This window comes from Streptomyces sp. NPDC029044 (assembly GCF_040637495.1).
GTDB lineage: Bacteria > Actinomycetota > Actinomycetes > Streptomycetales > Streptomycetaceae > Streptomyces.
Genome location: NZ_JBEZWN010000017.1, coordinates 1 through 57,047 on the forward strand (window position 1 = coordinate 1; position 57,047 = coordinate 57,047).

Annotated in this window: 49 protein-coding genes (1 of these 49 running past the window's edge); 20 read left to right on the plus strand and 29 right to left on the minus strand. The window is 73.3% G+C overall.

Translation table 11 applies throughout. The annotated features are described in order from the left end of the window. Positions 1–75 precede the first annotated feature (75 nt). Positions 76–1,521: an NDP-hexose 2,3-dehydratase family protein gene (locus tag AB0E85_RS16445; protein ID WP_361927078.1), complete on the minus strand. Its 1,446-nt coding sequence runs from the start codon at positions 1,519–1,521 to the stop codon at positions 76–78. 154 nt (positions 1,522–1,675) lie between these two features. Between AB0E85_RS16445 and AB0E85_RS16450 the strand changes: the two genes are divergently transcribed. The 3 genes from AB0E85_RS16450 to AB0E85_RS16460 all read left to right on the plus strand — a co-directional run bounded on the left by AB0E85_RS16450 (position 1,676) and on the right by AB0E85_RS16460 (position 4,475). After that, a complete protein-coding gene (locus AB0E85_RS16450; protein WP_361927081.1) occupies positions 1,676–2,299 on the plus strand; it encodes a dTDP-4-dehydrorhamnose 3,5-epimerase family protein in 624 nt (207 codons plus the stop codon). 257 nt (positions 2,300–2,556) lie between these two features. After that, the gene (locus AB0E85_RS16455) at positions 2,557–3,369 is read left to right on the plus strand and encodes an AfsR/SARP family transcriptional regulator (protein ID WP_361927083.1); all 813 of its coding nucleotides are present in this window, start codon (positions 2,557–2,559) and stop codon (positions 3,367–3,369) included. Positions 3,370–3,386: 17 nt separating this feature from the next. Further along, positions 3,387–4,475, plus strand: a complete 1,089-nt coding sequence (locus AB0E85_RS16460) for a nucleotide disphospho-sugar-binding domain-containing protein (RefSeq protein ID WP_361927086.1) — start codon at positions 3,387–3,389, stop codon at positions 4,473–4,475. A 114-nt stretch (positions 4,476–4,589) separates the two neighbouring features. On the opposite strand, the gene AB0E85_RS16465 is transcribed toward AB0E85_RS16460, so the two are convergent. The 14 genes from AB0E85_RS16465 to AB0E85_RS16530 all read right to left on the minus strand — a co-directional run bounded on the left by AB0E85_RS16465 (position 4,590) and on the right by AB0E85_RS16530 (position 20,592). After that, a complete protein-coding gene (locus tag AB0E85_RS16465; protein ID WP_361927088.1) occupies positions 4,590–5,471 on the minus strand; it encodes an ester cyclase in 882 nt (293 codons plus the stop codon). Between the two features lie 42 nt (positions 5,472–5,513). Beyond that, positions 5,514–6,719, minus strand: coding sequence for an FAD-dependent monooxygenase (locus AB0E85_RS16470; protein WP_361927091.1), 1,206 nt, complete (start codon positions 6,717–6,719; stop codon positions 5,514–5,516). Between the two features lie 45 nt (positions 6,720–6,764). Then, entirely contained in the window at positions 6,765–7,769 is a 1,005-nt protein-coding gene (locus tag AB0E85_RS16475) for an aldo/keto reductase (protein WP_361927093.1), read from the minus strand. Between the two features lie 93 nt (positions 7,770–7,862). Continuing rightward, positions 7,863–8,957 (minus strand): 3-oxoacyl-[acyl-carrier-protein] synthase III C-terminal domain-containing protein, encoded by a 1,095-nt coding sequence (locus AB0E85_RS16480; RefSeq protein ID WP_361927095.1) that lies wholly within the window; start codon positions 8,955–8,957, stop codon positions 7,863–7,865. Beyond that, the gene (locus tag AB0E85_RS16485; RefSeq protein WP_361927097.1) at positions 8,954–11,320 is read right to left on the minus strand and encodes a beta-ketoacyl-[acyl-carrier-protein] synthase family protein; all 2,367 of its coding nucleotides are present in this window, start codon (positions 11,318–11,320) and stop codon (positions 8,954–8,956) included. The genes AB0E85_RS16480 and AB0E85_RS16485 overlap by 4 nt, the downstream gene beginning before the upstream one ends. 38 nt (positions 11,321–11,358) lie before the next feature. After that, entirely contained in the window at positions 11,359–12,693 is a 1,335-nt protein-coding gene (locus AB0E85_RS16490; RefSeq protein ID WP_361927100.1) for a beta-ketoacyl-[acyl-carrier-protein] synthase family protein, read from the minus strand. Continuing rightward, a complete protein-coding gene (locus tag AB0E85_RS16495; RefSeq protein WP_361927103.1) occupies positions 12,690–13,970 on the minus strand; it encodes a beta-ketoacyl-[acyl-carrier-protein] synthase family protein in 1,281 nt (426 codons plus the stop codon). The genes AB0E85_RS16490 and AB0E85_RS16495 overlap by 4 nt, the downstream gene beginning before the upstream one ends. Before the next feature lie 33 nt (positions 13,971–14,003). Beyond that, positions 14,004–14,561 (minus strand): holo-ACP synthase, encoded by a 558-nt coding sequence (gene acpS, locus AB0E85_RS16500; protein WP_361927106.1) that lies wholly within the window; start codon positions 14,559–14,561, stop codon positions 14,004–14,006. Continuing rightward, a complete protein-coding gene (locus AB0E85_RS16505) occupies positions 14,533–14,946 on the minus strand; it encodes a phosphopantetheine-binding protein (RefSeq protein WP_361927109.1) in 414 nt (137 codons plus the stop codon). Before AB0E85_RS16505 ends, acpS begins: the two co-directional genes overlap by 29 nt. Before the next feature lie 86 nt (positions 14,947–15,032). Continuing rightward, entirely contained in the window at positions 15,033–16,031 is a 999-nt protein-coding gene (gene fabD / locus AB0E85_RS16510; RefSeq protein WP_361927112.1) for an ACP S-malonyltransferase, read from the minus strand. Next, complete coding sequence (locus tag AB0E85_RS16515; RefSeq protein ID WP_361927116.1) at positions 16,028–16,252, minus strand: acyl-CoA carboxylase epsilon subunit; 225 nt, start codon at positions 16,250–16,252, stop codon at positions 16,028–16,030. Before AB0E85_RS16515 ends, fabD begins: the two co-directional genes overlap by 4 nt. Further along, positions 16,249–17,886, minus strand: coding sequence for an acyl-CoA carboxylase subunit beta (locus tag AB0E85_RS16520; protein ID WP_361927119.1), 1,638 nt, complete (start codon positions 17,884–17,886; stop codon positions 16,249–16,251). Before AB0E85_RS16520 ends, AB0E85_RS16515 begins: the two co-directional genes overlap by 4 nt. 121 nt (positions 17,887–18,007) lie before the next feature. Beyond that, positions 18,008–19,876: a BTAD domain-containing putative transcriptional regulator gene (locus tag AB0E85_RS16525; RefSeq protein ID WP_361927122.1), complete on the minus strand. Its 1,869-nt coding sequence runs from the start codon at positions 19,874–19,876 to the stop codon at positions 18,008–18,010. A gap of 182 nt (positions 19,877–20,058) precedes the next feature. After that, a complete protein-coding gene (locus AB0E85_RS16530) occupies positions 20,059–20,592 on the minus strand; it encodes a DUF6879 family protein (protein WP_361927125.1) in 534 nt (177 codons plus the stop codon). A 293-nt stretch (positions 20,593–20,885) separates the two neighbouring features. Here AB0E85_RS16530 and AB0E85_RS16535 point away from each other — a divergent pair, with 293 nt between their 5' ends. From AB0E85_RS16535 to cydC, 4 genes are all read left to right on the plus strand, one after another. After that, positions 20,886–22,241, plus strand: a complete 1,356-nt coding sequence (locus AB0E85_RS16535; RefSeq protein WP_361927127.1) for a cytochrome ubiquinol oxidase subunit I — start codon at positions 20,886–20,888, stop codon at positions 22,239–22,241. A gap of 53 nt (positions 22,242–22,294) precedes the next feature. Then, positions 22,295–23,314 (plus strand): cytochrome d ubiquinol oxidase subunit II, encoded by a 1,020-nt coding sequence (locus AB0E85_RS16540; protein ID WP_361927130.1) that lies wholly within the window; start codon positions 22,295–22,297, stop codon positions 23,312–23,314. A 106-nt stretch (positions 23,315–23,420) separates the two neighbouring features. Beyond that, positions 23,421–25,112, plus strand: a complete 1,692-nt coding sequence (cydD, locus tag AB0E85_RS16545) for a thiol reductant ABC exporter subunit CydD (RefSeq protein ID WP_361927133.1) — start codon at positions 23,421–23,423, stop codon at positions 25,110–25,112. A 77-nt stretch (positions 25,113–25,189) separates the two neighbouring features. Further along, on the plus strand, positions 25,190–26,950 hold the full coding sequence (gene cydC / locus AB0E85_RS16550) for a thiol reductant ABC exporter subunit CydC (RefSeq protein ID WP_361927135.1): 1,761 nt from the start codon (positions 25,190–25,192) through the stop codon (positions 26,948–26,950). 78 nt (positions 26,951–27,028) lie between these two features. On the opposite strand, the gene AB0E85_RS16555 is transcribed toward cydC, so the two are convergent. The 4 genes from AB0E85_RS16555 to AB0E85_RS16570 all read right to left on the minus strand — a co-directional run bounded on the left by AB0E85_RS16555 (position 27,029) and on the right by AB0E85_RS16570 (position 29,759). Then, the gene (locus tag AB0E85_RS16555) at positions 27,029–27,412 is read right to left on the minus strand and encodes a hypothetical protein (RefSeq protein ID WP_361927138.1); all 384 of its coding nucleotides are present in this window, start codon (positions 27,410–27,412) and stop codon (positions 27,029–27,031) included. Further along, positions 27,409–28,062, minus strand: a complete 654-nt coding sequence (locus tag AB0E85_RS16560; RefSeq protein ID WP_361927141.1) for a class F sortase — start codon at positions 28,060–28,062, stop codon at positions 27,409–27,411. The genes AB0E85_RS16555 and AB0E85_RS16560 overlap by 4 nt, the downstream gene beginning before the upstream one ends. Next, positions 28,055–28,894 carry a DUF4397 domain-containing protein gene (locus AB0E85_RS16565; RefSeq protein WP_361927144.1) on the minus strand — a complete coding sequence of 280 codons (840 nt, stop codon included), beginning with the start codon at positions 28,892–28,894 and terminating at the stop codon, positions 28,055–28,057. The genes AB0E85_RS16560 and AB0E85_RS16565 overlap by 8 nt, the downstream gene beginning before the upstream one ends. A gap of 259 nt (positions 28,895–29,153) precedes the next feature. Next, complete coding sequence (locus AB0E85_RS16570; RefSeq protein WP_361927147.1) at positions 29,154–29,759, minus strand: sigma-70 family RNA polymerase sigma factor; 606 nt, start codon at positions 29,757–29,759, stop codon at positions 29,154–29,156. 162 nt (positions 29,760–29,921) lie between these two features. Between AB0E85_RS16570 and AB0E85_RS16575 the strand changes: the two genes are divergently transcribed. From AB0E85_RS16575 to AB0E85_RS16590, 4 genes are all read left to right on the plus strand, one after another. Further along, a complete protein-coding gene (locus AB0E85_RS16575; RefSeq protein ID WP_361927150.1) occupies positions 29,922–31,010 on the plus strand; it encodes a MerR family transcriptional regulator in 1,089 nt (362 codons plus the stop codon). A gap of 209 nt (positions 31,011–31,219) precedes the next feature. Next, the gene (locus AB0E85_RS16580) at positions 31,220–32,434 is read left to right on the plus strand and encodes a lycopene cyclase family protein (protein ID WP_361927153.1); all 1,215 of its coding nucleotides are present in this window, start codon (positions 31,220–31,222) and stop codon (positions 32,432–32,434) included. After that, positions 32,431–33,147: a class I SAM-dependent methyltransferase gene (locus AB0E85_RS16585; RefSeq protein ID WP_361927156.1), complete on the plus strand. Its 717-nt coding sequence runs from the start codon at positions 32,431–32,433 to the stop codon at positions 33,145–33,147. Before AB0E85_RS16580 ends, AB0E85_RS16585 begins: the two co-directional genes overlap by 4 nt. After that, entirely contained in the window at positions 33,144–34,706 is a 1,563-nt protein-coding gene (locus AB0E85_RS16590; RefSeq protein ID WP_361927159.1) for an FAD-dependent oxidoreductase, read from the plus strand. The genes AB0E85_RS16585 and AB0E85_RS16590 overlap by 4 nt, the downstream gene beginning before the upstream one ends. 527 nt (positions 34,707–35,233) lie before the next feature. Here AB0E85_RS16590 and AB0E85_RS16595 read toward each other — a convergent pair. From AB0E85_RS16595 to AB0E85_RS16625, 7 genes are all read right to left on the minus strand, one after another. Then, positions 35,234–36,250: a DUF5914 domain-containing protein gene (locus AB0E85_RS16595; protein ID WP_361927162.1), complete on the minus strand. Its 1,017-nt coding sequence runs from the start codon at positions 36,248–36,250 to the stop codon at positions 35,234–35,236. Continuing rightward, a complete protein-coding gene (locus AB0E85_RS16600) occupies positions 36,243–37,226 on the minus strand; it encodes a phytoene/squalene synthase family protein (protein ID WP_361927165.1) in 984 nt (327 codons plus the stop codon). The genes AB0E85_RS16595 and AB0E85_RS16600 overlap by 8 nt, the downstream gene beginning before the upstream one ends. Continuing rightward, a complete protein-coding gene (locus tag AB0E85_RS16605) occupies positions 37,213–38,775 on the minus strand; it encodes a phytoene desaturase (protein WP_361927168.1) in 1,563 nt (520 codons plus the stop codon). The genes AB0E85_RS16600 and AB0E85_RS16605 overlap by 14 nt, the downstream gene beginning before the upstream one ends. Further along, positions 38,772–39,914 carry a polyprenyl synthetase family protein gene (locus AB0E85_RS16610; protein ID WP_361927171.1) on the minus strand — a complete coding sequence of 381 codons (1,143 nt, stop codon included), beginning with the start codon at positions 39,912–39,914 and terminating at the stop codon, positions 38,772–38,774. The genes AB0E85_RS16605 and AB0E85_RS16610 overlap by 4 nt, the downstream gene beginning before the upstream one ends. Positions 39,915–40,018: 104 nt before the next feature. After that, positions 40,019–41,392, minus strand: coding sequence for a deoxyribodipyrimidine photo-lyase (locus tag AB0E85_RS16615; RefSeq protein WP_361927174.1), 1,374 nt, complete (start codon positions 41,390–41,392; stop codon positions 40,019–40,021). 4 nt (positions 41,393–41,396) lie between these two features. Next, positions 41,397–42,980, minus strand: a complete 1,584-nt coding sequence (locus AB0E85_RS16620; protein ID WP_361927177.1) for an SDR family oxidoreductase — start codon at positions 42,978–42,980, stop codon at positions 41,397–41,399. A gap of 116 nt (positions 42,981–43,096) precedes the next feature. After that, a complete protein-coding gene (locus AB0E85_RS16625) occupies positions 43,097–45,208 on the minus strand; it encodes an MMPL family transporter (RefSeq protein WP_361927180.1) in 2,112 nt (703 codons plus the stop codon). Between the two features lie 90 nt (positions 45,209–45,298). Here AB0E85_RS16625 and AB0E85_RS16630 point away from each other — a divergent pair, with 90 nt between their 5' ends. Next, on the plus strand, positions 45,299–45,808 hold the full coding sequence (locus AB0E85_RS16630) for a MarR family winged helix-turn-helix transcriptional regulator (protein ID WP_361927183.1): 510 nt from the start codon (positions 45,299–45,301) through the stop codon (positions 45,806–45,808). A gap of 85 nt (positions 45,809–45,893) precedes the next feature. Here the strand turns inward: AB0E85_RS16630 and AB0E85_RS16635 are convergent, their stop codons facing one another. The 3 genes from AB0E85_RS16635 to AB0E85_RS16645 all read right to left on the minus strand — a co-directional run bounded on the left by AB0E85_RS16635 (position 45,894) and on the right by AB0E85_RS16645 (position 49,028). Beyond that, complete coding sequence (locus AB0E85_RS16635; RefSeq protein ID WP_361927186.1) at positions 45,894–47,474, minus strand: S8 family peptidase; 1,581 nt, start codon at positions 47,472–47,474, stop codon at positions 45,894–45,896. Between the two features lie 353 nt (positions 47,475–47,827). Then, positions 47,828–48,049 (minus strand): DUF2283 domain-containing protein, encoded by a 222-nt coding sequence (locus AB0E85_RS16640; RefSeq protein WP_361927189.1) that lies wholly within the window; start codon positions 48,047–48,049, stop codon positions 47,828–47,830. A gap of 22 nt (positions 48,050–48,071) precedes the next feature. Continuing rightward, the gene (locus AB0E85_RS16645; RefSeq protein ID WP_361927192.1) at positions 48,072–49,028 is read right to left on the minus strand and encodes a DUF4258 domain-containing protein; all 957 of its coding nucleotides are present in this window, start codon (positions 49,026–49,028) and stop codon (positions 48,072–48,074) included. A 233-nt stretch (positions 49,029–49,261) separates the two neighbouring features. On the opposite strand from AB0E85_RS16645, the gene AB0E85_RS16650 reads away from it, so the two are divergent. The 8 genes from AB0E85_RS16650 to AB0E85_RS16685 form a co-directional block, all read left to right on the plus strand. Then, on the plus strand, positions 49,262–49,921 hold the full coding sequence (locus AB0E85_RS16650) for a response regulator transcription factor (protein WP_361927194.1): 660 nt from the start codon (positions 49,262–49,264) through the stop codon (positions 49,919–49,921). Further along, a complete protein-coding gene (locus AB0E85_RS16655) occupies positions 49,918–51,090 on the plus strand; it encodes a histidine kinase (protein ID WP_361927197.1) in 1,173 nt (390 codons plus the stop codon). The genes AB0E85_RS16650 and AB0E85_RS16655 overlap by 4 nt, the downstream gene beginning before the upstream one ends. 392 nt (positions 51,091–51,482) lie before the next feature. Further along, positions 51,483–52,235 (plus strand): GntR family transcriptional regulator, encoded by a 753-nt coding sequence (locus AB0E85_RS16660; protein ID WP_062928885.1) that lies wholly within the window; start codon positions 51,483–51,485, stop codon positions 52,233–52,235. Positions 52,236–52,576: 341 nt separating this feature from the next. Continuing rightward, positions 52,577–52,771, plus strand: coding sequence for an SPOR domain-containing protein (locus tag AB0E85_RS16665; RefSeq protein ID WP_033311135.1), 195 nt, complete (start codon positions 52,577–52,579; stop codon positions 52,769–52,771). A 60-nt stretch (positions 52,772–52,831) separates the two neighbouring features. After that, entirely contained in the window at positions 52,832–53,287 is a 456-nt protein-coding gene (locus tag AB0E85_RS16670) for a (deoxy)nucleoside triphosphate pyrophosphohydrolase (RefSeq protein ID WP_361927200.1), read from the plus strand. Between the two features lie 125 nt (positions 53,288–53,412). After that, positions 53,413–53,856: an ATP-binding protein gene (locus AB0E85_RS16675; RefSeq protein ID WP_361927202.1), complete on the plus strand. Its 444-nt coding sequence runs from the start codon at positions 53,413–53,415 to the stop codon at positions 53,854–53,856. Positions 53,857–54,108: 252 nt separating this feature from the next. Continuing rightward, a complete protein-coding gene (locus AB0E85_RS16680) occupies positions 54,109–56,742 on the plus strand; it encodes a SpoIIE family protein phosphatase (protein WP_361927205.1) in 2,634 nt (877 codons plus the stop codon). A gap of 66 nt (positions 56,743–56,808) precedes the next feature. Further along, positions 56,809–57,047 carry the beginning of a glycosyl hydrolase family 18 protein gene (locus AB0E85_RS16685; RefSeq protein ID WP_361927208.1) on the plus strand. 853 nt of this gene lie beyond the right edge of the window, so the window shows 239 of its 1,092 coding nt (coding positions 1–239); the start codon lies at positions 56,809–56,811; its stop codon lies beyond the right edge, outside the window.

Sequence of the window (57,047 nt, forward strand, 5' to 3'; positions counted from 1 at the left end):
GGGCCACGTCGTGCAGCGCCTCGGGCAGTTCGGCGCTCTCGTCCCCGGTCACCGCGCCGACGTCCGTGTGCGTGCTCAGCGCGGGATGTCGCCCCGCACCGCCCTCGTCGCCCGCAGCGCCGTCACCAGCGTGCGTGCCTCGATGTTCACGTAGTTGCTGTGCTGGAGGAGCTCGGCGAACTGCGCCTCGCTCACCCAGATGAACTCCTCGGGCACGTCGAGCGGGAACTCCTCGCCGGCCTCCACCAGCAGATAGCGGTTGGTCGCACGGTGGAAGCGGCCGCCCTCCTCGGACTGCACCGAGTCGAAGAGGACCCGGTCGCGCGGCGCGTCGAGTACGAGGTCCAGATAGCGCGGCCGGGCCTCGGGGGGCAGGGACATCGCGTGGCCGGGCTGGCACTGCACGGTCGGCGCCAGCTCGCACACGTTGAGGACCCCGGCCTCCGTACCGGCCTGTGCCAACAGGTGCGGCATACCGTTGACGTGGCGGACGAGGAACGCGGAGAGCCCCTGCTCGCTGGGGGCGAGCAGGGGCTGGGACCAGTGGGTGACCTCCCGGTTCGTGGCACGTATGTCCGCGGCGAGCAGACTGAAGTGGTGTCCGTCCACATGGGCGATCTCGTCCTCCCCGCGACGCCACTGCCCGACGTCGGCCAGTGGTATGGAGCGCTGCACCAGTTCGCGTCGCGCCCTCACCTCGGTGATACGGCCGAGCACTTCTCCTGTCGAGTGCAGCGGGCGTCCGTGGTCGGAGGGCAGGGAGATCTGCGCAAGGACGGTACGGGCATCCATGTTCAGCACGTTGTCCTCGTGCAGCAGACCGTAGAGCTGCCCGAGGGTCAGCCAGACGAAGTCCTCGTGCCCGGGGACGTCACCGACCGCCTCGACCACCACGTTCCGGTTGCGCTTGCGAAGGAACCAGGCCGCCTGCTCCGATTGCAGGGAGTCGAACAGGACCCGGCCGTCCTCGTAGGGGGGGATGAAGTGCTCCAGGTAGCGCACGCTGGACCCCCTGTGCACCCCCGTGTAGTTGCTCCGGGTGGCCTGCACGGTCGGGGACAGCTGCACGGTGTCGAGGTTGCCCGGTTCCATCTTGGCCTGCATCAGGCAGTGCAGCACCCCGTCGAACTCCTTGACCACGATGCCCAGGATGCCGATCTCGGGCTGGTTGATGATCGGCTGCGTCCAGCTGCGCTCCTGTCCGTTCCAGGACGTACGCACGTGCAGTCCCTCGACCGAGAAGAACCGTCCGCTCCCGTGCACGAGATTGCCCGTGTCGTCCTCGAAGTGCCAGCCGGCCAGCTCGGAGAACGGGACACGCCGCACCTCGTAGCGCTTGGAGCGGCGCTGCGCGGTGAACCAGCTGTGGAACTCGGCATTGGGTGTGACGGCGCTGTCGGTGGTCAGGGCGGACCGGGCGAGGCGCGCACCGGTGTCGGCGGCCGTCTCGGAATGCTTCGCCAGGCGGTCGACCTCGATCCAGTATTCGGCGAGGCTCGCTGAACTCGCGGTCGTGGTCATCGAGTTGCTCCTTCGGGCTCGTACGCGGACATCACGTCACGAACCCTCCTGCACCCCGATCGCCTCCAACTGGAGACGGCCTTGAGGCTCTTCCAAGGCCGTGCGCCCGCACTGCTCAAGGAGGTCTTGAGTGCCGGGGGCTACCGTCGTCGGCATGGAGTCCAGTGGTCTGGAAGTATGTGAACTCGCCCTGCCGGGCGCGTTCCTCCTCGCGCCGCGGGCGGTCGAGGACGAGAACGTGGTTCGCTACGAGGCATTCCGCCAGGACTACCTGGAGGAGGCCATCGGGCGTCCTTTCGCGATCCGCTACAGCAGTATGTCGGCCGCGCGCCGTCTGGTGCTGCGCGGCATCCACGGCACGGCCGGCGACAACGGCCGGGCCAGGCTGTTCGGTTGTGTACGCGGCGCCGCGCTCCATGTCGTCGTGGATCTGCGGGTCGGGTCGCCGGACTACGGCCGGCATGCGGTGGTCTGGCTCGACCACCGCAACGAGTCCGGGGTGTTCGTCTCCGAAGGGCTCGGCCATGCCTGGCTCGCCCTTGAGGACGACACGCTGGTCGTCTGCCACAGTTCGCTGCCGTACACGGCGGGTGCGGGCTACACGGTCAGCGCGCTCGACCCCGAACTCGACCTGCCCTGGGGGCTCACCGAGGCGCCGGTGATGACCGACGACGACCTCGCCGCGCCCACCGCGGCGGAGGCGCTGGCGAAGGGTCTCCTGCCCTCCTACGAGGAATGCCTCGCGCAGTACGGTCAGGCACCGCCCACCCCCGACTGAACCACCACATATCCGGCGCCCCTCCCCTCGCCGGACCCAAAGGCCCCGCGTGCCCCCCTGCACGCGGGGCCTCGGGCATGCCCGGGCGGCCATCGGTTTTTGCGTCCCCGTTGTTCGAAGGCCCTCCTGTGGACCATGAATCCCTCACGTCCCCGACTGGGAACGGGCCACCGGACAGCGGGGAATCACGCACTGTCATCAAAACAGCCACCGTGGCAGATTCGAGGTCACACGACACAGACAAGGGGGCCGGCCGCATGCGAATCTACGTTCTGGGTTCGTTGGACGCCGAGCTGAACGGTGTTCCGATTCTGCCCACGGCGGCGAAGCCGCGGCAGATCCTGGCGTTGCTCGCCATCTATGCCAACCAGGTCCTGCCGGTTTCCGCGCTGATGGAGGAGATCTGGGGCGACAACGCGCCCCGCAGCGCGCTCACCACGCTGCAAACCTACATCCTCCAGCTCAGGCGCTGCATGGAGAAGGCGCTCGACGGAGAGCCCGGCGGCTCCAAGGAACTGCTCCTCACCCGGCACGGCGGCTATCTGCTACAGACCGACCCGGGCAACATCGACGCGCACGAGCACGACCGTCTCTCCTCGCTCGGTCAGCGCGCCTTCGACCAGGGCGACGACCAGCGCGCCGCCGACCTGTTCCGTGCTGCTCTCGCCCTGTGGCGGGGGCCCGCCCTGGTCGACGTGCGCACGGGACCGCTCCTCGAGATCGAGGCGATGCGCCTGGAGGAGAGCAGGATCGGAGTCCTCGAACGGCGGATCGACGTCGAGCTGCGGCTCGGCCGCCACGCCGAGGTGCTCACCGAGCTCACCGCGCTCACCGCGAGGCACCCGCTGCACGAAGGGCTGCACGCCCAGTCCATGGTGGCGTTCTACCGCGCGGGGCGGCCCTCCGCGGCCCTCGACGTCTTCCGGAATCTGCGCACCCATCTGGTGGAGGAGCTGGGCATCGAGCCCTCACAGCGGTTGCAGCAGCTCCAGCGGGCCGTGCTCGGCAGCGATCCGGTGCTGGACGCGGACGCGGGGACCACGCGGGTGCTCGACCGCTTCACGCGCTGATTGCCCTGGGAGGATTCGTGCGCGTGCTCTTCTCCGCGGGCCTCGGCATGCCGGCCGTGCTGCGTCTGGTGCTGCTCGCCAGGGAACTGCAGACGGCCGGCCACGAGGTCCGCTTCACCTGCGCGGCGCGGGCCCGGCACCGCGTGACCAAGGCCGGCCTCGTCCCCGTGCTTGCCGATCCGTATCGGTTCAGCCGGGCCTGGCGCCCCGATCTGGTGGTCTACGACCCGCTGTGCACCGACTCGACAGCGATGGCGGCCGGGGCAGGAGTGCCCACGGCCGCCTATCTTCCTTATGTCCACGAGCCGTTGCCGCCGCAGCCGACCGTCTGGATCGACCCCTGTCCTGCGCTGATCAGGGCACGGCCCGAACCCGATGCCTGGCCGGTGAGCTGCCAGGCCTACGAACTGCCCGGACAGCCGACACCGTGGCTCACCGAGCTGCCCCTGCTTCCGCGCGTCTGCATCACCGGGATGCCGACCGGGACCCGGCCCGAGGACCGGCGTCGTGCACGGCTGTTCCACCGGGTCGCCGAAGCCGTCGAGAGCCTCGGTATGCAACTCCTCGTCCTGAACGGCGATGACCATCCCTGGAGTCTGGTGCTGCGGGGCAGCGTCCTCGTCGTGCACGGAGGGGACGAGGGGGTCGTGTACGCGGCTGCCCGGTTCGGGGTCTCCCAGCTCGTGCTGCCGGCCGGTCAGGAGGAGCAGCGGGCCGGGCAGCTGATCGAGCAGGCCGGGATCGGCCGTTGTCTGACGGGCGACGAGCCGACGGACAGCGTCAGCATGCTGCGGCTGCGTTTCCACATCGCCGAGCTGGTCAACGGCGGCCGGGTGCTGCCCGCAGCCGCCCAGCTGGGCACCAGCATCGCCCGTATGCCGACGCCCGCCGACCTCGTGCCGGGCATCGAGGCGCTTCTCAGCCGGCAGGAAAGCAGGCAAGGCGGCCGGCAGGAAAGCAGGCAAGGCGGCCGGCAGGAAGGCAGGCAAGGCGGCCGGCAGGAGGATGTGCGGGGTGGCCGAACGGAGGCCGGGCAGGAAGTCCGGCGGGACAGCCGGCCGGAGAGCCGGCGAGAAGGCCTGGAGCAGATCCGCCAGGAAGGTTGACGGGCCCGCGCCGGCGGGGGATGTGCGGCGCGAGCCCGTCGCTCGGGGGGAATCCCAGTCTGCCGGCCTGCCCTGGAGGACGGCTCGACCACCGGTCGGCAGACCGTACGCCGGTCAGCGGGATTCTTCGGGTCGGTCCGGGGTGAGCCGTGCGGGCAGTGACCAGGAAAGACCGGCCGACTCGCAGGACGTGGCAGGTCCCGACCAGGGATCCTCACCGTGGATGTCGAGGATCTGCTCACGCAGCCACAGGTCGAAGGGGTGCGTCGACTCCGCCCAGCGCTTCCTGGTCCGCTCCGGGTCGGGAGTCTCGAAGTGCACGATCACATGGTCACCGTCGGGCCGCGGGTCGATACGGAGCACCTCGTTGGTGATCCTGAGCCTGCGCCGTGACGCCTCGTACTCACGTCGGCGCGGCCCTTGCAGGTCGGCCGTGAGCCGGTGCCAGGCCACGTACTTGGCGGTCCTCAGCGGCACCGTGCGGGTCACGGAACGCGCACCCTGCACGCTGCGCCGGCCACCCTTGCGGGGCGCCATCATCCGCATGCCGAGCGCGGCGAACATGTTGGACGACACCCCGTGCTCCCAGCGCTCGGCGATCCTGCCCTCCTCGTCGAAACGCCAGATGACGATGCCGAGGGAGAGGAACGAACGTCCGGTGGGCGCCATGCCGAGCAGTTCGCCGAGGTGGGTGCCGCGCCAGGTGTTGTGGATGACGACCATGTTGTCGTGCGCGCTGATGTCCTCGATGGTGACGTTGAAGTCGGGGAAGGCCTCACGCAGTCCGGCGATGGTGTACTTCACGCCCTCGGCGCCGTCGGGTGCGCCGGGCAGCCCCGCGTGGTCGATGATGTCCGGCCGGTAGTGCTCGTCCACGAGCGAGAAGTCGCCCTGGTTGATGAACTCGGTGAAGACGCGCAGGATGGTCGCCTTGTTCCGCTCCTCGGTGCTCTCCCAGACCGTCCGTACCGGGTGGGCGATCGCCGCTGTGGTCATGACGCTGTCCTCTCTGCTCTGTTCGGACGGGTACGCAGGTGCTCACGCAGTGGTGGTCGCGGCGGACTTCCACCGCTTGCCGTAGGCGACGTGATCGCGTTCGGTCGACTCGAAGGTGCGGTTCCAGACGAGACTCAGGACCCTGTCGCGCAGCCAGACGGCGGCCCGGTTCTCGATCGCGCCCATCACACCGATCCGGTGGGCGAGCAGCTGCATCGGCCGTGTGCGCTCCTGCCGTTCGGCCTCGTAGGCACGCAGCGCCGCGCTGACGTCGACGCCCGGTGCGGCGAGATGGCCGGCCAGGACCAGGGCGTCCTCGATGGCCACGCACGCGCCCTGCCCGATGTTGAAGCTCATGGCGTGCGCCGCGTCGCCGAGCAGCGTGACCCGGCCGCGTCCCCACACCGAGTCGGGTTTGCGGTCCAGGACGTCGCCGCGCAGGATGCTCTCCGGCCTCGTGGCGTCGAGGATCTGCCGCACCGGATCGGTCCAGCCGGCGTGCCGTGCGCGCAGCATGTCGAGGGTCTGCTCGGGTGTGCCCTCGTCGCGGCCTCCCGCGGGGCCGTTGGCGACACTCATCCAGTGCACGACGCCGGGGGCGATGTCGTAGTACGTGAAGCGGGTTCCCTGACCGAACAGGGCCTGGAAGGTGCCGGGCGGGAACTCCTCGGGTGACAGCTCGGCGTGACCGCGCCAGGCGATGTACCCGGTGTAGTCGGGCGGCTGGTGGCCGAAGAGACCGGTGCGCACGGCGGACCGGACACCGTCCGCGCCGACCAGCAGATCGCCCTCCGCGGACGTGCCGTCCGCGAAGTGCAGACTCACCCCGTCCTCGTGCTCGGTGAACCCGGTGACCTCGGCGTCGGTGACGATCGGCGCGTGCACCGCGTCCCGCAGAATGCCGTGCAGTTCGGAGCGGCCGATGGCGACCGTGGGCTGACCGTAGCGTTCGACGAACTGGCCCACGGGATACTGCCCGATCGGCCGTCCGGTCGAGGTCGCGAAGTGGCACACCTCCTGGGCGGGGGCGATCGCGGCAATCCGGTCGGCGACCCCGAGCTCCGCGAGTGCGAGCATGCCGTTGGTCCAGATGTGCAGTCCGGCCCCGCCGTCACGCAGGGCGGGTGCGCGTTCGAAGACGACCGACTCGATGCCCTGTTGTTGCAGGGCCAGGGCGGTGGCGATACCGCCGATTCCGCCGCCGGCGATGAGAACGCGGCGTACCGGGCGAGGTGTTGCAGCAGACATGTTCTTCTCCAGGAAGGTCGGGGCGGACGGCGCTCGGGCGGTGGTTCAGCGGCTCAGGGAGGCCATCTCCTTGTCGGGGTAGCGGTTGCCGGCCGTGACGCCGTACGGGGCGATCCTGTCGATCGCCGCAAGGACGTCGGCGGAGAGCTCGACGTCGGACGCGGAGATGTTCTCCTCCAGATACCGGCGCCGCTTGGTGCCCGGGATCGCGACCACGTCGTCGCCGCGCGAGAGCACCCAGGCGAGCGCGAGGCGGCCGACGGTCGTGCCTGCCGCTGCGGCGAGATCGTTCAGCTGGTCCACGACGGGCAGGTTCTGCCGGATGTTCTCGTCCTTGAAACGCGGAGCGATACGGCGGAAGTCCAGGCCCTCGGGGATATCGGAGGTGTCGCGGATCGTGCCGGTCAGGAAGCCGCGGCCGAGCGGGCTGTAGGCGACGAAGCCGATGCCGAGCTCGCGCACGGTGTCGAGGACGCCGTTGACCTCGACATCGCGCGTGAACAGCGAGTACTCGGTCTGTACGGCGGTCAGCGGATGCACCGCGTGGGCACGCCGGATGGTCGCGGGCGCCGCCTCGGAGATGCCCAGGTGCCGCACGAGTCCTGCCCCGACGAGTTCGCCGAGCGCGCCGAAGCTCTCCTCGATCGGGACGTCGGGGTCGACCCGGTGCAGGTAGTAGAGGTCGAGGTGGTCGGTGCCGAGCCGGCGCAGGGTTCCCTCGATCGACTTGCGGATGTAATCGGGGCGGCCGTTGATCCGCCAGGTCAACTGGCCGTCGTCACCGATCTCGTTGCCCACCTTCGAGGCGAGCACCACCTTGTCGCGGCGCCCGGCGACGGCACGGCCGATCAGCTCCTCGTTGGTGTGCGGACCGTACATGTCGGCGGTGTCGAGCAGGGTGACGCCGAGTTCGAGCGCCCGGTCGATGGTGGCGAGCGCCTCGTTCGCGTCGGCGTCGCCGTACCCGAACGTCATACCCATGCAACCGAGGCCCTGGGCCGAGACGTCCAGCGCTGACGACGTCCCCAGCCTGCGGGTGTTGAGTGCCACTTGATGCCTCCTGAAATTACGACTGATGAGTGAGATGACTGAGGTGCTGGTGATGAGTGAGCCGGGGAGGGGAGGGGCGGGGCGGTGGTTCGTTCAACCCGCGTACGCCGCATGCCAGGTCAGCGAAAGACCGGTGTAGATGTACCTGCTGGCCTCGATGCCGAGGACCACGATCCGGTCTCCGGGCCGGATGCGCCCCGAGGTCCAGCCCGCGTCGAGGGACAGCGGCACCGCGGCCGAACCGGTGGCTCCCACATCGGCGAGGTTCTCCACGATCCGGCCTTCGAGCGCCTTGATGTCCGCGGCCGGCATACCCGCGGACGCGAACTCCTCGGCGAAGTAGTCGGCGTTGCCCTCGGGAAGCACGATCGCGTCGAACTCGTCGAGCGCGCGTCCGTCCTTGCGTGCCATCTCCTGGATCGCGCGGACGAACACCTGCGGCCCGAACGTGGAGGTACCGGGCACGTCCACCTTCATCTGGATCAGCTGGCGCCGTTTCAGCTGCTCCGCCTGCGGCACATCGGTACCGCCGCCGATGATCTCCATACCGGGCTTGCGCAGGCCGCCCACACAGGCGTTGACGTAGGCGAAGGCGTCGGCTGTTTCGTCCGACGGCTCGGCGCGCAGCACCACGGCCCCCGCACCGTCGCCGAACGTGTACAGCGTCAGCCGGTCCCGCATCCGGACCCGCTCGGGGTCCTTGCCGAGGAACAGCGGCGCCAGAATCGGGGATCCGACCTCGCTGCCCACCACGAGGGCGGTGCGCGCCGTGCCGTCGGCCAGCTGCCGCCGGGCCAGGTCGAGCGCCTGCACCCAGCCCGCACAGGCCCCGCGGAGCTCGATCGCGGCGACGCTCTCCAGGCCAAGGTAGTGCTGGAGCGTGGTGGCGACGTTGGGCAGCGTGTACTCCGGTGTGGCCGTGCACACCACGATCAGGTCGAGCTCGTCGGGCTCCACACCGGCCCGTTCCAGGGCCTGCCGTGAGGCATGCTCGGCCATCCGGCTGTTGTTGATCAGATGCTCACCCGTGTCCGGGTCGATCATCCAGTGCCGGGTCTTGACCTGGATGCCGGCGAGTACGTCGTCCGGGAGCGGCCCGACGTACTTCTCCAGCGTGGCGTTGTCGATCGGATCGCCGGGCACATAGCCGCCCGTGGAGAGGATCTTCACGTCGTACGCGGTGGTCATCGGCCGGACTCCGTTCCGGTCAGAGGGGCGGGGGACAGGACGAGCGAGGTGTGGGTGCCGCCGAGGGAGGAGCTGTTGACCAGGACGGGACGGGCCGTGGCGCCGGCGCGCCAGGCACCGACCGCGAGGACCGCCGATAGATGGGCGCCCGCGCCGACCGGCTCGCCGAGCAGCCGCTTGGGAGTCTCCAAACGCACCCGGCCGAGATCGAAAACCCGTCCCACAGCGGCCAGTTCAGGCCGGTCGGCGGCCGCGAGCCCCGCTGCGTTCGCCCAGACGGCGTCGATGTCGTGCGGTGCGAGTCCGCAGCCCCGCAGCGCCTGGCGCATCGCCCGCTCCACACCGTCGCCCGACGGGTCCCAGCGGCCGATGCCGCAGGCGTCCGACGCCGTGGCGTGACCGAGGACCACAGCGTGCACCGGGGCGCCGCGCCGCTCGGCACTCGACCGCCGCTCAAGGACGAGCGCGATACCGGCCTCGGCGAGCGTGTAGCGGCGCCCGGCCGCCGAACCGAACAGCGGGATGCTGCGGTACGCGTCGAGCGTGGCCGGCGAGAACGCCTCCACCGCCGGTACCAGGAGACGCTCCGCGCGCCCGGTACGCAGCAGGTCGTACGCGACACCCAGGGCCGCGGCACCCGCGGCGTGCCCCGACGTCAGCGTCGAGGTGGGCCCCTTCGTGCCCAGGGCCATGGCGACGTGGCCGGCCGCGCCGTTGAACACGGTGTTCGGGAACACGGCGGGGTTCGCGGCCTGCGCACCCTCGGTCAGCACCGGGACGGTGAAGCGCTCGGCGCTCTCCATGGGCCCGATCCCGGTACCGAGCACCACGCCGGTCGCGTCAAGGGCAGGCTCGTCACCGTCCGCACCGGCGTGGCGGAGGGCGGCGCGGCAGGCGGCCACGGCGAGCTGGGAGACCTTGTCCATACGCCGGCGTTCGCGGGCGCTGCCCGCGGCCGAACGGTCGAACTCCACACGGGCCAGGCGCAGTCCGTCCTCCTCCACCCCTGGCCCCTGGCCTGCCGCGTAGGCCTCCCAGAGCGCCTCGGCCCCCTCGCCGGCCGAGGTGATCACACCGAACCCGGTGAGCACGATGTCGTCCGGGGCGGCGGCCGGAGCCGGGGCGCCGGGGCCGCCGGGGCGGGTGAAGGCGAGGGTCGCGTTGGCGCCGGCGAACCCGAAGTTGTTGGACAGCGCGGAGTCGAAGACCATCGGACGGCCCTTGCCCGCCACCGGGTCGAGTCCGCACTGCGGATCGAGACCGACACAGGTCGCGGTGGGCGGCGCCACCTGGTCGCGCAGGGCGAGCACCGTGACGATGCCCTCCACCGCACCGGCCGCGCCGAGCAGATGGCCGATCATCGACTTGGTGCTCGACAGGGCCGTCTTCTCCGCTGCGGCACCGAGCGCGGCACGCACCGCGTTGCTCTCCGCCGAGTCGTTCTTCGGAGTGCCGGTGCCGTGCCCGTTGACGTACCGGATGTCGTCGGGGGCGAGACCCGAGGAGGACAGGGCCGCACGGATCGCCTTGGCCGCGCCCTCGCCCCCGGGCAGCGGTGCCGTCGGGTGGTAGCCGTCGGCGGACAGACCGTAGCCGAGCAGCTCGGCGATGACCGGGGCGCCGGTGCGCTCGGCCGTCTCGCGCGACAGCAGGACCAGCATCCCGCTGCCCTCGCCGAGGGACAGTCCGCACCGGTCCTTGGAGTAGGGGGCGGCGGCCTGCGGGGACAGCGACCACAGGCTGCTGAACCCGGCGAACGCCGACTCGGTGAAGGCATCGCTGCCGCCGACGAGCATCGCGTCCGCCGCACCCGACCGGATCACCTCAAGGGCATGGGCCAGCGCGTGCGCACTGGAGGCGCAGGCCGTGTTGACGCTGAGCACCGGGCCCTTGAGGCCGAACGCGGCGGACAGCGCCTCCGCTCCGGCCTGCGGCGGTACGTAGGTGTAGCGGTGCCAGTCGGGCACGGCGCCCTCCTGCACCTCGCGCAGGGCGAGTTCGGCGCTGCGCCAGCCGGCGTGGCAGGTGGCGTAGGCGACACCCCAGCGCTCGGCCGGGAGGTCGACGCCGACCCGGAGCCGTGAGGCGGCCATGGCCTCCTCGGCGGCGGTCAGCGCGTAGTCGAGGGAGAGGTCACGGGTGTCGGGGCCGGGAGCGTAGTCGTAGGCCGGCTTGCACGCTTCGGTGACCTCGCCGCCGACGCTCGTCTGGTACTGGTCCATGGGCAGCCGGCGCACCGGTGCCACCGCCACCTGCCCGGCGCGCACCCCTTCCCACAGCGCCTCGGCCGAAGCGCCGTGCGGGGTGATCGCACCGACTGAGGCGATCACGACCCCGACGGTCCGCTCGGCGGCGTCCGCCATCGGTTCGCTTCCTTCTGCGGCCCGAGCCGCTCGGCCGCTCATGAGGGCCTCGACAGTGTCAGCGCCACGGCCTGCCCCTCGATGCCACGGGCCAGCGCCAGCGCATGCCGGGGCCGTGACTCCCGCGCGCTTCCCCTGACGTGGTCAAGAGCGCACTTCGGGTCGACGCGGTCGAGGTTGAGTGTCGCGGGCACCACCCCGTGGTGCAGGGCGAGCGCGGAGACGGCGGCGTTCAACGCACCTCCGCCGCCGACGAGATGACCGGTCTGCGGCTTGACGGTGCTCACCGGCACGGATCCGGCCGCCGTACCGAGTGCGGTGCGCAGGGCCGCCGCCTCGCCGCGGTCACCGAGCCGGGTTCCGGCACCGTCGGCGGCGATGTAGCCGAGGTCGTCCGCGGCGACCCGGGCATCCGCCAGGGAGCGCCGGACCGCACGGGCGAGACCGCGGCCCTCGGGGTCGGACGCCGGGGGCGTACGGGCGTCGTGACCGGCGCCGTAGCCGGTCAGCTCCGCGTAGATACGGGCCCCGCGCCGGAGCGCCGACTGCTTCTCCTCAAGGACGAGCAGCGCCGCACCCTCACCGGGGACTCCGCCGCTGCGGTCGCGGTCGAAGGGGCGGTAGGCCGCCTGTCCCAGGTCGTTACGGGTGGTCAGCACACCGAGCCGGTCGAGCAGCGTCATCGACCACCAGCTGGTGGCGTCGTCGTAGCCGCCTGCGAGCACCACGTCGGCGTCCCCGCGGCGCACCGCGCGCATCGCGCGCCCGATGGCGTTCGCGCCCGCGTCGGCGTAGCCGGCGAAGAAGGTGCTGGAACCACGGATCCCGTACGTCTGCGAGATGTTGAACACCGCACCGGCCGGCAGCCCTTCGACGAAGAACAGCGGCGGCATGATGGCGTCGCCGTGCCGCGCGAGATGCGCCAGGTCGGCTGTGCCGTCGGGACGGCGGATGACCTTCAGCTCGTCGATCAGCTGCTCCATGCGGCCCAGCGACTTGTTGCCGCCCAGGTACAGGCCCGCGCGGTGGCCGAGTTCCTCGCCGCCCGCCTGCTTGTGCGCGAGACCGGCGTCGTCGAGGGCGAGGCGGGCCGCCGCGAGCGCGAGACGGTCACCGCGGTTGATGGTGCGCAGCTGGCGCTTCGTGGCGAACCGGGCCGCGTCGAAGCCGGCCATCTCACCGCCGAGCCGGGTCTGGAGCGGCGACGGGTCGTAGGCCGTGATCGGACCGATCCCGCTCTCGCCGGACACCAGCGCCTTCCAGTTGGCATCGGGTCCTTCGCCGAGGGCGGTCAGCAGGCCGATGCCGCTGACGACGACCTGGCGCCCGTCGTCGCTCTGCGGCGTGTGTCCGTTTCGCTGTGAGGTCGTCATCGCTGTGCTCCCTCCTCCTCGTAGCGCCCGACGACGAGCCCGATGTTGGTGCCGCCGAAGGCGAACGCGTTGATGAGGGCGTGCCGCACCTCCTGCTGGCGCGCCGTGTTCGGGACGAAGTCGAGGCCGAGCCTGCGGTCGGGCGTCTCCTGGTTGATGGTCGGCGGCACAAGGCCGTTGTTGATCGCGCCGATCGCGGTCAGCACGCTCAACGCGGCGGATGCGGCGGTGAGATGGCCGGCCATCGACTTCGGTGAGCTGATGAGGAGCCGCTCGGCGTCATCGCCGAACACCTTCTTGATCGCCGTGGTCTCCGACAGGTCGTTGCCCGGGGTGCTCGTGCCGTGCGCGACGACGTAGTCGATGTCCGACGGTTCGAGACCGGCGTCCGCGATCGCCGACTGGATGGACTCGATGGCCCCGGTGCCGTCGGGCGGCGAGTCGGTCATCCGCCAGGCGTTCAGGCTGGTGCCGTAGCCGAGGACCTCGGCGAGGATGTGTGCCCCGCGGGCCCTGGCGGCTTCCAGTTCCTCCAGGACGAGGACGACGGCGCCCTCCCCGAGGACGAACCCGGAACGTTTGTCGTCGAAGGGGCGGCTGGCCCGCTCCGGATCGTCGTTGTACTCCTTGGTGAGGGCCCCGAGCAGCCCGAAGCACAGCACGTCGAGCCAGGTCGTCAGGGAGTCGTAGCCCCCCGCGAGCATCAGCGTCGCGTCGCCCTCCTGGAGGGAGCGGAAGGCCTCACCGATGGCGTGCCCGGAGGCCGAACAGGCGGTGGACACGCCCAGCATCGGGCCGGTCGCGTCCAGCATCCGGGCCATGGCCGCGGCAGCGATGTTCTGGCTGTAGGCCAGGGAGTCGGAGGGCGCGTACGTGGTGAACGCGTCGTCCCTGCCGGTCTTCTCGCGCAGCGCCCCGACGTCCACGAGCCACTGCAGATCGGGACGGTCGACACAGGCGCCCATCGCCACGCCCATGTCCGAACCGTCGTAGGTCTCCTTGCCCACCCCCGCGTCGCGCAGCGCCTCCCATGCCGCGCCCACACCGAAGGTCCCGGGCCGCAGCAGATGCCGCAGTCCGACCGAGTCCGGCACCGACTCCGCGAGGTGGAAGTCCTTGACCTCGCCGGCGATGGTGACGTCGAAGCCGGTGGTGTCGATGGTCGTCAGCTCTCCGACCCCGCTGCGCCCTTCGGCCAGTCCCTGCCAGGTGCTCGGTGCGTCGTTGCCCAGGGGCGTGACGGCGCCCACGCCGGTGACGACCACCCTGCGGTTCATCGCGGCGCCTCCGCCCGCAGAGTCCTTCGGCCGTCAAGCCTCATAGTGATCGTCTCCTTCTGCCGTATGTGTGCGATCTGGTCTCGGGGCCGCCGCCGGGTCGGCGGACGGCTCCGGTTCGAAGGCGGGGCCGGGAGTGCCGGGCAGGCACACCATGACGGCGTGTGCCACGGCGAGCCCTCCGCTGTGGCTCAGGGAGAGGTCGATGTGGTGCATCCCGAGGGATGTGGCGACGGCTTCGACCTCGCCGTACAGCCGCACCTGTGGCCGTCCCGCGCGATCGTTGACGACCTCGATGTCCGTCCACTCCATGCCCCGGCCCATCCCGGTCCCGAGGCTCTTGAGCACGGCCTCCTTGGCGGCCCACCGGGCCGCCAGGTGCTCGCCGGCCCTTTTGCGCCGGTAGCAGTAGGCGAGTTCGCGAGAGGTGAAGACCCGTTCCCTGAGTTCGGGTTGTGAGGACATCAGATCCTCGACCCGGGTCACCTCGGCCAGGTCCATGCCGGTCCTCACCCGCAGCGGCGGCGGCGCGGGGCCCTCGGGTGACCGCCCCGCCCCCGGCTCACGCAGCCGCGGGCGCGAGCGCAGCACGCTCGGCCACCAGATCCGTGAGGTTCTGCACGGTGAACAGCGTCAGGACTTCGTCGGCCGTGAGCTTGCCGGCGAGTTCCTGCACGTCGATCTGCGGCAGGCACTTCTTGAGCTGGGCAAGGCCGACCTCGTTGATGATGTCGTCCTCGTCGGCGAACTCCTCGTCGGGTATGCCGCCCTGGAGCAGCTCGGCGATGTCCGAGACCTTGATCTTCACGCCCGAGGCCTTCTCGACGCGGAACAGGATGTCCAGCAGGTCGATGGACTCGGCGTCCAGGTCGCCCAGCAGAGTGGCCTCGGGCACGGCCTCCTCGATGTCGACGCCCAGAGCGTCGGCGACCGCCTTCTGCACTATCGCGCCGAAGTCCTTTTCCCCGTACGACATATCGGTGTTCTCCCTTTTCGTGGAAAGTGCCGGTGCGGTACGGCCGCGGTGCTGCGGCCCGTGTGGTGCGCTTGACTGATGCAGCGTCAGGAGGCGATCGGTTCCCGCCAGTCCACCGGCGTCAGCGAGCGGTGGAAGGCCGTCAGGCGGCGCGCGTCCCCGGTGGAGCGGGTGAGGACGTCTCCGAGCGTGCGGCGGGTGAGTCCGCCGAGCACCCGGCCGGGCCCGATCTCCGTGTAGGCGCTCACCAGGCGTTGTTCGGCGGTGTTCAGTACGTCGACCCAGCGGACGGGTCCGGTGAGCTGACGCCGCAGCAGTTCCCTCGCCTCCTCGCCCGAGTGGACGTGGCTGCCGGTGACCGAACTGATCACGGGGAGAACGGGATCGGCGAACGGCTCGTCGGCGAGCGCCTCGGCGAACTCCTCCTCCACCGCGCTCATCAGGGAGCAGTGGAAGGGGGCGCTCACGTCCAGCGGCACGACGCGCTCCGCACCGGCCTCCATCGCGATCTCGGCGGCCAGCGCGACAGCGTGGGCGTGTCCTGAGATCACGGTCTGAAGCGGCTCGTTGTAGTTGGCGACCTGGACGATGCCGGCGGCCTCGGCTCCCTCGCAGGCCGTGCGCACCCGGTCCGCGGGCAGGCCGAGTACGGCCGCCATCGCACCGGGCACCTCACGCGCCACCTCGCCCATCAGCACACCGCGCAGCCGCACCAGCCGCAGAGCCGACTCGAAGGAGAGCACCCCGGCGGCCACCAGGGCCGGATACTCGCCCAGGCTGTGACCGGCGGCTGCCGCGGGCCGGTAGCCGGCCTCCCGCAGAACCTCCCATACGGCCAGGCTCGTCGTGGCGATCGCGGGCTGCGTGATCTCCGTGTGGGCGAGTTCCTCGGCGGTTCCGCTGACGCAGATCCGCGACAGAGGACGGCCCACGATCTCGTCGGCCCGGGCGAACAGGAGCCTGGCCGAGGGGTAGGTGTCGAGCAGGTGCCGTGCCATACCGGGCCGCTGTGAGCCCTGCCCTGGGAACATGGCCAGGCATTCGCCCACGGCGCTGTCGCGGCCGGATCCGGTCGAGGCGGTCATCGGGTACTCCTCTCGTGGGTGTGGGTGCGCTGCCAGCCGGCTGCATCGGGCACGTAGCCGGACTGCGGGCTGCGCCAGCACCGGGGCCTGCCCCAGTGGCGCGCCGTCGTCGTCCGGTCGGGTCGTTCGGGTTCGGGCCGTAGCGCGGCGAGCACGACGAGCACGGCCGCCAGTTCCTCGGGTGTGGGGTTGCCTCGCAACACCGTCAGCGGCGTGCTCACAGCGGCTCGTTGCCGTGCTTGCGCTGCGGCTGCCGGGCTCGCTTGGTGCGCAGCATGTCCAGGGATTTGATCAGCACCCGGCGGGTGTCCGCCGGGTCGATGACGTCGTCGACATGTCCGCGCTGGGCGGCGACGAACGGGTTCATCAGCTGCTCGGTGTACTCGGCGACAAGCTCCTTGCGCAGCTTCTCCGGCTCCGCGGCCGTACGCAGCTGCCGGCGGAAGATGATGTTGGCCGCGCCGTCCGCGCCCATCACGGCCGTCTGGTTGGAGGGCCAGGCGAACGACAGGTCGGAGCCGATCGACTTGGAGTCCATGACGATGTACGCACCACCGAACGCCTTGCGCAGGATGACCTGCACCCGCGGCACCGTCGCCTCGCAGTACGCGTACAGGAGCTTCGCACCGCGCCGGATGATCCCGTTGTGCTCCTGGTCGGTTCCCGGCATGAATCCCGGCACGTCGACCAGCGTCACGAGCGGGATGTTGAACGCATCGCAGGTGCGCACGAACCGCGCGGCCTTCTCCGACGAGTCGATGTCGAGCACCCCGGCCATGACGGCGGGCTGGTTGCCCACGATGCCCACCGTGTGGCCGTCGAGCCGGGCCAGCACGCAGACGATGTTCGAGGCCCAGCCCTCCTGGACCTCCAGGTAGTCGCCGTCGTCGACGATATGGCCGATGACGGTCCTGATGTCGTACGGCGTACGGTCATCGACCGGCACCAGGCGCAGCAGGTCCTCGCACCGCCGGTCCGGATCGTCCGAAGGCCGCACACTGGGCGGCGTCTCGGCGTTGTTCGACGGCAGGTACGACAGCAGCTCCCGTACGTCGTCGAAGCAGGACTCCTCGTCGGCGGCCACGAAGCTCGCCACGCCGGTGCGGGTGCCGTGCGTGGCGGAACCGCCGAGCTGCTCCTGGGTGATCTCCTCCCCGGTCACCGCCCGCACCACGTCGGGCCCGGTGATGAACATGTTGGCCATGCCCTCGACCATGAAGGTGTAGTCGGTGAGGGCCGGCGAGTAGACGGCGCCGCCCGCGCAGGAACCGAGCACCACGCTGATCTGCGGCACCACGCCCGAGGCGCGGACGTTGCGGGCGAAGAGCTGGCCGAAGCCGGCCAGTGCGTCGATGCCCTCCTGGATACGGGCGCCGCCGCCGTCGTTGAGACCGATGACCGGGGCGCCGACGGAGTCGGCGAAGTCGAGAAGCTGGTGGATCTTCGCCGCGAACGTGGCGCCGAGCGCCCCGCCGCGTACTCGGGCGTCATGGGCGAAGACGAAGACGGTGCGGCCGTCGATCTCCCCCCAGCCCGTGATCACTCCATCGCCCTCCGGGTGCGAGTCCTCCATGCCGAACCCCACCGCCCGGTGCTCGGCGAACAGGCCGAGTTCCGTGAACGTGCCAGGGTCGAGCAGCGCGTCGATGCGCTGGCGTGCGAGCAGCTTGCCCTTGGAGAGGTGGCGGGCCTCGGCCTCCGGGTCGTGCCCGAAGTGCGCCTCGGCCCGGCGCGTGGTGAGCTCGTCGGTCAGATCGGCCATCGTGGGTACGTGCGCCGGTGCCGGCGGCCGGGTTCCCGACGGGGTCTCGTCGAAATCCGGCAGCACGGCCTGGGAAGTATCCGGAAGAGCCATGGAGCCCTCACTCCTTCCTGCCCTGTCGCGTGGGTGCCTTCCGGCCACGACTCTCCGGCACCGGGGTGGGCGCGGGACTGGAGCGTCCCTTGAGCTGGGGTGAACTAGCAGGTCAACGGCGCTATGCGGGAACGGCGGCAGCCTCGGTCGGCTCCTCGACACGGCCCGCGTCGAGCTCCTGCGCGAAGCTGCGCTGCAACCCGTCGAGCCGGTAGCGGGTCGGCTGATCGCCCACGGCGGCCTCGGCCACGGTGAGGAAATGGGACTCGACCAGTTGCTCGCAGGCGTCCTCGACCGTGGCGAAGTCCTTGCCGAGCACGGGGCAGGCCAGATGGGCGTCGAACTCCGCGACCGGCAGATGGCCCAGACAGCGGAGCGCCTCACGGGCGTCCTCGGGCAGCGACTTGTAGGAGGCCGTGAAGCTGGCGCGCACACTCAGCGAGCTGTGCGCCAGTTCGTCGAGGCGTCGGCCCTCGTCGCTCAGCCGTTCCGCGTAGCGGTGCAGTGTCCAGTGCGGACGGGAGTTGAGCCGCTGGGCCGCGGCGCGCAGGGCGAGCGGCAGCCCGCCGCAGTACCGGGCGATCGCGGCGGCCGCGGCCGACTCCCGGTAGACGCGCTCCTTGCCCAGCATCCGGGCAAGGAGCCGCATGCTGTGCCCGTGCGGCAGCTCGGTGACCGGCACGACGCGGGCGCCCAGCGGAATACTGAGCCGGCCCCGGCTGGTGAGCAGTACCGCGGTGTCCCCGCTGCCCGGAAGCAGGGGCCGCACCTGCTCATCGTCGCTCGCGTCGTCCAGGATGATCAGTAGCTGCCGTCCCGAGAGGGCGAGTTGGTAGACCTCGGCCCGCTCGTCGGGATCGGCGGGAATGCCGTCGGGTTCCGTACCCAGGGCGCGCAGCAGCCGTCCGAGTACCGCATGGGGGTCGGCCGGGCGGGCGCCGCTGCCGCGCAGCGCGGCGTACAACTGGCCGTCCGGATAGGCGGAATGCAGCCGGTGTCCCAGGTGCACGGCGAGCGCCGTCTTGCCCACTCCGCCTCCGCCGACGAGCAGGACGGCGGGCGGCTGCGTCTCCGAGGGCCGGGTCAAGGTCCCGCGGATCATGTCGAGCTCGCGTTCCCGCCCGGTGAAGTCGGGTGGCGCGAGCGGCAGCATGTGCGGGACGGCGGGCGCGGGCCGTGCGGCGGTGACGAGCTGGGGCGCCGCGGACTCCTGCGGATCACCGCCGCGCTCGGGTGCCGGCGCCGGGGCCTCGCCGCGCAGAATCGTTTCGTAGAGCTGCTGTATCCGCGGCGACGGCTCGGTGCCGAGCTCCCTCGCGATCAGCTGGCGTATCGCGTGGTAGTGCTCCAGGGCGTCGACGCTGCGCCCCTCCAAGTAGAGCGCGAGCATGAGCCGTTCGCAGAGCTGCTCGGACAGCGGATCCGCCAGGAGCGCGGCGCGCAGATCCGGCAGCACGGTGCCAGGCCTGTCGAGCCGCATCTCGGTGTCCGCCCACTGGCTGAGCGCCTCGTGGTGCAGCTGACGCAAGGTCTCGCGGACCCGGGCCGCCCAGTCGCTGTGCATACCGGCCAGGGCATCGCCCCGCCACATGGTCAGCGCCTGTTGCAGCAGCCTGCTGCGCTCCTGGTCCTGCAACGACTCCTGCTGCGCGCTCTTGAGCAGCCGGCGGAACCGCACCAGGTCCACCGCGCCGAGATTCGCCGAGACCGAGTAGCCGGCCGAGGACCTGACGAGACCGATGGGCTCCGGGAGGTCCGTCGAGGCGTGTGCCAGCGCACGGCGCAGCCGGGTGACGTACGTGTGCACGACGTTGCGGACGCCCGCGGGCGGCCGGTCCCCCCACACACGGTCCACGAGGGACTCGAGCGGCACCGGTCGTTCGGGATCGACCAGCAGGGCACCGAGAATGCTGCGTTGCCGTGCGGGGCCGAGATCGGCCAGAGCGCTGCCCGTCCAGAGTTCTATCGATCCCAGTATCCGGAGCTCCATCGAAGATCACCCGTATCCCTTCCGTATCGAGGACGCTAACTCCGGCCGGTGCAGCGCTCCTTGATTCCTGCTCTGGCATGACCTGGGGACCTGCGCTCAACACGACGGCACCCGTCCGCGCGGAACGCTTCCGCGGGGACGGGTGCTTGATGACGCGTGCGGGCTGCGGGGGGCGAGGCGGCTCAGACCGCCGCGGGCTCCTTGCGCTGCGGCGTGTAGTCGGCGTGGTCGACGGCCCGCTCCCACACCGCCTCGAAGGCCTCCTTGCACCGGCGGATCAGCTCGGGGTCCTCGGAGAACTCGTGCGGTCCCCAGGAGCCGTCGCCGTGGAAGGTCGTGAAGCGCACCAGGCTGTCGTCGAAGACCCAGAAGTCGTTGCCCGGGAGCAGCAGGTCCGAGGCCCGCTGCCGCGGCAGCCAGCGGACCTTCTCACCCGCGGGCACATTGACGATGGTGGTGGTCTCCCACTCGTACTGGATGAAGTCGGTCACCGGCTCGGACACGATGCGCGCGCGCCGCCAGTCGACACCGCGCTTGACCGCGTCCTGCACGAGATCGACCCAGTCGCTGTGCCGGTCGAGCTCGATCGGGATGCCCTTCTGCCAGTCGACGAAGACCGGGCCCTGCGGGGTGTAGACGTCCCGCGTCTCCAGATGGACGGCGGAGTGCTCGGTCTGCGCGATCAGTTCGGCGAAGGCCGGGAAGTTGCTCGACATACGGATCTCCCATGTGGTTGCGGGTCAGGCCGGGGCACAGGCCTGATCCGCCGGGCAGACCCTGTTCGTACGACGTGCTCGCGGAGCCGGCCTCCGTGCCCGGGCCACAGTGGAGCGCCGCCGCCTAGAACCGGCCTTGAGCGCCGGTCAGGGCGCCCGCGGCGCGCGGGCCGGTCCGTATCCGCGCCGCGGTGGACTCAAGCACGGGTCGAGCGTGCCGCGATCGCTCTGCGCTCAATTGGATGCATCAGACCGGCATCGGCCAAGGCTCAGACCCAGGGGGAAACCTCACCGTGGACGACGTGATCACGCTCGCCCGGCTGCAATTCGGCATCACCGCGATTGCGCACTACCTGTTCGTCTCACTCACCCTCGGCCTTGTCACCTTCGTGGTCGTCATGCAGACGAGATGGGCGCTCACCGGCAAGGAGGAGCACCGGAGACAGACCAGGTTCTGGGGGCAGCTCTACGTCATCAACTACGTGCTGGGCATCGGCACCGGTCTGGTGATGGAGTTCCAGTTCGGACTCACCTGGAGCGGGCTCACCCACTTCGTGGGCAATGTCTTCGGCGCACCGCTTGCGGTGGAGACGCTGGTGGCGTTCTTCGCCGAGTCCACGTTCCTCGGGCTGTGGATCTTCGGCTGGGACCGTCTGGGCCGGCGGCTGCACACCCTGATGATCTGGCTGGTCGCCCTGACCGCCTACGCCTCGGTGTTCTTCGTGCTCTCCGCCAACGGTTTCCTCCAGCACCCGGTGGGCGAGCGCACCGAGGACGGCAAGATCTACCTGGAGAGCTTCACCGCACTGCTCACCAACTCCAACGCCCTCGCGGCCGGGGCGCACGTGCTGAGCGCCTCGATCGTCACCGGTGCGTTCTTCATCATCGCCGTCAGCGCCTGGCATCTGCGCCGCGGCACCGGACACGACGCGTTCTACTGGTCCTCGCTGAGGCTGACCCTGCCCGCCGCCCCCCTCCTCGTCCTCGCGACGACCGGGCTCGGCGCTCTGCAACTCAGCTACTCCACGGACCAGACGCCGACGAAGTACGGCCCCGGGCTCGACGAGGCCGTGGACAAGGCCAGGGAGTTCAGCGAGCAGTTCGGTCCCGGTGGGTACTACCCGCCGTCCTTCGTCGGCATCTTCGAGTACACGATGGTCATCCCGGCCGCGTTCATGATCCTCATCACCCTGGCCGGTGCCCTGATGATGATCAAACGCCGAGTGCTACGCAGCCGGACGATGCTCTGGCTGCTGACCGCGGCGCTCGTGCTGCCGTACGTCTCGAACATCTCGGGCTGGATCTTCCGCGAGGTCGGCAGGCAGCCCTGGGCCGTCTACGGCCTGCTGAAGACCGAGGACGCCATCACCCCCCGCCTCACCGCGGGCAGCGTGCTGTTCTCGCTCATCCTGTTCGCCACCCTGGTGACCGCGCTGACGCTGGTCGACTGGGCGCTGCTCGTCCGCTTCGCGCGGCGCGGCCCCGACGGCGCCCAGCTCGGTCACCTGCCCGGCGAGCCGGAGCCTGCCGAGCCCGGCATCCGGAGCCGCGGGCGGCACACGCGGGACGCGCAGGCGGCGAAGGACGAGCAGCGCGACGCGCAGGGCGAGACGGAAGCGGAGGACCGGGAGTCCGCTCCGGTCTTCTGACACCCGCCCCGTTCAACTCAGCAGGAGACCCAAGGAAGCAGGGGAAGTTCATCGTGTGGGAGATCATCTGGTACGCCTTGCTCGGCGTACTCCTCGCCGGCTACCTGGCGCTCGACGGCATCACCATCGGCACCGGCATCATCGGCCGGCTCGTGGCGCCGGGCGACGCCGGGCGGCGGACCGTAGCCGCGGCGACGGGCCCCTTCTTCCTGGGCAATGAGGTCTGGCTGGTCGCCGCAGCGGGCATCACACTCGGCGGGTTTCCCGGTCTGGAGTCCACGGTGATCAGCGGCCTCTACCCGGTGATCGTGCTGGCCGTCGCGGCCCTCGTCGTCCGCGGGGCGGCCGTGCAGTTCCGCCGCCGCGTCACCACGCCGGGCTGGCTGCGCGGCTGGGACGTCGTGGTGCAGGCCACCTGCCTGGTGCTGGCCGTGATGTGGGGCGCCCTGGCCGGGTCCGTGCTCGGCGCACTGCCCGTACAGGACGGCCGGATCGCGGCCGACACAGGGCTGCTGCTGCGTCCGGTGCCCGCCCTGTCCGCGCTCACCGCCGTCGCCGTGTTCGCGCTGCACGGCGCCGTCTTCCTCGCGGTGCGCACCACCGGCGAGGTCGCGGAACGTGCCGCCGCTCTCGCCCGCCGGCTCGCCGCGGGCGCCGCCGGACTCGGCGTGCTCACGATCGCCGCGGTCGCGCTCGACGGCCGGGCCCGCGACGGCGTACTCAACGCGCTGCCCGCCGCGCTCCTCGGCCTCGCCGCCATCGGCGCCGCGCTGCTCGCCCCGCGGTACGCCGCGTCCGGACAGGGACGCGGCGGACTGCGCGCCCCTGCCGTCAGCGCCCTCGCCGCCCTGCTGCCGGTGGCCGCGATCGCCGTGGCGCACTGGCCCGAGGCCGTGGTCAGCACGGTGGCCGGGCAGCACCTGTCCGTCGAGGAGGCAGCCGCCGACCCGTCCACCCTCAGCGTGGTCGGTCCGGTGGTGCTCCTGGTGTTCCCCGTGCTGCTCGCCTTCCAGGCCATGCAGTGGTGGGCCCACCGGGGCGCCTCCGACGACCGGACACCGGCCTACCTGTGAACGGTGTTCCCGGCCCCAGGGCCCGCCGCCCCAAGACCGGGCTCTCCCGGGGGCACCGTCCCCCGAGCCCTCGGGAGAGCCCCGACCAGCATGTGGAGAACGGAACATGGCGAGTGTGACGCCCAGCGCGGACAGCGCGCACGCCATGAGCGACCGCGCCCTGCGACGCCGGCTGCTCGCGACGACCCCCGGCAACCGGCAGGCGGTTCTCCTCACGGCCGCGGCGACCGCCCTGGGCGCCGCCGCCGTGGTCGGACAGGGCCTCGCCCTCGCCGCCGCCCTGACCCGGGCCTTCCAGGGGCGGTCGGTCACCGTGGCGGCACTGTGCTGTCTGGCCGCGGTGGCGGTACGCGCCGCCGCCTCCCGGATACGCGCCCGCGTCGCCGAACGCGCCGCCGCGGCAACCCAACTCCGGTTGCGCACCGACCTGTTGACTGCCACGGCCCGCACCGGCCCGTACGCCTCGCGCCGCCCGGCCGGGGAGACGGCCACGCTCCTCACGCGCGGTGTCGACGCCCTCGACCCCTACCTCGCGGGCTATCTGCCGCAGGCCGCGGTCGCCGCGCTCGTACCGCCCGCCGTCACCGTGGCCGTCCTCCTCCACGACCCGCTGAGCGGCGTCGTGCTGCTCGTGACCCTGCCGCTGATCCCCCTCTTCGGGGCGCTCGTCGGGCTCCACACCCGGGATGCCACCGCACGGCAGTGGTCGGCCCTCGCCCGTCTCGGCGGGCACTTCCTCGACGCGCTGCGCGGACTCGGCACGCTCCGGGTGTTCGGGCGCACCGCGGCCCAGGAGGAGATCGTCGCGGACACGGCGGGCAGACACCGCAGAGCCACACAACGCACGCTCCGTATCACCTTCCTGTCCACGCTCGTCCTGGAGACGGCGGCCACCTTGTCGATCGCGCTGATCGCCGTGCCGGTCGGGCTGCGGCTGCTCGGCGGCTCCCTCGGTCTGTACACGGCGCTCGTGGTGCTGCTCCTCGTCCCGGAGGCGTTCGGGCCGCTGCGCGCCCTGGGCAGCCGTTTCCACGCGGGCGCGGAAGGCCTCGCGGCGGCGCGCGCCGCCTTCGCCGTCATGGACGCGGCCGAGGAGCACGGCGGCACCGTCACGGACCTGCCCGCCCCGGCCCGCATCGACGTCGAGCACGTCACCGTGGTCCTGCCCGGACGGTCCGAACCCGTCCTGCACGACGTGTCGTTCACGATCCGTGCCGGTGAGCGGGTGGCGCTCACCGGGCCGAGCGGCAGCGGCAAGTCCACCCTCCTCGCCCTGCTGCTCGGGCTGCTCACACCCACCGAGGGCAGGGTCCTCGTCGACGGCGACGATCTCGCCACGGTGGACCTCGAAGCGTGGCGCCGGCACCTCGCCTGGGTTCCGCAGCGCCCCCACCTGTTCGACCGCACGGTCGCCGAGAACATCCGGCTCGGCCGCCCCGACGCCTGCGACGAGGCCGTCGAGCAGGCGGCACGGGCCGCCGTCGCGCACGAGTTCATCAGCGCGATGCCGCACGGATACCGCACTCGCCTGGGAGCCAGGGGCGCGGGCCTCTCCGCGGGACAGCGGCAACGCGTCGCCCTGTCCCGGGCGTTCCTGCGCGACGCACCCCTGCTCCTGCTCGACGAACCGACAGCCGGTCTCGACGCCGACAGCGAGCAGACCCTCCTGGCGGCGAGCGCCCGCCTGATGCGGGGCCGCACGGTCCTCCTCGTCGCCCACCGCCCCGCTCTCCTGCACGGCGCCGACCGGCACCTGGAGGTCAGCGCGGGCACGGTACGGGAGCTGACCCTGCGATGAGCGTCTCCGACGCGGGTGCGGCCACCCGGGCGACCCGCCGTGAACCGTCCACACTGTCCAGGGAGTTGGGCGCATCGATGACGACCGCACGTACCCCTTCGGGGAACCGGCCCCTGCGCACCCTGTGGTCCGTGCTGCGGGCCGGCGGGGGAGCGCGGCGCCTGACGGCCGCCGTCGCACTCGCCGCCGCCGCCGACCTCGCCGGGACCGGCCTCACGGCATGCGCGGCCTGGCTGATCGCGCGCGCCGCACAACAGCCGCCCATGGGCGCACTCGCCGTCGCCGTCGTCGCCGTCCGTGCCTTGGCCGTGACCAAGGGCGTCTTCCGGTACGGGGAGCGCCTGGCCGGCCACGATGCCGCGCTGCGGGCCGTGGCCCGGCTGCGGTGCGCCGTGTTCGGCTCCCTGGCCCGCGGCCCCCTGCACGACGGCCCGGCCGGCGCCGACGCGGTGTCCCGCGCCGTCTCCGACGTGGACGTCGTACAGGACGCCCTGCTGCGGGTGGTGCTGCCCATGGCGAGCGCCGTGATCGTGGCCTGCTGCGCCGTGGGCGTCACGGCGGCCGTCACCCCGGCGGGGGCGCTGGTCCTCGCCGCGGGCCTGGCCGTCGGCGGCCTCCTCGTTCCGGCGGCCACCGGGTGGGCCGCCGCCCGCGCGGAGAGCGCGATCGCCCGTATCCATGCCGAACTGGCCGCCCGCACCGTGGACCTGGTCGAAGGCGCCGGCGACCTTCAGGTGTACGGGGCTGCCGGACGCGAGGCGGCCGCCGCCGCGGCGACGGCCCGCCGCGTGAGCGACACGTCCCGCGGCGCCGCCGCCCGTACGGCAACGGCCGCCACGGCCCTGACCGCGGTACAGGGCGCCACCGCGCTGGCCGTGGCCTTCGTGGCGGCCCCGGCGGGACCGGTGTGGGCCGTGACTCTGCCGCTGCTCGCCCTCGCCGCCCACGAGGCGCTCACGCCGCTGCCCGCGGCCGCCGGGCATCTGCCCGGTCTGACCCACCGCGCCCGCCGCCTCCACGATCTCCTGACCACACCCGCCGACCCGGCGACCGGCCTGGCCGCCGCGCCGGACGAGGCCCGCACCCCGCCGGACTCCGCCCATCTGTCCCTGCGCGGCATGGGCATCCGCTACCGTCCGGACGCCCCCTACGCCGTACGCGGCATCGACCTGGACGTACCGCCGGGCAAGCGGATCGCCGTCATCGGCGCGAGCGGCTCGGGCAAGTCCACCCTGCTGTCCGGTATCGCCCGCCTGGTCCACGCCGGTGAAGGGCGGCTCCTGGTCAACGGACGGGATCTGGCGACCCTCGCCGAGCCCGAACTGCGGCGCACCATCAGCGGTGTGTTCCAGGACGCCCATGTCTTCGCCACGAGTCTCCGCAACAACCTGCTGCTCGCCCGCCCCGGCAGCGACGACGCGGCGCTGTGGACCGCGCTGCGCGAGGCCGGGCTCACCGACTGGGCACGCGCCCTGCCCGCCGGCCTCGACACCCTGATCGGGCCCGACGGCGGCACGCTCTCCGGCGGACAGCGCCGCCGCCTCCTGCTCGCCCGGGCGCTGCTCGCCGCACCGCCGGTCCTCCTGCTCGACGAACCCACCGAGAACCTGGACGCCGACACGGCCGGCGCGGTCCTCGGCGCCGTCCTGCGCGCCACCGAGGACCGCACCTTGATCCTCGTCACCCACCGGCACGAGGACCTCGAAGCCATGGACGAGATCCTCGTCATGGCCGACGGCCGCATCGTGCGGCGCGGCACTCCCGGCGAGATCCTCGGCACGCGGCCCCCGGGCCTCACGCAGGTCACGCGGCCCCCGGGCCTCGTACAGGTTCCGTGACCGGCCGTGGCCGGGGCCGGCGCCCGGGCGGGTGAGCACCACCACGCGCGACGAACGAAGCACCGGCACCGTCCGGCCCTAGCGGACGACCCCGCGCTGCGAGAGCTCCGAGCGCTCGTGCAGGTACCGGTGGGCGACGGCGATGCCGGCGGCCGCGGCGAGAGCCAGCAGGGCGAGGAGGACCCGCCGTCCGGGATCCGGGGCGGATGCGGGCGGCCGGGGCGGGTTCGGGGGGCCGGAGACGTCCCGGCTGATCCGCTGCCAGACGCGTTCCGGGGGTGCCGTCGGCAGGTCCACGAGCTGCGCGGTGCGGGCCGCCGCGACCACGCGGGTCAGCATACGGAGCTCGTCACGGCAGCGGTCGCACCGCTCGACGTGGAGCAGGGCCTCGGCGTCGGCGTCGGTCGGGGTGGCGTTGCGCAGCGCCAGTTCCACCAGGTGCGCGGACTCCACGTGGGTCACTTCGCCCTCCCGTTCCCCGCTGGGCGGGACTCGTCGGGCTCCGCCGTGACGACGAGGTTGGCCACGTAGCCGCCTCGCTCGGGGTCGTACGGAGGCGCACAGGTGATGAGGGTGAGGACGGGGGCGCCGCTCCGGCGGAACGCCGAGTCCGGCAGGTCGTCCTTGGGCGTGGTGACCCGCGAGACGACCCGGTAGTGCACCGGCCCGCCCCCCGCCCGGCGCACCTCGACGCGGTCTCCGCGCCGCACGTCGTACAGCGCCAGGAACTCACCGAGGTCACCGGTCTCGGAGTCGACGTGCCCGACGAGCACGGCCGAGCCCCGGGCACTGCCCGGCGCGGGGCCGTGGCGGTACCACCCGGCCACGGACGGGTCGTCGGGGACGGCCATGTCCCCCCGGTCCGTCACGCCCACCGGACCGACCTCGGCGTCGAGGCCGGTGCGGGGGACGAGCACCCGCCGGGGCGGTGGATCCTGCCCCGTGCCGGGTGTCGCCTCCGGGGCCGACGTGCCCCCGCGGGCCGACGGCGCTGCCGCCGCGTCGGGCGGGAGCGCGGCCGGCTGCGACGGCGTGGCCGGAGAACCGAGGACGGCTGCCAGAGCGGCAGCCGCCGCCATCGGTCCCGTCAGCCGTCGCCTGCCGTCAGCCACGCCGGCGGGCGACCCGGCGGGTCACCAGCAGGCCCGCCGCCGCGACCGCTCCGGCCCCGGCGGCCCCGGCGGCCCAGGCCGGCCCCAGGTCGGAGGAGTTCGGCGCGACGGCGGCACCGCTGCCGCCCGCGGGGACGCCCTTGGGTGAGGACTCCATGCCGCTGAACGTCTGGGTCGCCAGGGCCAGGTTCTGGTCCTCGGCGCTGCCCCAGGCGTAGACGACGTTGCTGGTGCCTTCGCCGAGCTTCAGGTCGGCCGGGCCTATGGCCACGGTGTCCGTACCGGCGAGCACCACGTCGGCGTTGATCGTGCCCGCGTCGACCTCGGCGGTGTCCTCCTTGGGGTTGGTCAGGTTGCTGAACACCGGCTGTCCGCCGGCCCGGACGTCGACGGCCGGCGCGGCCGCGACATGGCGGACCGTCAGACGGGACTTGCCCGCCTCGACCTGGGAGACGTCGTTGGTGAAGGCCGTCAACTGGGGATCGCCGCCGGCGGTGAGATGGGCGGCGACCGTGGCGTTCGCGCCCTGAGGCACCTCGATCTTCTTCTCCAGGGCCGGAGTCCCGCCGGGTCCCTGGCCGGCTTCGAAGATCTGGATGTCGTAACTCCCGGCGTCCAGGGACAGCGGGTCCGTCACGGTGCCGGGCTTGAAGTCGCCGATCAGTTCGTCGCCGTTGGCGTACACGTCCACGGTCATACCGGGGATGCCGTGGAAGACGGACACCATGGCCTTGTCCTGCTGCTGGGCGGCCAGGGCCGGCGCGGAGAGGCCGAGGGCCAGGGCGCAGGCTCCGGTCGTGGCGGCGATGGCGAGGGGGGTGCGTGAAATCATGGGAATCATCCCTTCGAACGGAGTCTCCGTACGGTGCGGAGTCTCGGTCCTGTTTCCGGTGCGGGGGCCGCCGCGGATGCGCGTACGGCTGGCACTAGTTCCCCGGCAGGCAACGTTTGCCCCTCGAGGAGCGGCGTCCGGTGCGTGCTCTCGGCGTGCCGGCAGGAAGCCCTCGTACTGGACGTACTGGGGCTTTCGTCCGGTGCGGCGAGGGCGCGTGCCGGGCGTCGCGACGGGGCGGACGTTGCCTGTTGGGGCACTAGAGGTCCGTGCCGTGGACCGGGGGCTGCTCTATCGCCTGGCGGAGCCGGTGCAGGCCGCGGCGGGCGTGGCTCTTGACGGTCCCCAGGGGCATGCCGGTCCGCTCCGCGATCTGGGCCTGGGTCAGGTCCTCGTAGAAGGCCATGCACAGCACCTCCCGTTGCGAGCAGGGCAGTTGGGCCAGGGCGTCGATGAGCAGCACCCGGTCCAGGACGCGGTCCGGTGCCGCCTCGTCGGGCCCCGTGGTGCCCGCGTCGCGGCCGGCCGAGTCGATGAGTGTCAGGCGCCTCGTCCGGGCCGCCAGCGCGTCGACGATCTTGCGGCGGGTGATGCCGACCAGCCAGGCGCCGAGCGGACCGCGTTCGGGGCGGAATCCGGCCCGGCCGTGCCAGGCGCCGAGGAAGACCTGCTGGGTCACGTCCTCCGCCTCGTAGGTGTCGCCGAGCAGTCGGGTGGCCATGGTGTGGACGAGCGAGCCCCATCGCCGGTAGATCGCGGCGAACGCCTCCTCGTCGGCGGCGACGAGGCCACGGGCCAGTTCCTCCTCGTACCGCGTTTCCTCCACGGGTGCGGCGGGGGCGGTGGTGCGTGCGTTGGTGATCATGGCCGGGTTCCTCCTGCAGTGCGTCGTGCGGGGACGGGAGGCCGTCCGCCGAACCGCACCGGTCGCGCTGTGCCGAGCCGCGACCATGCGCTCGAAGCCAGTGTTCGGCGCACAAACGACGCATCACAACGTGCGTCGTTTGTGCGTCGTACAGTCGGAGGTATGGGTGTACACGAACGGGACAGCCGGGACCGCGGCCCCGGGAGCGCGCCGGCCGGCGTCGGACTGACCACGGGGGAGGTGGCCAGGCGGCTGGGGGTCGCCCCCACCACGGTCCGCACCTGGGACCGGCGCTACGGCCTGGGACCCGACGCGCACACGGGCGGCCGGCACCGGCGGTGGACCCCCGTGGACGTGGCCCGGCTGGAGCGGATGTGCGCCCTGACGGCGACCGGGATACCGCCCGCCGAGGCCGCGCGCACGGTCCTCGGCGAAGCGACGCGGGAACCGGCCCCGGCCCGGCGGGCTGCCCCGGCACCGCGGGAGGCCGCCGGGGAGACGACGCAGGAACCGGCGGGGGAGACGGCCCCGGACCGCGGGGGCATCGACGTGCCACCGCCACCGCCACCGTCCGTCCGCGCCCGCAGCCGGGCGGGCAGCGGGCTGCGCCTCGGTGACGTGCGTCAGGAGTGCAAGGGCATCGCCCGTGCCGCGCTGCGCCTCGACGCCGCCGCCCTCGACGGGCTGCTGGAGGCCGCGATCGCCGAGCACGGTCTGGTCGTCGCCTGGACCGAGGTGATCATGCCGACCCTCCAGGCGGTCGGCCGCAAGTGGGAGAGCTCCGGCGAGAAGTACGTCGAGGTCGAGCACTTCCTGTCCTGGCACGTCTCCGGTGCGCTGCGGCGCGGCGCACCGCCCACGGCCGCGGACCGCCCGGGTGCGACCGTCGTGCTCGCCTGCGTGCCGGGCGAGAACCACACGCTGCCCCTGGAGGTGCTGGCCGCCGCGCTCGCCGAACGCGGCGTGCCGGTGCGCATGTTCGGCGGTGCCCTGCCCGTGGAGTCCCTCGTCACGGCCGTCCGCCGAACCGGTCCGGCCGCGGTGGCGCTGTGGGCGCAGTCCCGGACGACCGCCAGCCGCCCGCTGGCCCAGCACGTCGCCGCGATGGAGTGGGGCGTGCGGGGCGCCCGCCGCAAGCCGGTCGTCCTGACGATCGGGCCCGGCTGGAGCGGCCGGACCGTTCCCGGCCTGCCGCGCCCCACGGGACTGGCCGAGGCCGTCGCGCTTCTGGAGACGGTCGTGTCGCGATAGGTCCGGCTGACTGCAACGGTCGTGGCGCGATGGCTCCGGCTGGCTGCAACGGTCGTGTCGCGATAGCTCCGGCTGACTGCATCCGAACAGGGGCACCCGCCCGAAGCGGTGAACGGACAGGACACGACGGGCACACCACGGCGGACACGGCACGGTCGACCGGGTGGCCGGGAGCGGAGTGCGGACATGAGCGGCGCGTGGTGGGCCCGGTGAGCCGGGGACCCGTCGGCCCGTCGGACGTGGTGGTCGTCGGGGGCGGTGCCGCCGGCCTCAGCCTCGCGTACCGGCTGGTCGAGACCGGCGTCGCGACCGTGACCGTGGTCGAACCGCCGGATGGTCCAGCGCGTCCGGCCGAGCGGACCTGGTGCTACTGGGACCAGGGCGACGGCGACTTCGAGGAGGCGGTCACCGCCACCTGGCCCCTACTGCGGGTGCACGGCCCGGACGGCGGCCCGCTCACCGTCGATCCGGCCCCCGCGCGTTACCGGATGGTGCGCTCCGCGGCCTTCGAAAGGCTCGTGCACGCCCGGCTGGCACACGCGCCCGGCGGGCGGCTGCTGCGCGCCACAGCCGATACGGTGCGCGACGTGCCCGGAGGCGCGGAGGTCCGCTGCACGGCACAGGACGGCCGGACCCTGACACTGCGCTCCCGCTACGTGTTCGACTCGCGGCCGCTGCGCGCCCTGCCCCCCGCCCGGACGCAGCTGCTCCAGCACTTCCGCGGCTGGTTCGTGCGCACCCGCGGCGACCGCTTCGACCCGGCGGTCGCCGACCTCATGGACTTCCGCGTGCCCCAGCCGCGGCACGGACTCGCCTTCGGCTACGTCCTGCCGCTGGCCCCGGACCGGGCGCTCGTGGAGTACACCGAGTTCTCCCGTACCCCGCTGACCACCGAGGCCTACGAGGCGGCGCTCGGCCACTACGCCCGCGAGGTGCTGCGCCTGGGCGAGTTCGCCGTGGAGAGGGCCGAGCAGGGCGTCATCCCCATGACCGACGCCCGCTTCCCCCGGCGGGCCGGGGAGGCCGTCTTCCGCATCGGGACGGCGGGCGGCGCGACCCGCCCCGCCACCGGCTACACCTTCGCGGCGGTACAGCGGCACAGCCGGGCCATCGCCGCCGCCCTGCAACGCGGCCGCGCCGGCGTGCCCGCACCGCACGGGCGGCGGGCGCTCGCCATGGACGCGGTGCTGCTGCGGGCCCTGGACACCGGCCGGATCGACGGCCCCGCGTTCTTCACCGGCCTGTTCCGCCGGACGCCGACGCCGCGCCTGCTGCGCTTCCTCGACGGCGCCACCTCGCTCCGGGAGGAGTGGGGCATCGGCCTGCGCACCCCGGTGGGCCCGATGCTCCGCACCGCGCTCGAAGTGCCCTTCCTCCCCCGCCGCACCCACCCCGTCCCAGGAACCGGAGAGAGCCACCGATGACCCTGCTGCGCGACCACGACCTGGCACGCGCCTTCGACCACGCGTCCCGCACCTACGACCGCCTCACCGGCCTCAACCCCGGATACCGCGCCGACCTGCTGCGCTCGGCCCGCCGGCTGAAGCTCCCCGGGGACGGGGCCGGCCTGCACCTGCTCGATCTCGGCTGCGGCACCGGCGCCTCCACCCGGGCCCTGCTGCGGGCCGCACCCCGGGCGCGGATCACCGCGGTGGACGCCTCGGCGGGCATGCTGCGCCGGGCGCTGGCCAAACCGTGGCCCGACGGCGTGCGCTTCCTGCACCTGAGCGCCGAGGAACTCGACGCGGCCGGTGAAGGCCCCTTCGACGCGGTCTTCGCCGCCTACCTGTTCCGCAACGTCTCCGACCCGGACGCCGTCCTCGGCACGGTGCGCGGACTGCTGCGGCCGGGCGGAAGGCTCGCCGTCCACGAGTACAGCCTCGGCGGCTCGCCCGCGCACCGGGCGCTGTGGACGGCCGTCTGCCAGGGGGTGATCATTCCGGCGGGCACACTCACCGGTGACCGGGCCCTGTACCGGCACCTGTGGCACAGCGTCCTCGACTTCGACACCGCCTCCGGCTTCACCGGGCGGCTGACGCGCGCCGGATTCACGGGCGCCCGGGCCCTGCCCCTCGCGGGATGGCAGACCGGCATCACGCACACCTTCGTCGCCGCGGCCGGGGAGGCCACCCGATGAGCACCCCTGCGGCCGCCCGCCGCGGCCGGGACCGCAAGGCAGAGGTCCTCGTGCCCGCACCCGGCCGGGACCGGTTCGCGCGCGAGGACGCGCCGTCCGTCGCCGTGGTGGGCGGCGGTATCGCCGGTCTCGCCGCCGCCACCGGGCTGGCCGAACGCGGCGCCCGCGTGACCCTCTACGAACGCGAGGACGCCCTGGGCGGCCGCCTCGCCGGCCACCGCACCCGGCTGACCGACGGCTCCGAGGTGACCATGAGCCGCGGCTTCCACGCCTTCTTCCGCCAGTACTACAACCTGCGCGGTCTGCTGCGGCGCACCGACCCCGCCCTGGCCCGCCTCACCCCGCTGCCCGACTACCCCCTGCGGCACAGCGGCGGGCTGACCGACAGCTTCGCCCGCGTCCCGCGCACCCCGCCCCTCAGCGCCCTCGGCTTCGTCGCCCTCAGCCCCACCTTCGGCCTGCGCGACCTCGCCGCCCTGGACGCCCGGGCGGCGCTGCCGCTGCTGGACGTGCGGGTGCCCGACGTGTACGCACGTTTCGACCGGGTCGGCGCGACCGCCTTCCTGGAACGCGTCCGCTTCCCGGAGGCCGCGCACCACCTGGCGTTCGAGGTGTTCTCCCGCAGCTTCTTCGCCGACCCGCGCGAACTCTCGGCCGCCGAGCTGATGCTGATGTTCCACATCTACTTCCTCGGCTCCTCGGAGGGACTGCTCTTCGACGTGCCCGACGAGCCCTTCCCGCAGGCCCTGTGGGAACCCCTCGCCGACTACCTCCAGCGCCTCGGCACGACCGTCCGCACCGGCACCCCCGTCCGCGCCGTGGAGCCCGGCTCAGCCGGGGGAGCCGACGTGCGCACCGGCACCGGCACCGACCGGCACGACGCGGTGGTGCTCGCCCTCGACACCGCGGGACTGCGCCGGGTCGTCGCCGACTCGCCCCGCCTCGGCACCACCCCCTGGCGCGAGGACATCGCCGCCCTGCGCACCGCCCCGCCGTTCCTCGTCTCGCGGCTCTGGCTCGACCGGCCGGTCCGCGCCGACCGCCCCGGCTTCCTCGGCACCAGCGGCTACGACGGCCTCGACAACATCAGCGTCCTGGACCGCTACGAGGGCGAGGCCGCCCGCTGGGCCGCGCACCGCGGGGGGTCCGTGGTCGAACTGCACGCCTACGCCGTCGACCCCGGAGCGGACCGGAAGACCGTGCAGGAGGAGCTGCTCCGGCAGTTGCGGCGGGTTTACCCGGAGACCCGTCAGGCGCGCCTCGTCGACGCCCGGCACGAGTGGCGCTCGGACTGCCCGCTCTTCCCGGCCGGCACCCACCACCGGCGCCCCACCGTACGGACCCCGCACCCCTGGCTGACGCTCGCCGGCGACGGGCTGCGCTGCGACCTGCCCGTGGCCCTGATGGAACGCGCCGCCACCACCGGCTTCCTGGCGTCCAACGCCCTGCTCGCCCGGTGGGGCGTCCGCGGCCAGGTGCTGTGGACCGTGCCACGGGCGGGCCGCTCCCCGGTGCTGCGGGCCCTCGGCGCGCTCGCGGAACGCGGGTCGCGCTGGTGATGCGGGGCCGCTGGGCGGGCTTGGGTTGCGCCGGTGATGCGGGGCCGCGGGGCGGGCTCGGGTTGCGCCGGTGATGCGGGGCCGCCGGACGGGCCCGGGCCGCGCCGGTGACGCAGGGCCGCCGGGCGGGCTCGGGTGCGCCGTGCGGGCTCGGGTGCGCTGCGCCGGTGATGCGGGGCCGCTGGGCGGGCTCGGGTTGCGCCGGTGATGCGGGGCCGCTGGGCGGGCTCGGGTTGCGCCGGTGATGCAGGGCCGCTGGGCGGAACGCGGGTCGCGCCGGTGATGCAGGGCTGCCGGGCGGGCTCGGGTCGCGCCGGTGGCGCAGGGCTGCCGGGCGGGCTCGGGTTGCGCCGGTGGCGCAGGGCTGCCGGGCGGGCTCGGGTTGCGCCGGTGGCGCAGGGCCGCTGGGCGGGCTCGGGTTGCGCCGGTGATGCACGGCCGCCGGGCGGAACGCGGGTCGCGCCGGTGGCGCAGGGCCGCTGGGCGGGCCCGGGCCGCTCCGCGCAGGCCCGTCCGGCGGGGTCGTGTCACCCGGGGAAGCGTCCGGTGCTGCGCAGCTCCCAGCGCCTCTCGGCGTAGGCGAGGTCGTCGCGCCACAGGCGCCCGGCCGTACCCCGCATCAGGGGGCGCAGCACGGGGGCGGCGGCCCGGGCCAGGGCGAAGCCCCGCCGGTCCGAAGCGGCGACGACCGCCTCGATCACGGCCGTCCGCGGTCGGTCCGCGTCCGCCGCGGTCAGCGGCGTGGCATGCGTCTCGACCACGGACGTGGCGCCCTCGCCGCCGGTGATGCGCATGACGACGGTGCGCGGCTCCGGCGCGGTGAACTCGGCCCGCACGGGCACCACCAGACGGCCCGCCACCCGGAAGGACACGTCGACCACGAAGGCGTCGTCCGCGTCGCCCCCCTCGCCGCCCTGCGGTTCCCTCACCACCGTCAGATCGACGAAGGAGTACGGGTGGAACCAGGACCCGTGCCACGGATCGAGCCGGTTGGCCACCACGTCCTGCGGCTCGCACCGCCCGACCGCCGTGAACACCGCGTCCACCCCGGCGCCCGGCGCGGGACGCGCCGGAACCACGGGCCGTTCCGACGGCTCCTCACCCCCGACGCCGTCCAGCCGCACCCACACCAGTACTCCGTCGTCGTGCACGGGGTACGGCTGCCAGCCGGCGAACGCGGCACCGTCCAGGGCCAGTCCGTGCCAGTGGCAGACCAGCGTGCCGCACACCACCCGGCTGTCCCGCAGCGGAGCACCGAGGTGCGGGCAGGCGCCGGGACCGGCCCGCAGCTCGCCCGTCTCCGAGCGCCACAGCACCACCTCGACGCCGCCGACGGTCCTGCCGTGGGGGCGGCCGGGGCGCACGGCGCGCGAGGAGCCGACGACGAACCAGTTGCCCGAGGGCCGGGCGGACGCCCGTTTGAGCGTGTCGGCGATCAGCGCCGGGCGGGCCGCGCGCCAGGTCGGCGTCTGCTCCGCCCAGCCGGGGCCGCGGCGCCGCCGCAGCGGTGAGGTCCAGCGTGCCTTGTCCGCTCGGTCAGTCACGAGCCGGTCCTTTCCGTTCCAGCGCGGCGGGCCGCGTCGCGGGTGCCGCGCGCCACCGCGCGCCGGCCACCTTCAGGACACCGGCCGCGGCGGTGGCCGCCCGCCGGCGCCGGGGCACCACCGCCCGACGGTGCAGCACGGCGTAGTCGTGCCGAGCGATCGCGTCGAGGATGCCGCCGTACAGCGTGAACGCGGTGCGGATGCACGGGCGTACCCGCGGGTCGAGCATCGCGATGCCCGGTTCCGCGTCCCGGTACACGTCCCTGGTCAGGGCCTCGGCGGCGACGAGCGCCGCCCGGATGCGCGGGTCACGGCGGCCGCTGCGCCGGCTCCACTCCAGCAGCGGCCGGTCCACGCCGTGGGCGGCGAGCAGGTCCGCCGGCAGGTAGACGCGACCGCGGTCCAGGTCCTCACCCACGTCCCGCAGGAAGTTGGTCAGCTGGAACGCCACCCCGAGGGCCGCCGCGTGCGGTGCCGCCTCCTCGCGCGGGACGACCGTGCCGAGCACGGGCAGCATCTGGAGGCCGATCACCGCGGCCGAGCCGTGCATGTAGGCCCGCAGGTCGGCGTAGGTCGGGTAGTCCGTGACGGTCAGGTCGGCGCGCATCGACGCGAGGAAGTCGGCGAACAGGTCCACCTCGATGCCGTAGCGGCCGGCGGTGTCGGCCACGGCCCGCACCACCGGTTCGGCCCCGCCGCCGCCCCGCAGCCCGTGCGCGAGATCGCCCTCCAGCCGCTTCAGCAGCAGGTCCCGCTCGTCGGGTGTCAGCCGCCGGTCCAGGTCGTCGACGATGTCGTCGGCCCAGCGGGCGAAGCCGTACAGCGCGTGCACCGCGGACCGGCGCTCCAGCGGCAGCAGGCGCGTGGCCAGGAAGTAGGTCCGGCCGTGCCGGGCGTTGAGCTGCCGGCACCGGCTGTAGGCGCCGCGCAGGCCGGGGTCGGTGATGCCGGCGGCATCCAGTTCACGACGGGTCATGGGCACCTGCTCCGGTCGGGGCGGACGGGCGGCGGTCGGGGGACCGGCCCGCCCGGATCACCCGGGTGCGGCCCCCGGTGACGCGGGCGGCGGCGAGTTTCCCGCTGATGAGCACGGTCGGTACGCCGACCCCGGGCGTGGTCCCGCAGCCGGCGAGCACCACGTTGTCCAGCCCGCGCACGAGGTTGCGCGGCCGGAAGGGCCCGGTCTGGGCGAAGGTGTGGGACACGGAGAAGGGACTGCCCGCCGCGTGGCCCTGGGCCGCCCAGTCGAGCGGCGTCACCAGCAGTTCCTCCTCGACGCCGGCCGCGAACCCGTCCAGGCCGCGGCGTTCCAGCTCGGCGACCAGGCTGTCGCGGTACCGCGGGCCCAGGTCCCGCCAGGCGGCGGCGGAGGGGCCGACGGCCGTGTTGGGGCAGGGCGCCAGGACGTAGTGCAGGTGGCGGCCCGGCGGCGCCAGGGAGGCGTCGTGCGTGGTCGGACGGGTGATCAGCAGCGACGGGTCGCTCATCAGCGAACCCGAGCGGGTCAGTTCGTCGAAGGTGCGCTCCCACGCGGCGCCGAAGGACAGCGTGTGGTGGGCGAGGTGGGGCCAGGTGCGGTCGGTCCCCGCGTGCAGGACCACCGCGGACGGCGAGTGCCGCAGCCGTACCGGACGCCGGGGCGCCCGGCCCAGCAGCCGGTGCGCGGTGGGCAGTTCGCAGGTCAGCACCACCGTGTCGCACGGGATGCGCTCGCCCGACGCGAGCCGGACCGCCCGCACCCGGCCCGCGGAGCGTTCCAGCCCGCTCACCTCGGCCGACCAGCGCAGCTCCGCACCGGCTCCGGCCGCCACGTCCGCCATCGCCCGGGGCAGCGCGTGCATGCCGCCCTTGGGGAACCAGACACCGGCCACCGTGTCCATGTAGGCGATCACCGCGTACGCCGCGAGCGCCCGGGCCGGTGCGACCCCGGCATACAGGGCCTGGAAGGAGAAGACCCGGCGCAGACGGGCGTCGGAGAGGAAGCGGCCGATCCTGCCGTCGAGACGCCCGAAGCCGCCGAGCGCCGCCAGCCGGGCCAGGTCCGGGTGTGCCAGCTGGAACGGCGAGTCGAAGTTGGTGTCGATGAAACGGCCCATCTGCGCCCGGTACAGCCGCTCCAGCCACTCCCGCAGCCTGCGGTAGCCGGCCGCCTCGGCCGGTCCGGCGAAGCGCCGCACCTCCGCCTCCATGGCGTCGGCCCCGGTGTGCACGTCGAGCGAGGTCCCGTCCGCGAAAACGGCCCGGTAGGCGGGGTGCAGGGGCATCAGCTCGACGTGCCGGCCGAGGCTCTCGCCGACCGCCGCGAACGCCTCGTCGGCCAGGTGCGGCATCGTCAGCACGGTCGGCCCGGTGTCCACCAGGTAGTCGCCGAGCCGGGCCCGCCCGGCCCTCCCGCCCGGCCCGGCGTCCCGTTCGACGAGCGTCACCCGGCGGCCCGCGCCCAGCAGATGCAGGGCGCACGCCAGCCCGGACAGGCCGGCGCCCACCACGACGACATGGTCCGTCGGTCCCGTCACCGTCCTCATACGAGCTCCTCCGCCGGGCGCGGGGCGAGACCCGAGGCCCGCTCGACCAGGGCGGCGAACTCCCGCCGCACACCCGTGGCGGCGCCGGTCGCCTCGAAATGCCGCAGCCCGGTGGCCGCCAGGTCCGCGATCCTCGCCTCCACCTCCTCCCGGGCGCCCGTCCGCTCCATGGCCTCCCGCATCCGGTCGACGGTGTGCCCCGGCCGGGCCTGGGCGCCCGGCGCGAGCACGGCGGCGGCGTCCCGGTCGCCGGTGGCCTCCGCGAGCCGGACGGCGGCGGCGAGGAGAGGCGTGAGCTTGCGGGAGCGCAGATCCTCGTCGGCCGGTTTACCGGTCAGCGCCGGGTTGCCGAACGCCCCGAGGAGGTCGTCACGCAGCTGGAAGGCCAGCCCCGCGCACCGGCCGGCGGCCCGCAACGCGCCCACGGTGCGGGCGTCCGCGCCCGCCAGGGCCGCGCCCAGCGCCAGGGGCCGCGCGACCGTGTACCGGGCGCTCTTCAGGACGGCGATGGTCAGCGCCTCCTCGGCGCCGGACGAGCCGCTCGCCTGCGCGCGCAGGTCGCGGTACTGCCCGGCGACCATCTCGGTGCGCATCGCCCGCCACTCCTCGTGCAGCCGCGAGCCGTGCGGCGAGGCGAGCGCCGTCTCCGTCAGCAGGTCGTCCGCCCACGCCAGCGCCAGGTCGCCCGCGAGCACCGCGGCCGACGTCCCGAACGCGTCGGTGGACCGGCCGGTCCGGCCGGCCGGGTGCTCCCGGGCGAAGTCCACGTGCAGGGCGGGGGCGCCCCGGCGCAGCGGTGACCCGTCCATCACGTCGTCGTGGATGAGGGCGCAGGCCTGGAGCAGTTCGAGGGCCGCGCCCGTGCGCGAGACCGCGCCGGTGTCTCCGGAGCCGCCCGCGGCCCGCCAGCCGCACCACACGAACGCCGTACGCAGCCGCTTGCCGCCCCGCCGGACGAACGCGGCGACGCGCTCGGCCGTCTCGCGGGAGAACACCGCGTCGGTGTCGCGGGCCTGCCGCAGCCGGTCCTCCAGCACCCGCTCCAGAACCGCCTCCATGGCGCGCGTGGCCCCGGGAGCGGTGAGCGGGGCGTGGTTCGTCTCCGCCGGTCCGGCCGTCGTCGGCCGCGGTCCAAGCATGCCCAACCCCTTCTCGCTTCCGGTCGTTCGCACCTCAGTGCGTCCGTGTGCTTCCGTGTGCTTCCGCCGGGAGTGGTGTTCCGGATGCGTCGGGTGCCCGATTCTCAGCCGCGGCCACGGGCCTGCCGGAAGCGGGCCAGGCCCTCGCCGAGATCGAGGAGCGGCTCCGGATACCGCAGCCCGGCCCGCTCGTCCGCCGGCAGCCGCCAGGGCTCGTGCACCGCGGCGCCGCCGACCTCCGCCAGTTCGGGCACCCAACGGCGTACGTACGTGCCGTCCGGGTCGTAGCGCTTGCCCTGGAGGACGGGGTTGAGGACGCGGTGGGGGCGGGTGTCGGTGCCGGTGCCGGCGACCCACTGCCAGTTCAGCTGGTTGTTGACGAGGTCGCCGTCCACCAGATACCGCAGGAAGTGCCGGGCGCCGATCCGCCAGTCCACGTACAGCGTCTTGGTCAGGAAGCTCGCCGCCACCAGCCGGGCCCGGTTGTGCATCCAGCCCTCGTGGCGCAGCTGGCGCATGCCCGCGTCCACCACCGGGTAGCCGGTGCGGCCCTCCCGCCAGGCGGCGATGTCCTCGGCGGCCTCCTCCTCGCCGCGCCACCGGTCGCCCCGGGGGCGGTAGTCCTGCACGGACGCATCGGGCCGGGCCGCGAGGACCTGGTGGTGGAAGTCGCGCCAGCACAGCTGACGGACGAACGCCTCCGCCCCCGCGCCGCCCTTCTCGCGGGCCCGCCGGACGACCTCCACCGGCGAGAGCGCCCCGAAGTGGAGGTACGGCGACAGGCGTGAGGTCGCGTCACCGGCCAGGTCGTCGTGCCGTTCCTCGTACCGGGACAGGCCGGCATCGGCCCACCGGGCGAACCGGTCGCGCCCCGCGCCCTCCCCACCGGCCGGCAGATCCGGTGACACGTCCGCCACCCCCGCGCGCGCGGGCGGCTCCTCGCCGCGCGCCGCGTCAGGGACCCGCACCGCGCGCGGAGCGGGCAGGAGGTCGCGCAGCGGTTCCTTGGACCAGCGGCGCAGGTACGGGGTGAAGACGGCGAAGTGGTCCGAGCCGGCCGGTGTCACCGCGCCCGGCGCGAGGGCGGTGACCACGCTGTCGTGCACCCGCAGCGCGACCTGGCCGGCGCCGAGTTCCGCGCGCAGCCGCTCCTCGCGGCGGTGGGCGTAGCCGGTGACCCCCGCGGCCATGTGCACCTCCGTCGCGCCGCACTCGGCGGCGACCGACCGGACCTCCCGGGCGACCGGCCCGGAGCGCACGACCAGCCGTCCGCCGCGCCGGCGCAGCGAGGAGTCGAGGTCGGCCAGGCAGTCGGCGAGGAAGGCGGCCCGGTTGGGCACGTCGAATCCGGCGGCGTGGACGGCGGGGTCGCGGACGAACAGGGGCACGACCTCGTCCGCCGAGTTCAGCGCCGCGCGCAGGGGCGGATGGTCGTGCAGGCGCAGGTCCGAGGTGAACAGGACGACCGCGACGGTCATGGTGTCACTCCTGGTGCGGTGGTGCGGGTTCCGGGCGTTGCTCCCGGACACTTCGCCGCCCGCGGGCCCGCCGGATGCGCGAGGCGCTCCGGCGTCCGCCGGTGCCCTCGGACGCGGCCCGCGCGATGTTGCGCGCCATGCCGCCGAACACGACGGCGTGGAACGGGGCGACGCTCCACCAGTAGGCGTGGCCCAGCAGGCCCCGCGGATGGAACAGGGCCCGCTGCCGGTAGCGGGTGCGGCCCTTGTCGTCGGTCTCGGCGTACATCTCCAGCCAGGCGAGCCCGGGCAGCCGCATCTCGGCCCGCAGCCGCAGCAGACGGCCGGGTTCGATCTCCTCGACCCGCCAGAAGTCCAGCGAGTCGCCGACCCTGAGCCGCTCGGTGTCACGCCGTCCGCGGCGCAGCCCGACCCCGCCCGCGAACCGGTCCAGCCAGCCCCGCACCGCCCAGGCCAGCGGGGAGGAGTACCACCCGTTGTCGCCGCCGATGCCCTCGACGACCCGCCACAGCGCCGCCCGGGACGCCTCGACCGGCCGCTGCCGTTCGTCCTGGTAGAGGCTGCCGCCCGCCCAGTCCGGGTCGGTGGGCAGCGGGTCGCTGGGCGCCCCGGGCACCGACGCCGAGGACCAGCGCGTGGAGACCTGCGCCTCGCGCACCCTGCGCAGCGCCAGGGCCAGCGCCTCGTCGAACGGCAGCGGCCGGCCCGGGGCGTCCGGCACGTACCGGGCGATGTCGTGGTCGCCGCAGACGACCTCGTGCCGCAGCGACTCGGTCAGCGGCCGGGCGAGGGAGGCGGGCACGGGGGTGACGAGTCCCACCCAGTGGCTGGACAGCCGCGGGGTGAGGACCGGGACCGGCACGATGAACCGCCGGGGCAGTCCGGCGACGGCGGCGTAGCGCAGCATCATGTCCCGGTAGGTGAGGACGTCCGGGCCGCCGATGTCGAAGGCCCGGTCGACGTCGTCCGGCATGGTGGCCGACCCGACGAGGTAGCGCAGCACGTCCCGCACGCCGATGGGCTGCGTGCGGGTGTGCACCCAGCTGGGAGTGACCATGACGGGCAGCCGTTCGGTGAGGTAGCGCAGCATCTCGAACGACGCCGAGCCCGAGCCGATGACGACGGCGGCCCGCAGCACCGTGGCGGGCACGGGCGAGTCGAGGAAGATCTCCCCCACCTCGGCCCGCGACCGCAGATGCGGGGAGAGCGACTCCTCGGGGACGTCACGGGGCGTGAGCCCGCCGAGGTAGACGATCCGCCGTACGCCGGCCGCCCGGGCCTGCTCGGCGAAGATCCGGGCGGCGGCGCGGTCGGTGTCCTCGAACCGGGAGCCGGAGCCGAGGGCGTGCACCAGGTAGTAGGCGACGTCGACCCCGCGCATCGCCGGGGCGAGCGACTCCGGGTCCGTGACGTCCCCCCGGACCGTCTCGGCGTGCGACGCCCAGGGGTGGTCGCGGAGTTTGCCGGGGGAGCGGGCGAGGCACCGGACGCTGTGGCCCTCCTGGAGCAGTTCCGGCACCAGGCGCCCGCCGATGTATCCGGACGCCCCGGTGACCAGGCAGTGCAGCCGCCGCCCGTCCGTCGCCATGGTGTGCCTCCGTCCTCCCGAGCCGTCGCCGCGCTGCCGGAGCGCGCCCGGCCCCGACGTGAACCCTTCCCGCTCGGGGCGCCCGGCGGATGCACGACACGGGTGACGCGGACGGTTCAGCCGGAGGGAGTACCGTCGCCGGACGCCGGCGGCCTGTCGCGGGCGAGGGCGCTCGGCCACCAGGCCCGGGGCCCGATGTCGATCATCAGGGCGGGCACCAGCAGCGAGCGCACCACGAGCGTGTCGAGCAGCACCCCGAAGGCGACGATGAACGCGATCTGCACCAGGAACGCCAGGGGGATCACCATCAGCGCCGCGAACGTCGCCGCGAGCACCACACCCGCCGAGGTGATCACCCCGCCGGTGGTGGTCAGGCCGCGCAGCACCCCCTGCCGGTTGCCGTGCCCGAGCGCCTCCTCCCGGACCCGCGACATCAGGAAGATGTTGTAGTCGACGCCGAGCGCCACCAGGAACACGAAGCCGTACAGCGGCACCGAGGCGTCCGTCCCGCCGAACCCGAGCAGGTGCTGGAAGACCAGCGCCGACACACCCAGCGTCGCCAGGAAGTTGAGCCCCACGGTCGCGACCAGCAGCACCGGCACGAGCAGGGAACGCAGCAGCAGCATCAGGATCAGCAGGATGACGGCGAGCACGACCGGCACGATGACCGTCCGGTCCCGGGCGGCGGTCTGCTGGGTGTCGTACTGCTGCGCCGTGTACCCGCCGACCAGTGCGTCGGCCCCCGGGACCGCGTGCACCCGCGCGCGCAGCCGCTCGACGGTCTCCTTGGCCGCGTCGCTGTCCGCGGCGGCCTCCAGGGTGGCGTCGATGCGCACCCGCCCGTCGACGGCGAGCGGCTCGCCCGCCCCGGGCCGTCCGGAGGCCGAGACGGCGCCAGCGGAGGCCACGCCCTCGGTGCTCCGCGCGGCGGCCGTCACCTCGGCGGCCCGGCCGGAGTCGGCGATGATGACGGCCGGGTTGCCGGACCCGCCGGGGAAGTGCTCCCCGAGCGTCGCCTGCGCGGACACCGAGGGCGCGTCGTTCACGAAGATCTCGTCGAGCGGCACGCCCTTGGAGGACAGGGACGGCGAGAAGGCCGCGAACACGGCGAGGACGAGCGCCGTCACCACCCAGATCCGCCGCGGCCGGGCGTCCACCGCCCCGGCGACCCGGCGCCACACGCCGCTGCCCCGCGCGGACTCCTGCGGCGGCTTGGGGCGGGAGGGCCAGTAGGCGGCGCGGCCCAGCAGTGCCAGCGCGGCCGGCAGGAAGGTGAGCGTGGCCAGCACGGCGCAGCCGATGCCGATGGCGCCGACCGGCCCGAGGGCGCGGTTGTTGGTGAGGTCGCTGGCGAGCAGGGCCAGCAGCCCGAGCGCCACGGTGGCGGCACTGGCGGTGATCGCCCCGAAGGAACGGCGTACGGCGGCCGTCGCGGCCCCGAAGCGGTCCGCGCGCAGGGCGAGTTCCTCGCGGAAGCGCGCGGCCAGCAGCAGGGCGTAGTCGGTGGCGGCGCCGATGACCAGGATCGACAGGATGCCCTGGACCTGTCCGTCGACCCGGACCACGTCCCGCTCCGCCAGCGCGTAGACCACCGCGCAGGCCAGGCCCAGGGCGAAGACCGACCCCAGGATGATCAGGAACGGCAGCAGGACGCTCCGGTACACCAGCAGCAGGATCAGCAGCACGGCGCCGAGGGCCACGCCGAGCAGCAGTCCGTCGATGCCCGCGAACGCGTCCGACAGATCGGCCTGACTGGCCGCCGGCCCGGCGATCCGGGCGGTGGTGCCGGGCACGGAACCGGCCGCCTCGCGCACCGCGTCGAGGACCGCCGGCAGTTCGTCGCCCAGGTCGGGCTTCAGCGGGACGACGGCCTGTATCGCCTCGCGGTCGTCGGAGAGCAGGGCGGGCGACGGGCGGCCCACGACGCCGGGTTGCCCGGCGAGCGCGGCCACGGCGCGGCCGGCCTCGGCCTGCCGCTCCTTCGTGAACCGCTCCCCGTCCGCCGTCCAGACCACGACGGCCGGCACGGTCTCGGCCCGGTCGAAGGCCGCGCGGGCGTCGAGCACCCGGGTGGACTCGGCGCTCCGCGGCAGGAAGGCGGCCTGGTCGTTGGTGGCCACCTCGCCGAGCTTGCCCGCGTAGGGACCGAGCGTTGCGCCCACCCCCAGCCAGACGAGCAGCAGAACGAGCGGTACGAGCCGCCGGGTCCGACGCTGTGCGGTACTCATGCGCATCCCAAGCCGTAGGTGGGGTCAGTCGGAGAAGAAGTAACTCACTCATAAAGTATCTCAATCATCGAGAGATACTACGCTGGGGGGATGAGCGGCTCCGGTGCACCCACGGCATCTCTTCCGGCGGACGACCCCACGGGGTTGCAGTCCTTCGCCGTTCTGCTGCGCCGGATGAACAGCGAGTTCAACCGCATCGCCCAGGAGTTCGCCCAGGCGCAGGGGCTGCACCTCACCGACATGCAGGCCCTGATCGCGATCCTCGACGCCGACTCCGACCCGGAGGCGGGGGGCGAGCCCATGACGCCGGGCCGTCTGCGCGGGCAGCTCAATCTCACGTCCGGCGCGGTGACCGCGTGCCTCGACCGGCTGGAGCGGGCCGGGCACATCCGCCGCGTCCGGGACGCCGGCGACCGCCGCGTGGTGCACCTGCACTACGCCGACGCGGCCAGGGGCCTGGCCCGGGACTACTTCCGCCCCCTGGCCCGGAGCACCGACGCGGCCCGGGGCCGGTTCGGCCCCGAGGAGCTGGAGGTGGTCGTGCGGTTCCTCGCCGAGATGAACGCGGAACTGGCCCTGCTCCGCCGGGACCCCGGCTGAGGGTCGACCACGTACGGGTCGGGGCCGGACTCGTACGAGTCCGGCCCCTGCGCTCAGGTCACTCGGGTCATGCAGGCCACCGAGGTCAGAACTGGAGCGCCCAGGCGTCGATCCGTCCGGTGTCGTAGCGGGCGTTGTCGCTCACGCGCAGCTTCCACGTGCCGTTCGCGGCCTCCGAGGAGGCGTTCACGGTGTACGTGGTGTCGATGTTGTCCGCACTGCCGCCGGTGCCGTACGCCTTCAGCGTGTACGCCGTGCCGTCGGGGGCGATCAGCTGGACCTGGAGGTCACCGATGTAGGTGTGGACGATGTGCACTTCCACGGCCAGGGCCGAGGGGGCGTTGCCGGAGACGCCGGAGACCGTCACCGGGGACTCGGCGGTGGCGTTGTCGGCGATGGCCTGGTCGGCGGTGTTCTCGAAGCGCGGGCCGGGCGGGGTGGTCGTACCGCCGCCGACGTGCAGGAGCCGGTTGGGCGAACCGGTGCCGGGGCTGGTGACGACGCCGGTGGTGGCGGCGGACGTCAGCGCGGCGGAGACCTGCGCGGGCGTGGCCGTGGGGTTGGCGGCCAGGTGCAGGGCGGCGGCCCCGGCGACGTGCGGGCTCGCCATCGACGTGCCGGAGATGGTGTTGGTCGCCGAGTCGCTCGTGCTCCAGGCCGAGGTGATGGACGAGCCGGGCGCGAACAGGTCCAGGACGGTGCCGTAGTTGGAGTAGCTCGCCTTGGCGTCGCTCGACGTCGTGGCCCCGACCGTGACGGCCTCGGTGACCCGTGCGGGGGACCGGGTGGAGGCGTTGGTGGACTCGTTGCCGGCCGCGACCACGAAAGTGACGCCGGAGGTGATGGCGTTGCGGACGGCCGTGTCGATGGCCGTGTCGCCGGGGCCGCCGAGGGACATGTTGGCGACGGCGGGCTTGACCGCGTTCCGGGCGACCCAGTCGATGCCGGCGACGACCTGCGCGGTGGTGCCCTGCCCGGAGTTGTTCAGCACCCGCACGCCGACGACCTTGGCCTTCTTGGCGACGCCGTAGGCGCTTCCGGCGACCGTGCCGGCGACGTGCGTGCCGTGGCCGTGACCGTCCTGGGCGGTGTTGTCGTTGTCGACGGCGTCGTAGCCGTAGGAGGCCCGGCCGCCGAAGTCGCCGTGGCTGATCCGGACGCCGGTGTCGATGACGTACGCGGTGACGCCCTCGCCGGCGGAGTCCGGGTAGGTGTACGAGCTGTTCAGCGGCAGGCTCTTCTGGTCAATGCGGTCCAGGCCCCAGGACGGCGGGCTCGGCTGCGTCCCGGAGACGGAGAACGTCCGGTTCTGCACGACGGAGGCGACGGCCGGGTCGGCGGCGAGACGTTTCGCCTCGGACTCGGACGCCTCGACCTCGTAGCCGTTCAGGGCCTTGGTGTAGGTCCGCTCGATGTCGGCGCCGTACTTGCGCGCGAGCGCGCGGCCCTCGGCGGAAGCGGCCTTCTCCGACTTCAGGGTGACGACGTAGCTGCCGGCGACGGCGTTCGCGGCGCCCTCGTACTGGATGCGCCCTTCGGTGGCGGCCGGGGCGGCGCCGGCGGGGAGGGCGGAGACGAGGCTCGCGACGAGCGCCGCGGTGGCCGTCGCGCCGAGCGCGGCCAGTCTTCGCCGGGAGGATCTGTGGGGAGTACGCATCACTGCCATCTGAGGGGTCCTCCTCAATCGGTGGTGCGCTGTGGGGTGTGGTGCACGCCCGTCGGTAGCCGCCGATGAGGCCATTGGGTCATGACCATGTCAAGCCAGCGGCTACTCCTGTGCGTCAGCGAAAGATTGAGGCCTCCACAGGAATTGCACAAGGGTCCTGCACGGACCGGCAGAACCCTCATGACACCCCGTCAGCCACGCAGACACTCCGCGGGAGGGGGGGGAACGACGGGGGCGTCGCCCCGGGACTGCGGGACGGTCGGCCGACCAAACCGGGGGGCCGGCCAGGCCGGGGGTACCGGCCAGACCGGGGGTACCGGCCAGGCCGGGGTACCGGCCCGGCCGATCGCGCCTCAGCCCGTGGAGGCCCGCTCCAGTACCTCCACCGGCAGCGCCCCACCCGCACCGATCACCTCGATGCCGAGCAGCCGCCCCGACGCGTCCACGTCGAGGAACACCTCGGCGTCCGTCCCCACCCCGTCGACGGGGATCTGCCGGACGGCCGCGCCGTCCGCGATGTGCTCGACGAGAGAGACATACGCGGTGTCGTTCTCGCGGTCGTACTCGATGTGCATGCTTCGCCTCTCGGGAACGGGCTCAGTTGCGGCCGACGGACACGACGTTGCCGGCCTTGTTGATCACGACCCAGATCTTGCCGGTGGTGTACTTCCACGTGCCCGGCGACTTGCCCTTGGTCTTCTTGCCGGTCTTCACCGTACGCGCGACCATCTCCTGGCTGATGCCGCGCTGCGCCATGCGCTGGGCCGCGTGCTTGGAGATGCTCTTGACACCCTGGGAGAGCAGCAGCCGCCCGGCGACGATCGCGAGCGGGATGAACCACGCCGGGTCCGCCACCACCGGGAAGGCCGTGCCCGGCCCCGGCCGTACGGTCTGCACGAGGGCGCCGCCCTCGACGCGGTACTCCGTGGGCACGGCCTCGCCGCGCGCGTCCTTCGCCCAGGGCGCGTCGAACGTGCCCAGGTACTCCTCACCGCGGGTGACCAGGACGGAACCGTCCTCCAGGGTCTCGGTGGCCGCGTCCGCCGGCAGGCCGAGCGGGAACCGGAACTCGGTCGGGGCGTCCGCGTCCTTGAGCGTGATCAGGGCGCGCACCCCGTCCCGGTTGGGCTGCACGGCCAGGTCGACGTCCTCGCCCGCACCCGGGTAGACGACCGTGCCGTTGGCGCTGGTCGTGGCCTGCGCGTCGGCGCTGCCGGGCAGGGTCAGGCGCAGCACGTCGGAGCCGTGGGCGAACTCCACGGCGCCGTCGGCGGTGGCCGGCGTGGTGATGCGGGCGACGGACGTCTCGTCGCCGACCTCCGCGCGGGTGGCTCCGCCGGCGACGGGCGTGCCGGGGACGAGGTCGGAGGTCCCGGTGACGCGCTCGACCGTCTCGGCCGCCTGGACCGCCAGGGACGAGCGGGAGCCCGCGTCGCCGGTCCCTGCGTGCGCGCCCGCGGCGGTCAGCAGCACCGCTCCGGCGGTGCAGCACGCCACCAGGATGCGGGAGTGGGTGCGTCGGCGTCGGGCGGAGCGGTCCTGGGTGTGGTGCATGTGCGTCCTCGCGTTGTGCTGACGGCCCGTTCGACGGGCCGGTCGTGATCGGCGTCCTGACGGATCGTGGCAGCGCGGCACCGGCCGGCGGCACCCGTCCGGGGGCGGGAACCGACCCCGCCGACCGGCGGGGTCCGGGCCGCCGTGTGGCAGGTGGCACACGGCACCGGTGCAACGCCGCACGGGGGAGGGACGTCGTAACGAACGGTGATCGCGCTGGGCGGGGGGCGGAAGTGATACGAGTCGCGGTGGTGGACGACGAGCCACTGGTACGCACCGGACTGCGCGTGATCCTCGGTTCGGCGCAGGACATCACCGTCGTCGCCGACTGCGCCGGCGTGGGCGCGGTGGAGGCCGTGCGGGACGGGCGGGTGGACGTCCTGCTGCTCGACATCCGCATGCCGGTCGTGGACGGGCCGGCCGTGCTGCGGCAGGTCGCCGCCCTTCCGCGACCCCCCGCGGTGGCGATGCTGACCACCTTCGACGCCCGTGAACACGTGGACGAGGCGCTGCGCCTGGGAGCGGCCGGGTTCCTGATGAAGAACACCGCGCCGGAGCAACTGATCGACGCCGTACGGGCGCTGGCCGCCGGTCGCCGGGTGCTGGCGCCCGAGGCGGTGGGGCAGGTGATCGACGGCTACCTGCTCTCCGGCCGCGACGAGGACGCCGTACGGCGTGTGCGGGCACTCACCGGCCGGGAGCGGCAGGTGCTCGCCCTGGTGGGGGCCGGGCTCAGCAACCGGGCCATCGCGAGCCGGCTGCACCTGGCGCACGGCACGGTCAAGGACCACGTGAGCGCCGTGCTGGCGAAGCTGGGCGGTCTCAACCGGGTGCAGGCGGCGGTCGTCGCGGACCGGGCGGACCTGGTCGAGAAGGGACCGGGGCGGCGATGAGCGGGGTGCCGGCGTCCGGGGCACCCCCGGCCGGAGAAGGGGGCGGCGGGCCGCAGACCCCCGGCGCCGTACGGCGGCTCGCCTCCGGCGCGCTCCCGGTGCTGGTCGCGCTGGTCGACGGACTGGTGGTCAACGGCCTCACGTCCGGGCACGGGACGTGGCTCGCGCTGGTCGCCGCCGGCGCGCTGCTGGTGCGGCGCCGGGCCCCCGAGGCGGCCGTGCTCGCCGGCCTGCCGGGGCTGTACCTCGGACACATCGCCTTCGCCCCGCTGATCGCGCTCTACTGCGTCGCCGTCCGGCGCGGGCACGCCCTCGTCGCCGTGGCGGGCGCGGCGGCGGTCGCGGTGGCCTGGTTCCTCCCCCACCCGGCGGCCGGCGTCTCCTCCCTCGCCCTCGACCGGGAGACCGCGCTGCTCGCCCTGGACTGCGTCGGTGTGGCGGCGGGCGTCGTCGTCCTCGGCCGGTCCGTCCGCTCGCGCCAGGAGCGCCTGCGGGCGGCGACGGAGCGGCGGGCCTGGGAGAACCAGGTCCTGACCGAACGGGTACTGGCCACCGAACGCAACCGGCTGGCCAGGGAGATGCACGACGTCGTCGCCCACAAGGTGAGTCTGATCAGCCTCCAGGCCGGTGCGCTGGAGGTGGGCCGGCCCGGGGACACGGACGTGCGGACGACGGCCCGCACGATCCACGAACTGTCGGCCCAGACCCTGACCGAACTGCGCCACCTCGTGGGTGTGTTGCGCACGTCGGGGGACCGCGACGCGCCGGGCGCACCGGGGGCCGGTCTTGCCGACCTCACGGAGCTGGTCCGCGACAGCGGCCTCGCGGTGGACCTCGACGTGTCGGTCCCCCCGGTCCCGCTGCCCGAACCGGTGGAGCGCGCCGCGTACCGCACGGTGCAGGAGGCGCTGACGAACATCCGCAAACACGCCCCGGGTGCGCGGGCGCGGGTACGGGTGCGCTGCGCGGCCGGCCTGCACGTCGAGGTGCACAACACCGCCCCCGGTCGCGTCGCCGACCGGCCGCCGATCCCCGGCGGCGGCCATGGCCTGGTGGGCCTGCGCGAACGGGCCCACCTGCTGGGCGGCGACTTCCACGCGGCCCCGGCGCCGGACGGCGGCTTCACGGTGCGGGCGGTCTTCCCGGTGGGGTGGACGGGCACCCCCTAGGGGCTTCGTCCTCCGCGAACGGCGCGGGATCGCCGAGCCACCCGGCCGTCATGGGGCGACGCGCACAGTCCAGGGCGAGTGGCGTGCGGCTCACGCCGGGGAAGCCTGGTCCAGGAAGCCCGTACGCCGTGCCGTGGTGCGAGGAGCGGCCGGGCGACCGTCACGGCGCGCAAGGCCCTCGGGCCGGCGGCGACCCCGCCCGCCCCGGGCGGGACGAGAGCCGGGACACCGCAGCGCAGGTGTGACGGCGGCCATAGCGGGGAGAAACCGCCTGCGTAAAGCCCTCAGGGCCACCATGTCATCACATCGAGTGATTCTCTGGCCTTTGCTTGCACCACGGAACCTACGGTTGCCACGCTGTTGCTGTCTGTACAACCTGATGGGAGCGGCCAGTGACATTCGGTGAGCAGCCGGCGTACCTGCGCGTCGCGGGTGATCTCCGCCAGAAGATCGTCGACGGTCAGCTGCCACCGCACACCCGCCTGCCCTCCCAGGCCAGAATCCGCCAGGAGTACGGGGTCTCGGACACCGTCGCGCTGGAGGCCCGCAAGGTGCTCATGGCGGAAGGCCTGGTCGAGGGCCGCTCCGGCTCGGGGACGTATGTGCGCGAGCGGCCCGTGCCCCGGCGCATCTCCCGCTCCGGCTACCGCCCGACGGGCGGGGCCACCCCGTTCCGCCAGGAGCAGGCCGACGGCGAGGGGCGCGGCACCTGGGAGTCCAGCAGCGAGCAGTCCGAGGCGAGTGTCGCGGTCGCCGAGCGGCTGGGCATCGAGCCGGGTGAGCGGGTCATGTGCACGCGGTACCTCTACCGCGAGGGCGGTGAGGCGATGATGCTCTCCACCTCCTGGGAGCCCCTCGCCGTGACGGGCCGGACGCCCGTGATGCTGCCGGAGGAGGGGCCGGTCGGCGGCATGGGCGTCGTCGAGCGCATGCGCGCCATCGACGTGATCGTGGACAACGTCACGGAGGAGGTCGGCGCCCGGCCCGGCCTCGCCGAGGAACTGCTCGTCCTGGGCGGCGTCCCCGGGCATGTGGTCCTGGTCGTCCAGCGCACGTTCTACGCCTCCGGCCGCCCGGTCGAGACGGCCGACGTGGTCATCCCGGCCGACCGGTACCGGGTCGCCTACCACCTTCCGGTCAAGTAGCCGGCGCTCACATCCGCCCCGCGGTGCGCTCCCCGAGCGCCCCGCTCACACCGTCTCCGCTCGGACCTTCGCGGGACGGGGTGGCGCGGGTCCCGGGGGCGTTCGTCATGTGCCCAGGTCGACGGACGTGTATGCGGTATGCCTCCGGCTGGTTGCGCCGAGGTACGTGGGCGGCGCGTTCGCCGCTGTGCGCCCCCTTCGTTCTGGCTGGTTGCGTACCTCTTTGTGAAAAGCCGTATTCGCTCCGTGAAGGTTAGGCGTAGGGTCGGGCATATGCGCATTGCGGTTTCCTTAGCGGGTGGGGCACGGCACAGGCCGCGGGTGGGAAGTGGAGGGGCGCGATGAACGACAGCACGGTCACTCTTCCCTGGCTCGTGATACGAGAGGACGACAACGGCAACCGCTACCGCGTGGGCCGTTACGCGACCCGGGCCGAGGCCCAGAAGATCGCGGACAGCCTCGACGGTCGCGGCCACAAGCAGCTCTACTGGGTCGAGCGGCTCGGCCAGAACGGGCCGGCCGTGGCGCACGACTGACCCCGTGGGAGCACCCGGGGAGGTGACCGGAGGCCCGTGGGGCTCCCGTAGGCTCCCCGCATGAGTGAGCGGATCGTCGTAGGGGCCGCGCTGGTCGAGGACGGCCGGCTGCTGGCCGCCCGGCGCAGCGCGCCCGCCGAGCTGGCCGGGCGCTGGGAGCTGCCCGGCGGCAAGGTCGAGCCCGGCGAGACGGCCGACGCGGCGCTCGCGCGGGAACTGCGTGAGGAACTCGGCGTCGACGCCGAGGTCGACGGCCGCGTCCCGGGGGAGTGGCCCCTCAGGGCGCCCTACGTCCTGCACGTGTGGACCGCCCGGCTGCGACCCGGCTCCGCACTCCCCGAGCCCTTGCAGGACCACGACGAACTGCGCTGGCTGGGCCCCGGCGAGGTCTGGGACGTGCCCTGGCTCGACCAGGACGTCCCGGCCGTACGGCAGGCCCTCGCCCACCTGATGGCCGTCGACGGCCTCGCCCCCCGCGGTCCCGGCCCGGACGTCCCGGGAGGGCCCGGCGCCTGAAGCAGGCGGGGGGCGTGCGGCCCGATCGCAGGGTCCTCGGGAGCGCCCCCTACGCCTTTCGTGTCACTGTGCGCTGCCCTGCGCGGTACTCCGCCCTGGATATCGGGTATGTGCCTATTAACCCCATGAATTCGGACATGGGCGGGGCTCCTGCCTGGGAAGTGATCGGCGTGATCGACACCGAAGGTGACTGCGCCGAGTGGGCTTTCCCCGCCGAACCGGGCGCCGTGCGCACCGCCCGCCAGGCCGTGCGCGGCCGGCTCCGCGACTGGGGCCTCGACAGCCTCGCGGACCTCGCGGCGCTGCTGGTCAGTGAGTTGGTCACCAACGCCCTGCGGCACGCCACGGGCCCCATCGGGGTCCGCCTGGTCCGCCCCACCGGCCCGGTCGCCGTCCTCCTGGTCGAGGTCTCCGACCCGCTGCCGGACCCGCCCCGCGAGCGGGCCGCCCGGCTCGATGACGAGAGCGGCCGCGGACTGCACCTGGTGGCCTCCTCCTCCCGCCGGTGGGGCACCCGGCCCGGCGTCTCGGGCAAGACGGTGTGGTTCGAACTCGCGGTGCCGGAGTGAAAATCCGGTGTACGTACGCCTTACCGCTGTAGAGCGAATGGTTCAGGCCAGTGGCGGTTGCCGACGGACGGGATTCGACGCCGTGTCCCCTGGTTAGAAGACTGGAAGTGTTGTCACGGTCCGGACCGAAAACCATCGGGACCGTGCTGTGATCGTGAACACCGTGTTGTGCGGCACCGTAGTGCTGGATACTGCGGGCAGCCGCCCCCGGTGACCGGTGCCGGACGCGGTGAGCTGGAGGGGACGGTTCGCGTGAGCGAGATACCAGCGAAGGCCACGGAGTCCGAGGACCCGTCGGAGGGCGCGAGGGCGAGGGCCGACGGCCTGGCCTCCGCGGTGGGGGGTGCGCTCGCGGCCGACGGGGTCCCGCAGGGGGACGCCATGTGGCAGAGCAGTCCCCCCGGATCCATCTACGACTACATCAAGGTCGCGTCCTTCTCCATCGGGCCCGACGGGCTGGTCGAGCAGTGGAGCCTGCGCGCCGAGCACCTCTTCGGCATCCCCGCCGACCGCGCCGTCGGCATGGACCCCATCGAGGCGTTCATCGACCCGCGCCACCGCGAGCGCGGCATGCGCAAGATGGCCGAGATCCTCGACGGCCGCGAGTGGACCGGCGTGGTGCCCTTCCGGATGCCGCGGGGCGCCGAGGGGGAGTGCGGCCACGAGGGACTCGCCGAGGTGTACGTCATGCCGACGCGCACCGAGGAGGGCGACAAGGCGGCCGTCTGCATCGTCGTCGACGTGCGCACGCTGCGCAGCATCGAGACCGACCTCGCCGCCTCGCAGGCCATTTTCAGTCAATCCCCGTTCGGCTTCCTGCTGATCGACCCCGACCTGCGGGTCCGCCGCGTCAACCAGCGGTTCGCCTCCATCTTCGGCGGCGCGCCCGACGACCACCGCGGCAAGGGCGTCCACGACTACCTCCAGCGCGGCGAGGCCGACCGGGTCGCCGCCACGCTGCGCAGGGTGCTGGAGACCGGCAGCTCCATCACCGACATGCACGTCACGGGCTTCGTGCCGGGCTCCGACGAGCGCCGCCACTGGTCCGTCAACCTCTACCGGGTGCACAGCGGTTCGGGCCGTCCCATCGGGATCGCCTGGCTCGGCATCGACATCACCGCCCGCCGCGCCGCCGCCCGCGAAGCCGCCGCCGCCCGGCGCAACCTCGCCCTGCTGAACGAGGCGGGCGCCCGCATCGGCAACTCCCTCGACCTGGAGACCACGGCCCGGCAACTCCTGGACGTCGTCGTCCCCGGCTTCTGCGACCTGGCCACGGTCGACCTCTACCAGGGCCTGCTGGCCGGCGACGAGACCCCGCCCGGGCTCGCCGACGGCAGCGCCGAGCTGCGCCGGGTCGCCTTCGCCAGCGCCGTCTCCGACGCGCCCTTCGCCGGCACCGGGGTGCCCGTCGCGGTGGGCGCCGTCCACCACTACCCGTTCAACTCGCCCTGCGCGGACGCCCTGCGCACGGCCCGCCCGCAGACCGTCCCGGGCGAGGACGGCGGGCTCGTGCAGTCCACGCTCGCGGTGCCGATGGTCGCCCACGACACCGTCGTCGGGCTGGTGCAGTTCGCCCGGACCAAGGGCAGCGAGCCGTTCGGCGACCGGGACCGCGACCTCGCCGTCGAACTGGCCGCGCGGGCCGCCGTCTGCATCGACAACGCCCGTCTCTACCGCCGCGAGCACGAACGCGCGTTGATACTGCAACGGTCCCTGCTCCCGCCCGGCGACCCGGAGGCCTCCGGCCTCGACATCGCCTGCCGCTACCTGCCCGGCAACGTCAACACCGGTCGGCCCAGCGAGGTCGGCGGCGACTGGTTCGACGTCATCGAACTGCCCGGGCACCGCACCGCGCTGGTCGTCGGCGACGTCATGGGCCGCGGCCTGCGCGCCGCCGTCGCCATGGGCGAACTCCGCACGGCGGTCCGCACCCTGGCCCAGCTCGACCTGGAACCGGCCGAGGTGCTCTCCCAGTTGGACGAGATCGCCCGCGGCCTCGGTGCCCCCGGCGGGGTGCAGCAGGCGACCCGGGCGGCCCGCCGCCCCCGTGAGGCGGACCTGTCGGAGGTGTACCTCGCCACCTGCGTCTACGCCGTCTACGACTCCGTCACCCGGCGCTGCACGTTCGCCAACGCGGGCCATCTGCCGCCCGTGCTGGTCGAGCCGGGCGAGGCGGCGCTGATGCTCGACGTGCCGCCGGGCATGCCGCTCGGCGTCGGCGGGGAGCCCTTCGAGGAGGTCGAGGTCGAACTGCCCGAAGGCGCCCTGCTCGCGCTCTACACGGACGGCCTGGTCGAAAGCCGCGACCACCCCCTGGACGAGGGCCTCCAAGCCTTCGTCAGCGCGCTCTCCGACCCCACGCAGCCGCTTGAGGACGTCTGCGACCACGTCCTCAACACCCTCGACACCCACCACGGCGAGGACGACATCGCGCTGCTGATGGCACGTGTACAGGGACTGCCCACGGATTCCGTCGGCGACTGGACCCTGCCGCGCGAGCCGCGCAGCGTGGGCCGGGCCCGTGAGTACGCCCGCGCCCAGCTGCTCGCCTGGGACATGGAACCCCTGGTAGACACCACGGAACTCCTGGTCAGCGAACTGGTCACCAACGCCCTGCGCTACGGCGAGGGCGAGATCCGGCTGCGCCTGCTGCTCGACCGCACCCTGGTCTGCGAGGTCTGGGACTCCGGCCTCGTCCAGCCCCGCCGCCGCCGGGCCCGCGACACCGACGAGGGCGGCCGCGGCCTCCAGCTGGTCGGCCTCCTCAGCGCCGCATGGGGCTCCCGCCGCACGCCCCGGGGCAAGACGGTGTGGTTCGAACTGCCCCTGCCCGGAGGCGACACGAGCCTGACGGATCCCGCGGAGGCGCTGCTGAGCCTGTTCTGACGGCAACCGAACGTCCGTACTGATCGTCATCCCCGGCAACACCATCCGCAACACCGGGGAGACGGCATGGACCGCACGGAAGGCACCACCCCGGCCGAGGCGGCCGCCGAAGACGCCGCGCAGGACGCCCCCGCACCCGAGGAAGAAGGCAAGCGGCGCCGACGCTGGATCAGACGCACGGCGCTCGCCGTGGTCCTGGTCCTGCTGGTCCCGCTCCTGGCCGTTCTGACAGCCCTCCGCATCAACTACACGGGCGACCCGGCCGACGGCACCCGCACCCGCGACCGCGACGCCCTCTGGCTCGG

Excerpts from the sequence above, each read along its gene's own strand:
- AB0E85_RS16610 (WP_361927171.1), bottom strand. The coding sequence starts at position 39,914 with ATGCTTGGACCGCGGCCGACGACGGCCGGACCGGCGGAGACGAACCAC.
- AB0E85_RS16635 (WP_361927186.1), bottom strand. The coding sequence starts at position 47,474 with ATGGCAGTGATGCGTACTCCCCACAGATCCTCCCGGCGAAGACTGGCC.
- AB0E85_RS16450 (WP_361927081.1), top strand. The coding sequence starts at position 1,676 with ATGGAGTCCAGTGGTCTGGAAGTATGTGAACTCGCCCTGCCGGGCGCG.
- AB0E85_RS16530 (WP_361927125.1), bottom strand. The coding sequence starts at position 20,592 with ATGTCGAGCAACTTCCCGGCCTTCGCCGAACTGATCGCGCAGACCGAG.
- AB0E85_RS16600 (WP_361927165.1), bottom strand. The coding sequence starts at position 37,226 with ATGACCCGTCGTGAACTGGATGCCGCCGGCATCACCGACCCCGGCCTG.
- AB0E85_RS16620 (WP_361927177.1), bottom strand. The coding sequence starts at position 42,980 with ATGGCGACGGACGGGCGGCGGCTGCACTGCCTGGTCACCGGGGCGTCC.
- AB0E85_RS16445 (WP_361927078.1), bottom strand. The coding sequence starts at position 1,521 with ATGACCACGACCGCGAGTTCAGCGAGCCTCGCCGAATACTGGATCGAG.
- AB0E85_RS16565 (WP_361927144.1), bottom strand. The coding sequence starts at position 28,894 with ATGATTTCACGCACCCCCCTCGCCATCGCCGCCACGACCGGAGCCTGC.
- AB0E85_RS16485 (WP_361927097.1), bottom strand. The coding sequence starts at position 11,320 with ATGGCGGACGCCGCCGAGCGGACCGTCGGGGTCGTGATCGCCTCAGTC.
- AB0E85_RS16490 (WP_361927100.1), bottom strand. The coding sequence starts at position 12,693 with ATGACGACCTCACAGCGAAACGGACACACGCCGCAGAGCGACGACGGG.
- AB0E85_RS16470 (WP_361927091.1), bottom strand. The coding sequence starts at position 6,719 with ATGTCTGCTGCAACACCTCGCCCGGTACGCCGCGTTCTCATCGCCGGC.
- AB0E85_RS16675 (WP_361927202.1), top strand. The coding sequence starts at position 53,413 with ATGAATTCGGACATGGGCGGGGCTCCTGCCTGGGAAGTGATCGGCGTG.
- cydD (WP_361927133.1), top strand. The coding sequence starts at position 23,421 with ATGGCGAGTGTGACGCCCAGCGCGGACAGCGCGCACGCCATGAGCGAC.
- AB0E85_RS16645 (WP_361927192.1), bottom strand. The coding sequence starts at position 49,028 with ATGCACCACACCCAGGACCGCTCCGCCCGACGCCGACGCACCCACTCC.
- AB0E85_RS16480 (WP_361927095.1), bottom strand. The coding sequence starts at position 8,957 with ATGACCACCGCGTACGACGTGAAGATCCTCTCCACGGGCGGCTATGTG.
- AB0E85_RS16605 (WP_361927168.1), bottom strand. The coding sequence starts at position 38,775 with ATGAGGACGGTGACGGGACCGACGGACCATGTCGTCGTGGTGGGCGCC.
- fabD (WP_361927112.1), bottom strand. The coding sequence starts at position 16,031 with ATGACCGCCTCGACCGGATCCGGCCGCGACAGCGCCGTGGGCGAATGC.
- cydC (WP_361927135.1), top strand. The coding sequence starts at position 25,190 with ATGACGACCGCACGTACCCCTTCGGGGAACCGGCCCCTGCGCACCCTG.
- AB0E85_RS16465 (WP_361927088.1), bottom strand. The coding sequence starts at position 5,471 with ATGACCACAGCGGCGATCGCCCACCCGGTACGGACGGTCTGGGAGAGC.
- AB0E85_RS16615 (WP_361927174.1), bottom strand. The coding sequence starts at position 41,392 with ATGACCGTCGCGGTCGTCCTGTTCACCTCGGACCTGCGCCTGCACGAC.
- AB0E85_RS16525 (WP_361927122.1), bottom strand. The coding sequence starts at position 19,876 with ATGGAGCTCCGGATACTGGGATCGATAGAACTCTGGACGGGCAGCGCT.
- AB0E85_RS16630 (WP_361927183.1), top strand. The coding sequence starts at position 45,299 with ATGAGCGGCTCCGGTGCACCCACGGCATCTCTTCCGGCGGACGACCCC.
- AB0E85_RS16655 (WP_361927197.1), top strand. The coding sequence starts at position 49,918 with ATGAGCGGGGTGCCGGCGTCCGGGGCACCCCCGGCCGGAGAAGGGGGC.
- AB0E85_RS16505 (WP_361927109.1), bottom strand. The coding sequence starts at position 14,946 with ATGTCGTACGGGGAAAAGGACTTCGGCGCGATAGTGCAGAAGGCGGTC.
- AB0E85_RS16455 (WP_361927083.1), top strand. The coding sequence starts at position 2,557 with ATGCGAATCTACGTTCTGGGTTCGTTGGACGCCGAGCTGAACGGTGTT.
- AB0E85_RS16670 (WP_361927200.1), top strand. The coding sequence starts at position 52,832 with ATGAGTGAGCGGATCGTCGTAGGGGCCGCGCTGGTCGAGGACGGCCGG.
- AB0E85_RS16570 (WP_361927147.1), bottom strand. The coding sequence starts at position 29,759 with ATGATCACCAACGCACGCACCACCGCCCCCGCCGCACCCGTGGAGGAA.
- AB0E85_RS16665 (WP_033311135.1), top strand. The coding sequence starts at position 52,577 with ATGAACGACAGCACGGTCACTCTTCCCTGGCTCGTGATACGAGAGGAC.
- AB0E85_RS16585 (WP_361927156.1), top strand. The coding sequence starts at position 32,431 with ATGACCCTGCTGCGCGACCACGACCTGGCACGCGCCTTCGACCACGCG.
- AB0E85_RS16590 (WP_361927159.1), top strand. The coding sequence starts at position 33,144 with ATGAGCACCCCTGCGGCCGCCCGCCGCGGCCGGGACCGCAAGGCAGAG.
- AB0E85_RS16495 (WP_361927103.1), bottom strand. The coding sequence starts at position 13,970 with ATGAACCGCAGGGTGGTCGTCACCGGCGTGGGCGCCGTCACGCCCCTG.
- AB0E85_RS16575 (WP_361927150.1), top strand. The coding sequence starts at position 29,922 with ATGGGTGTACACGAACGGGACAGCCGGGACCGCGGCCCCGGGAGCGCG.
- AB0E85_RS16625 (WP_361927180.1), bottom strand. The coding sequence starts at position 45,208 with ATGAGTACCGCACAGCGTCGGACCCGGCGGCTCGTACCGCTCGTTCTG.
- AB0E85_RS16640 (WP_361927189.1), bottom strand. The coding sequence starts at position 48,049 with ATGCACATCGAGTACGACCGCGAGAACGACACCGCGTATGTCTCTCTC.
- AB0E85_RS16520 (WP_361927119.1), bottom strand. The coding sequence starts at position 17,886 with ATGGCTCTTCCGGATACTTCCCAGGCCGTGCTGCCGGATTTCGACGAG.